Raw genomic sequence first — 57,151 nt, 5'->3', positions numbered from 1 at the left:
ATTGACGCTGCGCGCCGCCGCCTGGCGGGCGGCATCGAGCAGTTCCACGATGCCGCCGTGGATGCCGGCGTAGCCGGCAGGCACGGCAGCGCCTTTTACTGCTTTCGGCGTCCGGGCGCTCATGCCGTGGCCTCGTGGGGCGGGCGTTGCCGCGCCTTCGTGATGGTCTGGCGCCGGGTCGCCACCAGCTCGGCCGCCTGGCGCACAGGATCGTCCTCGGTGTGGACATAGCGCATGAACATCGCCACGGTCTTGTGCGCTGTCAGCGCCATGCCGACCTTGAGCGGCACGCCCGAATTGGCAATGTCCGTCGCCGAGCGGTGGCGGATGCCGTGGGTGCCCACCTTTGGCACACCGGCACGGTCAAGGATGCGCCGCCACGCCTGATAGTAGGAGTGGGGGCTTAGCGGCTTCTTGTGATCGAGGATCGCGGGGCAAACGTAGGGCGAATCGCCATAGTGGGGAGCACTCTCCAAAAGGCGGCGAGCCTCGGCGCTCAGGGGCTTGGACATATCGCCGGTCTTGCTGTCCGGCCAGACCACCCGGCCGTTGGGCAGGTCGAGCCAATCCCATTGCAACAGCAGGATTTCCGACATGCGCGCCGCGAACTCGAATTGCAGCCGGACGGCCAGCAGGTGGATGGGATGCTCCAAGCCCTCGGCCTCGGCCTTCTCCAGATAGGCGAACAGCTTGGTCATCTGGTCGTCGGTAATGAGCCGGGTCGAACCCTTTTCCGGGTACTTGGGCACATGGCGGCAGGGATTGGAGCCATCGGGCCGGTAGCCCCACAGTTCGGCCAGGTTGAACATCTTTCGGACGAGCGACAGCACGCGGTTGGCCTGGGTGGGCGACTTCTCCATGCGCTTCATCAGCGCGGTGATGTCGTTGCGCGTGACTTCATGAACCTTCTTGCTGCCAAAGGCCGGGATGACGAAGCTGTCAATCTGGTACTGGTAGCCGGCCTGCGTGCTGGGCTTGTTGTGCGGCTTGGAGTGGTCGTCCATGAACCGGCCGCACAGCTCCTTGACCGTTGGCGCCTTGCGGGCTTCGGCCTTGTCGAGTCCGGGATCGCCCCCGCGCCGGACTTCGGCCAGCCAGTCTTGCGCCAGCGATCGGGCCTGTTCGACCGTCAGCTCGCCGAACTGGCCGATTGCCGGCTTGCGCCGCACGCCGGAGTTCGTGCGGTACTGGACCATGAATACCTTGCGGCCGGTTGGTGTAACCTTGCACAAGAAGCCCGGAACGAGCGTATCCCGGAGTTCCACGTCGCAGGTTTGCGCCTGCGCCGTGTCAACGACGGACTTGGTGAGTTTGATCTTTGCCATGAGGTGCTCCTGAAAGGCCCCGATTCCAGGGGCCGGCTAGGAGCCAGGCGGAGGAGAACCGGGGCGGTTTGCATCGCGCACCGGGATATGATCGAAGGCATTGGTCTGGCGGAAAACCTGCTACAGCAAGCCACATCCAAGTCCAGCGTTAGCCCGGTGCGGATGCCATGCTCTGGCTTAAAATCCGCTTCCGTGAAGGAGTGCGGGTTCAAGTCCCGCCGTCCGCACCACTCTTCCTGACGGCATGCAAATTGCGACATCCCGCCCCGACCGGTTTCAGAATATCGGGGACGTGACATCATGGATGTGCAGGCGCGGGGTGCGGGCGGGTTGTCCGCCCAGCTTTACAGGCAGATAGGCAGCGCGGAACTGCTCGCGCGACAGACCGGGCAGGCGGCAGGATCTGCCGCACCCACGGCAGGATCTGCCGCCCCGGCGACGCCCCCGGCACAATCTGCCGGGCGGGCATCTTCTGCGGGATTGATGGCGCCGGCCGCGGGCGGGGCGAATGCCACCAGCCAGACGCTGTTCAATGCTCAGATGATCGGCCAGTCGGACGAGCCGGAACTGGCCGCGGCCGACGAGGCTGCGGAGACACCCGAGAGTGCAGGTGCGTCGTCCGGGGAGGTGACCGCCTCCGACGACGATAACGGCTGGTCGGCGGCGGAGCAGGCCTTCATGGATTTCATGTCCATGACCCCTGCCGAACGCTATCGCCAGATGTTCCTGGCCGATGAGGGCCTGACCGAGGAAGACCTGGCGGCGATGTCGCCCGAGGATCGGGCGAAGATCGAAACCAAGATCCGGGAGCGGATCGACGCGGCCGTCAAGGATCAGACGACCGAGGGCGTGGGTGACACGGCGTCCGCCGAGGCCGGCGCTGCACCGCAGGCGCCGGCAGCAGCGGGCGCGCCGACGCCGCCGCAGGTTGCCGGTGCTGATGCCGTACCGGGGACCGGTGCCCCGGGCGACGCCCTCGGTTTCGGTGACGGCAGCGACCTGGATGAGATGATCCGGCTCGCTACGCGGGCCTGATCGCGGGCCCGGCGCGGTTGTGGGCCAGACGCGGTTGAGGCCCTGGCGCGGTTGAAGCCCTGGCGCGGTTAATCGGGATGAGGCCGGGGGGCACCCTCGAACAGCTCGCCTTCTGCCCGGTCCAGATCCTCCAGCCCTTTGGCGAGGCTCGCGCCCCAGACCAGATGTGCCGCAATCATCAGCAGGTTGCGGCGCCAGGGATGGCGGGTGGCCGGTTTCAGGATCCGGGCGGCCGGGATCCAGCCCAGATAGCTGGCCGCCCACACGGCGACGCCATAGCCGGCCCCTGCCGCCAGCCCCCCCGCGGGCGCAGCAGGGCGAAGACCGCGCCCGAGGCGGCGCCGAAGGCGAAATGGGCGAGCAGGGTCTGGCGGCGCCGGGCCTGCTCGTCCTCGGTGCGGTCTGTGGTTCTGTCGACGATCTCACGCGGGGGCAGGGGGTAGCGGTCCTCTTCAGGCAACAGCGGTCGCATGCGGCGCATGGCGGCGGTCATCGCCACGGTGGCCATGACCCCGGCGATTGCACCGAGCAGGGGGGTGTCGAGACAGGGGGCTGACATCGGATCCTCCTCCCCCGTCACGCGCGGGCCGGGCGGCTGCGCCGGTGGCGCCCCGCCAGCCAGAGGCCCAGAACCAGCCCGCCCGCGGCCAGCGCCGCCATGCGCATCTGGCGTCCGGTGCCGGCGCTCTCCGCCCAGCCGCCATGAACGCCGTGGCTGTGCCGACTGGGGCCGAACACCGCCGGATCGCGGCGGTCGACGGCCCGCCGGTTGCGGGTCACCTGCGCCGCCCGGCCGAACCGCCCGGTCAGCCGGTCGGCCAGCCCCGGCATCAGCCGGTTCACAAGGCCGAGCCCGCGGGTGGCGCGGCCGACCCAGGCGGTCCGCCTGCGCCGGGTGACCGCCTCCCAGATCGCCTCTGCCACCGTCTCGGGCGGGTAGACCGGCGGTGTCGGGCGGGGGACGCCCTCGGCCAGGCGGGCCCCGGCATGGGCGAAGAAGGGGGTGTCGGTGGCGGGCGGATGCACCAGCGCCAGATGGATCCGGCTGCGGTCGTGGATCAGCTCGGTCCGCACCGCCTGGGTGAAGGCGGCGACGGCCGATTTGGCGGCGGCATAGGGCGCGAGCAGCGGCATCGGGCGCAGGGCGACCACGGAGCCGATATTGACGATCACCCCCTGGTTGCGGGGGCGCATGCGGGCGAGGGCGGTGCGGGTGCCGTTGACCACCCCCATATAGTCTACCTCGGTCACCCGCCGGAATTCCTCTTCCGCCACGTCTTCGAAGGGCGCGTAGAACCCGACCCCGGCATTGTTGATCCAGGCGTCGATCCGGCCATAGCGATCCTCAATCGCCGAGGCGGCGGCATCCAGGCCGCGGGCGTCGGAAACATCGGCCACGGCGGCCACCGCCTCGCCGCCCTCGCGCAGGATGTCGTCGCGCGCATCGGCAAGGCCGTCGGCGCTGCGGGCGATCAACCCCACCCGCCAGCCGCGGCGGGCGAACAGCAGCGCGGTGCAGCGCCCGATCCCCGATGATCCGCCGGTGATCACCACCACCGGGGCCGTCTGGTCCCGGTCGCCTGCCTGCGGATGCCGTGTCGTGGTCTCGCGCATGATCAACTCCGTCTGGTTCCGGAAGGACGGGCCAGCACAACCCGCTTCGGCCACAACCCGCCTCGGTACGGCCGGGTTCCGGTGGGACCGACGGTCGGCCGCTGCCGCTCTACCGATTCATAGTCTCCGATGCCTTCGCTTGGGGAGGCACCCCGCCGCTATGGGCTTGAGGTGCATCTGGCCCTGCTTGGGGCTGCCCCGGCTGCCTCCTGGATGATCGCCGGGCCGGGCGTGGATCTGACGGATCTGGTGCCGCATGCAGTGGCGGCCATGTACGAATCGGGCTCAAGAACGCCTCTTCGGTACCACGACGGGTAATGCCGGTCTGGTCGCACGCATGGTGCAGATGGTCGAGGCGGCGGGCGGCCGGCCCGCAGCGCCTGCAGAGATCCGGGCCGGGCTCGGTCTCGGCGACTGAGCCCGGTGGCCGTTGGGTCAGCGCAGCTCGATTTCGACGAAGGCGAAGGGTTCGTCGCCGTCATTGATCACATTGTGATCGGTGCCGGCCGTGCCGGTATAGGACGCGCCGAAAGACCGTTCCACCGTGCGGGCGGCGCCGTCCGGGCCTTCGATGCGCAGCCGGCCATTGGCCAGCGGCACGACCACATAGTCCAGATCGTGGCGATGCGATCCCGTCTCGGCGCCGGGGGCGAAGCTCCACAGCGTCACCCGCACCCGGTCGTCATCGACCTGAAGGGTGGGCACGGCCTGGGGGCGGGCGGGGGTGGTGGCGTCGGTCATGGTGGCTGGCACTCCCTGTCTGTCGCCCGTCCGGGTCTCTTCCGCCGGCCGGGCGCGTCTTCCGATCCGGCCAGCATACGACGGCGCGCCATCCCGCCGCATCTGCCGATCACGTCTCCGGATGAAGTGCCGCACTCAACACGGCGCGGATCAGCGGTTCCAGCCGCTCGCGCCGGTCATCGCCCACCAGATCGATCTTCAGCACCTGGCGGAACAGCACGATGCCGGTCATGCAGGCGGCAGCAAGGGCGGCGCGTTCTTCGATCGCTTCCGATGTCAGCGCCGGCCTGCCTGCGTCGCGCTGCACATCCGCGGTGCGCGCCGCGATCGGGCCGATCACGTCTTCCAGAATAAAGTCGCGCAGGATCGGCGCCGCCTGGGCGCTGGACAGCGACTGGACGACGATATCCATCGGGTCGACACGTCCGAACGTCCGGTCGAGCAGCGGGTCGAAAATCTCGCGGGCGAAGGCCTGCTCCGGCGGGTCGGTCTGTTCCTCGATGCTGGTGCGGGCCTGAAAGGCGGCGCGCACCACCTCGACGAACAGCTGCTCCTTGGATCCGAAGGCGCGGTGGACCATGGCGACGTCGATCTCGGCATCGGCTGCGATGTCGCGCAGCCTGGCGTCTTCATAAGGATGCCGGGCGAAGCGGATCATCGCAGCCTGCAGGATGCGTTGGCGTGTGGCAGCGGATGATCGCTGGGCGGGTTCCGGCATAAGGCGCCTCCTTCATGACGATGCCTGCGACGCGGCAGGCTTCCCCAGAAGATACGCCGGTTTTTATCGGTGACCAGAGGTGGACATGAAAAGGGGGTGACGATGCAAAATGGGTCACATTTTTCGGTATGCAGCCCGTCAGACGGGTTTCGTCATCCGCATCGCCCGCCAGACCCGCTCGGGCGTGGCGGGCATGTCTATATGGCGCACGCCCAGGTCGTGGAGGGCGTCTGCGATCGCATTGATCACCGCCGCCGGCCCGGCGATGGCCGAGGCCTCGCCGCAGCCCTTGGCACCCAAGGGATTGGTGGTGCAGAGGGTTTCCATGGCGACCAGCTCCACCGGCGGCACGTCGGTCGCCCGTGGCATGGCGTAATCCATGAACGATCCGGTCAGCAGCTGGCCGCTCTCGGGGTCGTAGCGGCAGATTTCCATGCAGGCCTGGCCGATCGCCTGTGCGGCGCCGCCATGGATCTGGCCTTCGACGATCAGCGGGTTCACGATCCGGCCGAAATCATCCACCGCCAGATAGCGGTCGACCCTGGTGGTGCCGGTCTCGGGGTCGATTTCGACCTCGACGATGTGGCAGCCATAGGGGAAGGTGAAGGCTTCCGGGTCGTAATAGGTGGTTTCGTCGATGCCGGGCTCCATCCCCGACGGATAGTCGACCGGGGCATAGGCGCGGCCGGCGACCTCGGCGAAGGTCAGGCTGCGATTGGTCGTGCGCATCCGGAAGATGCCGTCGGCCAGCGTGACCTCTTCGGGCGTGGTGCCCAGCATATGGGCGGCGATGCGGGTCATCTTGGCCACCACCTTGTCGGTGGTCACCGCCAGCGCCGAGCCGCCGACCGACAGCGAGCGCGAACCATAGGTGCCGACGCCATAGGGCACCTTCGCGGTGTCGCCATGGACGATCTCGATCAGGGCGGGGTCGATGCCGGTTTTGTCCGCCACGATCTGGGCGAAGGCGGTCTCGTGGCCCTGGCCGTGGGAATGGCTGCCGGTCAGCACCATGATGCCGCCGGTGGGCCCGACCCGGACGGTCGCCACTTCGAACTGCCCACCGCCGAGCCCGGCCTCGATCAGCAGCTTCGACGGTCCCATGCCGCAGGCCTCCATGTAGAAGGCGACACCCATGCCGCGGCGCAGGCCCTTCGCGGCCGACGCCGCCCGACGGGCGTCGTAGCCATCCGGATCGGCGGCCTGACGGGCCAGATCCATCAGCGCCGGCAGATCACCCGAATCATAGGTCCACAGAAACGGCGTGCGGTAGGGGATGGCCTCGGGCGGGATGGCGTTCATCCGCCGGATCTCGAACGGATCCATGCCCAGCTCCCGCGCGGCCGTTTCGACGATCCGCTCCATCACATAGGTCGCCTCGGGCCGGCCGGCGCCGCGATAGGCATCGACGGGCGTGGTGTTGGTGAACACGCCCTCGACATGGACATAGACGTCGCGCAGGGCATAGGGGCCGGGGAAGGGGTTGGCATAGAAGAAGGTCGGGATCGAGGGCGCGAAGGTGGAGAGATAGGCGCCCATATTGGCCAGCGTGTGCACCTTCATCGCCCGGAACCGGCCGTCCTCGTCCAGGCCGAGCGATACCGTCGTCACATGGTCGCGGGCATAGGTGTCGGCCTGGAAGGCCTCCAGCCGGCTTGCGATCCAGCGCACCGGCCGGCCGGTGCGTTTTGCCGCCACCAGCACCAGCACCTCTTCCGAATAGTGATAGATCTTCATGCCGAAGCCACCGCCGACATCGGGCGAGATCACCCTGAGCTTCTCCTCGGGCACCTTGAGCGTTGCGGCCGAGAGCGTCACCCGGATCGAATGCGGATTCTGGCTGGAGGTCCAGAGCGTATAGTCGCCATGGCCGCGGTCATAGACGCCGAGCGTGCCGCGGGTTTCCATCGGGCTGGCATTCACCCGGTTCTGGATCAGGTCCAGCGTCACCACCCGCGGGCTGGCGGCAAGGGCTGAATCGACTGCCGCCTCGTCACCCAGATCCCAGTCGAAACAGCGGTTGTGGGGCAGTTCCGCCCGGACCCTGGCGGCGCCGGGCGCGAGGGCGGTGGCGAGATCGGTCTGGCAGGGCAGGGGCTCGTACTCGACCTCGATCGCCTCCACCGCGGCATCGGCCTGGGCCTCGGTTTCGGCCACCACCGCCGCCAGCGGGTCGCCGACATGCAGCACCCGGTCCACCGCCAGCACGGGATGGGGCGGGTGGATCATCGGCGTGCCGTCACGGCTGGTGACCGGCCAGGCGCAGGGCAGGCCGCCGATACCCATCTTTTCAAGATCGGCGCCGGTGATCACGTCGAGCACGCCGGGCAGGGCGCGGGCAGTGCTGGTGTCGATCCCCCGGATCAGTGCCGCACCATGGGGCGAGCGCAGGATGCGCATATGCGCGGCCCCGAGCTCCGCCGCCGCATCGGCAACATACCGGCCGGTGCCGGTCAGAAAACGTGCATCTTCCTTCCGGCGAAGCGGTCGACCGATCTGGCCCATGAGCTTCCGGCCCTCCCTTGTGATCCCCTCCCGGCGGCCGGTCGCGGCGCAGGCTCCCCCCTGCCGGAAACCGCGCGTGAGCGGTCTTCGGATGCCGTGTTCTCAAGCCATGTCCAGGTATGCGGGCGTGTGCCTCGGTTCAGGCTCACCCAGCGGGGGCCGGGTGTAAAATAGAATTAATCGTCTGCGGGTATCGGCTTTTCTGATGACCTGAGAGGCCGTCTGGCAGCAGGCGCGAGCGACACGGTGAGAGCAAAACGCGCGCCTTCGCCGGGGCGGCTGTCGAGGCTGAGGTCGTGTTCCAGGATCTGGGCCATGCGCCGCGCGATGGAGAGGCCGAGGCCGACGCCGGCCGATCGGTCCCGGCGGGCATCATCGATCTGGGTGAATTCGGCGAAGATCCGCTCCTGATCGGCCGGGTCGATGCCGGGGCCGGTATCGGCGACGGTAAAGCGCACCGCCGGCCGGCCGTCGAGTTCTGCGGGCGTGGCGGAGAGGGTCACCGACCCGGCGGCAGTGTAGCGCACCGCGTTCGACAGAAAATTGCGCAGGATCCGGCCGGTGATCACCGGATCGGTGCGGATCCGCAGGCCTTCCGGCAGGGAAATCCCGACGCCGAAGCCCAGCCCCTTGTCTTCTGCCACCGGCTCGAATTCCCGGGCCAGATCGTCGACCAGCACCACCGGATCGACGTCCTGAAGCTGCGGCGTGACCGATCCGGTATCGAGCCGGGCGGGGTCGAGCAGATTGCCGAGCAGGCCGCGCATGCCCGAGAGCGCCTTGCGCATGTCGTCGAGCGGCGAAGCGAGGGCCGGATCGCGATTGCGGCGGGTGATCGATCCGGCGAGCAGGCGCAGCGATTCGATCGGCTGCAGCAGGTCGTGGCCGGCGGTGGCGAGGAAGCGGGCCTTGGCGACATTGGCCCGTTCGGCGTGCTCTTTGGCCTTTTGCAGCTCCACGGTGCGGGCGGCGACCTCTCCCTCCAGCCGCTCGGCCGCGGCCTTGAGCGCCAGGGAGGCGTTCTCAAGCTCGCGGATACGGCGCCGGGCCGCCGTGGCCATCGGCTGGAAGATCAGCAGGGCTTCCAGCGCCAGGGTCAGCAGGGTGGCGATCAGCAGGGCGATATGCAGGTCGTGCAGCCGGTCGACGGCGGCCTCGCCTTCGGCCTGGAAGCGGGCGACGGCATGGTCGAGCACGTCGAGCAGGGGGCCCGGCCCTTCGCGCAGCACCAGCGCCACGGCCGGCGCATCGCGCGGGATCGGCGCGCGCGGGTCGGTGAGCACCGCCTCCATCGCCGCCAGATATTCCCGCACCCGCCGGTCGATCGCCGAGGGCTCGTCGTGGAACAGCCGCGCCATCGCGGGCGAGAGGCCGATCGCCTCGCCCGTGCCCGACCCGCCCTTCAGCAGCGCCTCGTGATTGCTGCGCATCTGGGCGATCACCTCGGCCAGATGCTGGCGGGCATCCTGCTGATCCTGGGCCGGAACCGGATAGGTCAGCCGGCCGACGAACAGGGCGCCGCGCTGCGACAGGAAGCGTTGCTGGCCGCTGACATTGATGATGCCGGCGGTGGCCCGTTCACGGCTGATCACCTGGGTCAGCACCAGGAAGGAGCCGATCGCAAGCGCTGCGACCAGCCCCAGGGCCAGCCGGTAGCGCCAGGCCATCCGTGTCGGGTCGCCGCCGTCGATCCTCATCGCCGCCGGTGGCTCCAAAGGCTGCGGGCAAGGGCGTCGGCCGCCCATGGCGTCGAGGCACGGCCGGCGATGCGCAGCGCCACGGCCGCCGTGCCGATCACCGTCGCCTCGCCTTCGGCATCCTCGGCCTCGCCCCGCCAGAGGGCGGCGAGGCGGGCGGGGTCGTCGGGGCTGTCGGCCGGTGCCGCCGTCAGCAGGGCCGGCCAGTGCTCGACCTTCGAGGTGCCCTGTTCGACCAGGCGCAGATCGACCGGCTTATGCGGCCGGCGCTCCCCCTCGCCACCCGCCCCCTTGACCACACCAAGCCAGCGCCCGGCATCCAGCAGCAGCGAGGCCTCGGCATGGCTGTCGAGATAGTTGGGATGAAAGACCCCGATCAGGGTCGCGGGCGCATCCAGCGGGTTCAGATGGCGGACCAGCGTGTTCACCGGCGAGCGCAGCCCCAGCACGCTGCGGAGGTCGAGCAGCCGCTTGAGATCGGGCGAAAGCCCGGCCAGCGGCAGATAGACGAAACCCTCGCGCCCCAGCCGGTCGGCGGCCTCGGACAGATCCGCCGCCGGGGACAGCCCCAGGGCCGAAAGCCCCTGCAGCGCACCGACACCGCCGGTCTGAAGATCGTTGTCGCCATGCATCAGCACCGGCACGCCGGCCTCGCCCAGCAGCCGGGCGGCGAGCAGATACCAGGGCAGGCCACGGGTGCGGCCTGCGGCATAGCTCGGCCAGTCGAGCGCCGGCCGGAGCCTGCCACCCGGTGCCGTGCCGACGGTGGTGCGGGCAATATGTATTCTGGCGGCATCGACCAGCCCGGCCAGTTCCTCGGCCGTTTCGCCGCGATAACGCATCAGCAGCAGGAAGGCGCCTGCCTGGACATCGAGTGCCGTGCCCGCAAGCAGGGCCGCGAAGGCATCGCGTGCCTCGCTGCGGGTCAGCGGTCGCGACCGGCCGGGGCCGCGGCCGATGATGCCGAGGGCCTGGGCGAGGGTGGCGACGGCGTCGGATGTGGTGTCGGTCATCGGCATTCCGCTGCGGAAGGTCAGGCGGCGTCGCGCCCTTCCGCAGCGGCCGGGCGGGCAGCGGTTGCGGAAACGGCGATCGCCTCTCCCACCAGTATCGTCACCGGGCCGTCGGCGTCGAGCCCTACCAACGCATCGGGCAGCATGGCGAGCGGCACGCTGACGGATCGGGCCTGCGGGCGCCCGGCCCATTCGACCGCGGCGGCGGGTTCTGCCGGGTCGCGCCCGGCGGCGATCAGCGCCGCCACGATCGCCGACGCCCGGTCGCGGCCCATATAGATCGCGAGCGTGCCGTCGGCAGCGGCAAGCCGGTCGATCGCCCCGGGCAGGCCGCCCGCCAGATCATGGCCCGCCACCAGCGAGACCGAGCGTGCGGCCCCCCGCAGGGTCAGCGGCCGGCAAAGATGGGCGGCGGCCGCGGCTGCGGCGGTCACGCCCGGAATGATCCGGGCCGGGATGCCGGCCGCGTCGAGCGCCCCCAGTTCTTCGTCGAGCCGGCCGAAGATCGCCGGATCACCGCCCTTCAGCCGCACCACATGCAGCCCCTCTCCGGCCAGTCGCACCATCAGCGCCGATATCGTCGCCTGGCGCATGGCATGGGCGCCGCAGCGCTTGCCGACCGGGATCCGCCGCGCCTCGCGCCGCGCCAGTTCCAGGATCGCGGGATCGATCAGGGCATCGTAGAGCACGACGTCCGCCGCCTCGATCGCGCGGGCCGCATCGCGGGTGAGCAGACCGGGGCCGCCGGGGCCGGCGCCGACCAGATCCACCCGGCCCGCCTGGACCGGGATGGCGTCGGCCGGCAGGTCATCGATCGGGATCTCGGGATGGTCCAGCAGCCGGGCGGCCAGATCGCGCCAGAAGCGGCGCCGCGCGGCCTGGTCGGTCAGACGCCGGGCGATCTCGGCGCGCCGGTTGCCGGCCGCGGTGACGGCGGCACCAAGGCCGGCCGGCAGAAGCGCTTCCAGCCGCTGGCGCAGGACGGAGGCCAGCGCCGGAAACCTGCCGCCGGTGTGGATCGCGATCTGCAGCGGCCCGCGCCGCACCAGGGCGGGCAGGGTTACGTCGGACAGGGCCGGCCGGTCGACCGCGTGAACCAGGGCGCCGGCTGCGGCCGCGGCCTCGGCGATCAGGGCAGCGGTCGCATCGTCGATCTCAGGCGCGATCACCACCAGCCGGGTGCCGGCAAGATCGGGCAGGGGATGGAGCGGCAGGATCACGCGGCCTGCAAGTTCCGCGCAGGCGGGCGCATCGTCATGGATCGCGATCTCGGCCCCGGTATCGTCGAGCAGCGCGAGCTTGGCCGCAGCCCCCGGTCTGGCGCCGAAGGCCACCACCCGCCGGCCGGCGAGACGGAGGGCGAGGGGCAGGCCGTCAGCGGTGTCAGACTGGTTCGACATGGGGCGTGGCCTCGCTGAGGATGGACCTGATCTGATGGCGGCAGGAACCGCAGCCGCCGCCGGCGCCGGTGGCCTCTGTCACCTGGGCCAGGCGCCGGTCGAGCGGGCCGGTGCCGGCCGCGGCGAGGATGGCGCTTCGGCCCACGCCCGCGCAGGCGCAGATCGCGGGGTCACGCCGGGCATCTCCGCCATCGGGATCGTGATCGGCCAGCAGCGCCAGGCGCAGGCCGGCGGGGGCTGCGGCGCCGCGATCGGTTGCGGGGTCGAGCAGACGGGCGAGTGCGGTGGTGTGGGGCAGGGCGTGGGGTTGCCGTGCAAGCGCGATCACCGCCATGATCCGGCCGTCGGTGCCGGTCCAGGCGAGCCGCAGCCGGCCGCGGGCGGCATCGATCAGCTCGATCGCCGGCCCCGCATCGATGGCGGCGCCGAAGCCGCGGGCGAGGCGGGTGGCGAGCTGGCGCCAGCCCTCTGCCGTGGCCGGCATGTCATCCCCGGCCAGGATCACCGCCCGGCCGGCCTCGACCGCATGGCGGACCCAATAGGCGGGCAGGCGCACACCGCGGCGCAGCGGCCCGCGGGTCGCGCGATCGACCATCACCCCCGACCAGCCCGGCCGCCAGGGGGCGAGGCGGACGACCGCATGCTTCAGCTCCGGCTGGCCCGAGAGCGGGTCGGTGGCGGGGGAGGCGAGGTGGCCGATGGCGGCCTCGGCGGCGAAGGCGTCGGACCAGTGCATCGGCGCGAAAACCTCACCCCGCCGCTGGCCCGGATCGATCGTCACCCGCAGAAGTGCGGTGCCGCGCCGGCCGGTGATCCGCGCAAAGCCGCCCTCGCCGAGGCCCGCCGCCTGGGCGTCCGCCGGGTTCACCGCCAGCAGGGGTTCCGGGGCGTGGCGGGCAAGGCGAGCGGCCCGGCCGGTGCGGGTCATGGTGTGCCACTGGTCGCGCAGCCGGCCGGTGTTGAGCACAAGCTCGCCCGGCTGCATCGGACGTTCCACGGGCGGGCGATGATGCAGGGCGATCAGGCGTTGGGACGGCACCACCCGCGCGGTTCCGTCCCGGCTGCCGGCCGGCACCGGCCATTGCACCGGCTCCAGCGCGTCATATTGCTGGCGGGAGAGGCCGGCGAGGCCGGCGATGTCGAAATGCCGGCCGAAGGCGGCCGCTGCGGCGCCCGACAGCCGGGCGTGTTCATCGAAAATCTCCGCCGGGTGGCGCCAGGTGAAGGCATGGCCGAAGCCGAGCCGCCGGGCAACCTCTGCGATCAGCCACCAGTCGGGCCGGGCATCGCCCGGCGGCGGCAGCACCGCGCGTTGCCGGCTGATCCGGCGCTCGGAATTGGTGACGGTGCCGTCCTTTTCCGACCAGCCGGCCGCCGGCAACAGCACATGGGCCAGCGCCTGGGTGTCGGTGCCGGTCACGCAATCCGATACCACCACCAGCGGGCAGCGGGCCAGTGCCTGGCGGAAGCGGCCGGCATCGGGCAGGCTGACGGCGGGATTGGTGCCGATGATCCAGAGCGCACCGATCTTTCCCGCCTCCAGCGCATCGATCAGCTCCACCGCCTTCAGCCCCGGGCCGGTGGCCATGTCGGCGGCCTGCCAGAACTCGCCGACCAGCCGGCGTTCGGCGTCGGAGAAACCCAGATGCGCCGCCAGCTGATTGGCCAACCCCCCGACCTCGCGCCCGCCCATGGCATTGGGCTGGCCGGTCAGCGAGAACGGCCCGGCCCCCGGCCGGCCGACACGGCCGAGCGCGATCTCCAGGTTGAGGATCGCGTTGACCTTATCGGTGCCGGCGCTCGACTGGTTGACGCCCTGGCTGAACAGGGTCAGGCAGCGCGGCGTCGTCAGCACCATGTCCGCAAGACGGGCCAGATCGGCAGGGGCCAGATCGGTCAGCGCCGCGCAGGCGGCGATGTCCGGGCAGTCGGTGCGCGCGGCCTCGATCGCGGCGGGGAAGCCTTCGGCCGCGCGATCGGCCAGGCCGCGCCGCTCGGCCTCCACCAGCAGGAACTGCCAGAGGGCGGCATCGCCGCCGGGGCGGATGGCGAGATGCAGATCGGCGGCGCGGCTGGTATCGGTGGCGCGGGGATCGATGACCACCAGCCGCGTGCCCCGGGCCGCGCGGGCCTCCATCAGCCGGCCGAACAGCACCGGATGGCACCAGGCGGCGTTGGAGCCGACCAGCACCGCCAGATCGCAGACATCCAGATCCTCGTAACTTCCCGGCACCAGATCCTCGCCGAAGCCGCGGACCTGGCCTGCGACCGTCGACGACATGCACAGCCGCGAATTGGTGTCGACATTGGCGCTGCCCAGGAAGCCCTTGGCCAGCTTGTTGGCGGCGTAATAATCCTCGGTCAGCATCTGGCCCGACAGATAGAAGGCGATGCCGCCCGGGCCGCGTTCGGCCCGCGCCCGACGGAAGCCGTCCGCCACATGGTCGAGGGCGGTATCGAGCGGCACCGGCCGGCCGTCGATCCGCGCCCGGGTCAGCCGCCCGGCACCGCCCAGCGTGTCGGCGAGGCTGGCGCCCTTGCCGCAGAGCCGGCCGCGATTGGCGGGATGGGCCGGGTCGCCGGTCACCGGCAGCAGCCCGCCCGCCCCGTCCGGCCGCGCCAGCACGCCGCAGCCGACCCCGCAATAGGCGCAGGTGGTGCGGATGGCGGCCGGTGGCGGCAGGGCGGTCATTCCGCCGCCTCGGCGATCAGCCCGGCACCGGCAGGTGCCGCCGGGCTCAGCGGCCGCAGCCGCACCAGCACCCGGCCCTCTGCCGTGACGGTTACGGGATAGCGGGCGACGCAGTCGCGGTCGGGTGCTGCCGCCCGGCCGTCATCCAGGCTGAAGACCCGGCCATGCAGGGGGCAGCTGACCGCGCGGCCATGGACCAGCCCGTCCGCGAGCGGCCCGCCCTTATGCGGACAGGCATTGGCGATGGCGGCGGGGGGCCCCTCTGCCGGCCGGAACAGTGCGATGCTGCCGCCCTGGTGGCGGATCACCCGGGCACCGCGCAGCGGCAGGTCGTCGAGCGTGCCGCAATCGATCCAGTCGGCGCTGTCGGCGAGGACCGCGGTCATATCGGCAAGGCTGGTCATGGGCTCGCGCCTCCTCACTCGGCCGCCCGGCGGGCGGGGACGTCGATCGCGGCGAACTCGGCGCCGGGTGCCGCGGCGAGGCTTGCCCAGGGGTCGACCTGGGCATGGGTCTGGGAGGCCAGGAACCGGGCGGCGAGCGCCTGGCGGGCGGCGGCATCCGCCACCACCACGGCCTTCACCCGATCCAGGCCGATGCGCTCGATCCAGGGCGCGGTGCGCTCCAGATAGCGGGCGTCTTCGCGATAGAACTGGATGAAGGCCAGGCACATCTCGATCCCCTCGGCTTCGGTCGAGACCTTGGCGAGCGGGTCGGTGCCGCGCAGATGGATGCCGCCATTGCCGCCGACCACCAGTTCGTAGCCGCTGTCGACGCAGATCACGCCGAAATCCTTGATCGTCGCTTCGGCACAGTTCCGCGGGCAGCCCGAGACCGCCATCTTGAACTTGTGCGGCATCCAGGCGCCCCAGGTGATCCGTTCGAGCCTGACGCCGAGCCCGGTCGAATCCTGCGTGCCGAAGCGGCACCATTCCGATCCGACGCAGGTCTTCACCGTGCGCAGCCCCTTGGCATAGGCATGGCCCGAGACCATGCCCGCGGCATTGAGGTCGCGCCAGACCGCCGGCAGGTCCTGCTTGCGCACGCCCAGCAGGTCGATGCGCTGGCCGCCGGTCACCTTCACGGTCGGGATGTCGTAGCGGTCGACGATATCGGCGATGGCGCGCAGCTCCGTGGCCGAGGTCAACCCGCCCCACATCCGCGGTACGACCGAGAAGGTGCCGTCCTTCTGGATGTTGGCGTGCACGCGCTCGTTCACGAAACGCGAGGCCGGGTCGTCGACACCGGCAGCCGGATGGGTGCAGAGCAGGTAGTAGTTGAGCGCCGGCCGGCATTTCGAACAGCCTTCGGGCGTTTTCCAGCCCAGCACCGCCATGGCCTCGATCGCGGTCATGGCCGGCAGATCGCCGAGCCGTGCGCGAACCGCGTCATGGCCGAGGTCGGTGCAGCTGCAGATCGCCGGATCGGCATCCTCTGCCTCCGCCGGTGCCGACCCGCCCAGGCACAGGCCGAGCAGCGCCTTCACCTGGCCGCTGCACGACCCGCAGGAGGCGGAGGCCTTGGTATGGGCGCGGACCTCGTCGAGGCTGGTGAGGCCCTGGCCCGCGATCGCCGCGGTGATCGCGCCCTTGCACACGCCGTTGCAGCCGCAGATTTCGGCATCGTCGGCGAGGGCGGCTACGGCGGCGGTCGCGGCATCGGCACCCGTGGCCGAGGGGCCGGCGGCGAAGGCCGGGCCGAAGATCAGCCGGTCGCGCAGCGGGCCGAGGGCTTCCGCCTTGCGCATGGTCTCGAAGAACCAGGGGCCGTCGGCGACATCGCCATACATGACCACGCCGTCCAGCCGGTCGTCGCGGATCACCAGCTTGCGATAGCTGCCGCGGGCGGCATCGCGCAGTGTGATCTCTTCGGCATCCGCGCCGCCCAGACTGCCGGCCGAGAACACGTCGACGCCCGAGACCTTGAGCCGCGTGGCGGTGGGGCGGACGGCGAAGCCGTCGCCGGGCCGGCCGGCCAATGCGCGCGCCAGCACCTTCGCCTGATCGTAGAGCGGCGCCACCAGACCGAAGCACTGACCGTCGAATTCGACGCATTCGCCGAGTGCGGCGATCGCCGGATCCGAGGTGCCGAGCCGGTCGTCGACCAGGATGCCGCGGCCGACCTCCAGCCCCGCCGCGCGGGCGAGGCCGGTTTCGGGCCGGATACCCACCGCCATGACCAGCAGCTCCGCCGGCAGCACCCGGCCATCGGCGAGTTCCAGCCCCGCAACCCGGCCGGTGCCGTCGTCCAGGATCGCCCGGCTGTTCGCGGCGGTGACCGTGGTGATGCCGCGGGCGGCGAGGGCGTCCGCCAGCATGCCGCCGGCCTCGGCATCCAGCTGGCGTTCCATCACATGGCCGGCCAGGTGGACCACCGTCACCTTCATGCCGCGCCCGGCAAGCCCGGCCGCGGCTTCAAGGCCGAGCAGCCCGCCGCCGATCACAACGGCCGGTGCGCCGGGCCGGCCCAGGGCCAGCATGGTGTCGACATCGCCGAGGTCGCGGAAGGTGACGACGCCCTTGAGCGCCGCCCCGGGCAGCGGCAGGCGGATCGGCTGCGATCCGGTGGCCAGCACCAGCCGGTCATAGTCCAGCAGCCGGCCGGCGGCGGTGGTGACGCGCCGTGCCACCCGATCGATGCCGGTCACGGCGTCGCCGGCCATAAAGCTCACGCCATGGCGATCGAGGAAGTCGTCGTCCAGCAGGCGGATCGCCTCTGCCGTCTTCTCTCCCGCCAGCACGGGCGAGAGCATGATCCGGTCATAGGGCGTATGGGGTTCGGCGCCGATCAGGGCGATGTCGCAGGCACCCGGCGCCAGGGCGATCAGCTCCTGAACCAGCCGGGTGCCGGCCATGCCGGCGCCGATGACGAGGATGCGGTCTCGGGGCGTGTTCATCGGGCGGCCTCCGCTCATTCCGCCGCGACGGCGAGCATCGCCGCCGCATCGGCATCCTCCACGGCATCGCCGTGCAGGAAGGACAGCATCTGGACCCGCGCCTCGATGAAGGCGGGATCGCGGAGCACCTGGGCGCGGCGGCGCGGGCGGGCGAGGGGGATGTCGACGATCCGGCCGATCCGCGCGGCCGGGCCCTCGGTCATCATCACCACCCGGTCGGCGAGCAGGGCGGCCTCGTCGACATCGTGGGTCACCATCATGACCGTCATCGACAGATCGGCCTGGATGGCCATCAACTCGTCCTGAAGCCGGGCGCGGGTCAGCGCGTCGAGCGCGCCGAAGGGCTCGTCCATCAGCAGCACGGCCGGACGTATGGCCAGCGCCCGGGCGATGCCGACCCGCTGGCGCATGCCGCCCGACAGCTCGTGCGGCCGGCGCGCCGCGGCATGGTCCATACGCACCATCGCCAGATGTTCGTCGATCAGCTGCGCGCGGGCGGCGGCATCCATCGTCCGGCGATGCACCTGATCCACCGCCAGCGCCACATTCTCGCGCACCGTCAGCCAGGGCAGCAGGGCATGGGCCTGAAAGACCATTGCCCGGTCGGGGCCGGGGGCATCGACCACTTTGTCGTCGAGCAGGATGGCCCCCCGCTCGGGCGTGATCAGCCCGGCCACGATGTTGAGCAGGGTGGATTTGCCGCAACCGGAATGGCCGATCACCGCCACGAATTCACCACGGGCGATCTTCAGATCGATGCCGCGCAGGATGGGTCGGACACCGTCGCGGGGGCGAAAGTCGAGATCGACGCCTTCGATCGAGAGATGCGGTCGGTTGGTCATCGGGATCGTCCCTCTCAGTAGGCCGTCTCAGTGGGAAAGGCGGCGCTGAACGGCGGCCATGGCGGCGTCGAGTGCGATGCCCACCAGCCCGATCAGGACGATCGCCACCAGGATGCTGGGGACCGAGAGGTTGTTCCACTCGTCCCAGATGAAGAAGCCGATGCCGACCCCGCCGGTGAGCATTTCTGCCGCCACGATCACCATCCAGGCGGTGCCGAGCGACAGCCGCATGCCGGCCAGCACATAGGGCAGGGCGGCGGGCAGCAGGATGCGGCGGAACATGGCAAGCCGGCCCAGGCGCAGCACGCGGCCGACCTGGACGTAGTCGGCCGGCACGGCACGCACGCCGGCGGCGGTGTTCAGGATCACCGGCCAGATGCTGGTGATCAGGATCACGAAGATCGCGGAGGGGTCGACCGCCCGGAACAGCAGCAGGCCGATCGGCAGCCAGGCGAGCGGGCTGACCGGGCGCATCACCTCGATGAACGGGGTGAAGGCACGGGAGGCCGCCTGGCTGGTGCCGATCAACAGGCCCAGCGGCAGGCCGATCAGGCAGGCGAGGCCGAAGCCCGCCAGCACCCGGCCCAGCGAATAGAGCAGCTGCCAGAAGATGCCCTGGTCGTTGGGCCCCGCGATGTAGAACGGGTCGGAAAACAGCTCGATACCGCGGGCGAGGGTTTCACCAACGCCCGGCAGGTCGGTCGCCACCGTCTGCTGGATCAGCGTCCAGCCGCCGAGGGCGACGGCGAGGGTCAGAAGCGGCCAGACGATGCGCTCGGCCACAAGGCCGAGGCGCCGTCCGATGCCGGTGCCCTTTGCGGCACCGTCGAGGGAGATGTCGGCCATGGGAACGGGCTCCTGGCTCAGGCGGCGCTGGCGCGCGGGGTGGTCTGGGCGGCGGCAAGCGCGGTCAGGTCCACGGCCGGGGCCTTGATCGCGAACTGGCGGATATAGCCGACCGGGTCGGCCGGATCGAAGCGGGTGCCGTCGAAGAACACATCCGGGCCCATGGCGATCGGCCGGGTCGCCCGGGTCAGGGTCCAGGCGGAGGTGTTGATACCTTCGGGCTTGCGATCGATGGTCGGTGCGGCAATGTCCATCTGGGCCGCGACCTTGCGGTAGAGGTCGGGTCTGTAGACCGCGGCCGCGGTGGCGGCGATGTCGATCGGCCGGTCGATCTGGCCCCAGCGGATCATCTGGGTCAGCGTCCATTCGGCATGGCTGATCCAGGGGAAGTTGGCGGCATAGCGGCTGAAGACGTTGAAATCGGGCAGCGGGCGCGGTGCCTCGTCGGCGGCATAGCGGAAGGTGCCGGTCATCGACATCCGCACCACCTCGGCCGGTGCATTCACATAGGCGCGGCCGGCGATGATGTCGGCGGCCTCCGCGCGGTTCGCCGGATCGTCCAGCCACTGGCCGGCGGCGATCACTGCGCGCAGCATCGCCTCGTGGGTCGCGGGGTTCTTCTCCGCCCAGTCGGCGGCGACGCCCAGCACCTTTTCGGGCTGATTGGCCCAAAGCTCGACGCTGGTGATCGCGACCTTGCCGATGCCGGCCTCGACCGCGCGTTCGTTCCAGGGCTCGCCCACGCAATAGCCGTCGCAATTGCCGGCACGCAGATTGGCGACCATCTGCGGCGGCGGGATCACGATGATGCGCAGGTCGGCATCCGGATCGATCCCGGCCGAGGCCAGCCAGTAGCGCAGCTCGTACATATGCGACGAGACGGGGAAGACCGCGGCGAAGGTGAGCGGCGCCTTGCCGGCGGCCTTGTCGGCATCGATCACCGCCTTCAGCGCCCGGGCGGTCATCGGCCGTTCGGCCATCGCCGCCGGGTCGGCCGCAACCATCCGGTCATGGAGCGCGTTGGACAGCGTGATCGCATTGCCGTTCAGGTCCAGCGACAGGGCGGTCACCTGCGCCTGGGGAATGGCGCCGAGGCCCAGGGTCGCGGCGATCGGCATGCCGGCCAGCATATGGGCGGCATCCAGTGCGCCGATGGTCATCTTGTCGCGGATATTGGCCCAGGACGCCTCTTTCGACAGGATGACCTTCAGGCCTTCGCGCTTGAAGAATCCCTTCTCATGGGCGATGACCAGGGGGGCGCAATCGGTCAGCGGAATGAAGCCGATGGCAAGGTCGGTCTTCTCGGGTGCCAGACTGGTCGCGGCGGCAAAGGCGCCGCCCGGCAGCAGCAGCCTTGCGGCGGCCAGCGTCGCGGCGGCCCCCAGCAGCCCCCGCCGGCTGATCCGGAAGCGGCGCGCATCCGCGGCGGCGGAGGCGTCGGGAGAGGCGGGCGGAATGATCTTGTCGGTCATGGGCTCAGGCTCTCGCAGATGGCGGCAGCAGGCGGGGGGTCTCTTAGTATCGACACCAAGGTATCTACAAGTTCCGTGCCAAGCCCTGCATTCCGGCTGTATCCCGCGCTGCACAACGCTTTTGGTGCGGCGCGTGCGGGGCGAGATTGAGCGGCGTGATGCGAAGATATGCCTAATCTATGAGCTATGCGCCTTATATGACTATTAAATGATCATACCCGGGTCTCGTATAGGGGCTTTCGGGTCTATATCGGGTCTATGGATCGACCCCGACTTGCCAACCGGCGGCGTGACGGGTATGCGGAACGGATCAGCCGGATCGGGGAGGGGACATGCGGATCATCGGCCTGGTGGGGCCCGGCAACAGCGGCAAGACCACGCTGATCGAGGGGCTGATCCCGCTGCTTGCGGCCGGGGGGCGGCAGGTGGTCACCGTGAAGCGCAGCCATCACCGCCCGGATCTGGATCGGCCGGGCAAGGACAGCGACCGTCATCGCCGGGCCGGGGCGGCCGCTGTGGTGGTGGGCGGCGGCGGCCTGGTCGGTGTGCTGCGGGAAGAGCCGGCGACCGCGCCGGACGGCGTTTCGGAACCCGATCCGGCGGACCAGCTGCGCCGCTGGCTCACCCTTGCCGGGCCGGCGGATATCGCCATCGTCGAAGGCTTCGCCGGCGCCGGCCATCCGCGGCTGGAGGTGCTGGCCCCCGGCCGGCGCGATGCGCGCTGGCCGCTCTATCCGCGCGACGACCGGATCCTGGGTGTCGTCGTGCCCGACCCGGCAGCCCTGACCTGCGCGGCCCTCGACCGCGACATGCTGGGTGGGCGGCCGATCTTCGGCCGCGACGATCTGCATGCCGTGGCAGGTTTCGTGCTGTCTGAGGCGTGGCCCTCCTGGTCCTGATAAACCATCGGTTTAGTCGATGGAAACGTCATAACATTCGCGTGGAACGCTTGCGCCGGCGGCCCGTATGGCGGAAAGTGCGGTCCTCTCCCCAGCCGTCTCCGGGACCCCATCCCTTGCCGCTCGCTTCGCTCTCCGTTGCCCTCATCGCCGCCCTGGTCGGCTTCGGCGGCACCGTCGCCCTGATCGTCCAGGCCGGCCAGGCCCTGGGCGGCACACCCGATCAGATCACCTCGGCGGTCACCGCCCTCTGTCTCGGCATTGCGCTGCCCGGTGCGCTGCTCAGCTTCCGGCTGCGCATGCCGGTGGTGCTGGCCTGGTCGACACCGGGGGCGGCCCTGCTCGCCGCCTCGACCCTTCATGCTGGCTGGGCCGAAGCGACCGGCGCCTTCATGGCGGCTGCGCTGATGATGATCATCCTGGGGCTGGTGCCGGCGCTGGGCCGGCTGGCCGCCAGGATCCCGGCGGCCGTCGCCGCCGCCATGCTCGCGGGCGTGCTGCTGCCCTTCTGCATGTCGCTGTTCCGCGCCTTCCAGAGCGATGCCCTGCTCGCGGGGCTGGTGCTGATCGTCTTCGTGGTCGCCCGGCAGCGCGCGCCGACTTTCGCCCTGCTGATCGTGCTGGTGGTGGCGGTCGCGGCGGTGGTGCTGGGCGGCAATTTCACCGCACCGCATGACGGCGACCTCTTCGGCAGCCTGGTGCCGGTGATGCCGGTTTTCGATCCGGCGGTGATCATCAGCCTGGGCCTGCCGCTGTTTCTGGTGACGCTGGTCTCGCAGAACCTGCCGGGTTTCGTGGTGCTGGCCCAGGCCGGCTATACCGCGCCCACCCGGCCGGTGCTGACGCTCACCGGCCTCGCCTCGCTGCTGCTGGCTCCGATGGGCGCCCATGCGGTCAATCTGGCGGCGATCACCGCCGCGATCTGCACCGGCCCCGATGCCCATCCCGACCCGCGCCGACGCTGGGTCACCGGCATCGCCTATGCGGGTTTCTATGTGCTGCTGGCCCTGTTTTCGGCACCGCTGGTCGATCTGTTCATGGGGCTGCCGCGCGACACCATCCAGATCATCACCGGCGTGGCCCTGCTCGGCCCGCTCACCGGGTCGATCGCGGGCATGCTGTCGAACCCCGACGACCGAGAGGTGGCGGTGATGACCTTCGCCGCCACGGCCTCGGGTGTCACCCTGTTCGGCATCGGCTCGGCCTTCTGGGGGCTGGTGACCGGCTTCCTGGTGCTGGCGGCCCGGCGCCTGCTGGCCCGGCGGCGCGACGTGGTGCGCGGTTCCGCATGACCGGGGCTGTCAGGGTTGCAGCATGGGCGCGTGTGCGCACCGTCTTCGCGCGCTAAGGTTTGCGGCGTCATCCGTCAGCGGAGAGCCGGAACGCCGTGTCAGCAGAACTGTCCAGCCCCCCTGAGCCCGGTTCCGGCGCGCCCCCGCCCCGAACCCTTCGCATGATCGCCGTGATGTGCCTGTGCGAGGTGCTGTCCATGGCGGCCTATGGGTGCTATCCGGCCCTGTTGCCGCTGCTGCGCGACGACTGGCGCCTCAGCAACGGCACGGCCGGCTGGATTTCTTCGGCCTTCTTCGTGGGCTATGTCGCGGCGGTGCCGGTGCTGACCGGTGCCACCGACCGGGTCGATGCCCGGCGGGTCTATATCGGCTCGCTGACGCTGATCGCGCTGGCGACGCTCGGCTTCGGCAGTTTTGCCACCGGGCCACTGTCGGCCGGCCTGTTCCAGGCGCTGGCCGGTGCCGGTTTCGCCGGGTCTTACATGCCCGGCCTCAAGATCCTGAGCGACCATGTCCGCGGCCCCAAGGCCAGCCGGGCGGTCGCCAGCTATACCGCCTGCTTCTCGCTGGGGGCCGGGCTGTCGGTCTGGCTGGCGGGGCTGGTGGCCGCCGCCGGCGGCTGGCAGGCCGGGTTCTGGTCGGCGGGGGCACTGGCGGCCACGGCGCTGGTGCTGGCGCTGATCGCGGTGCCGGCAACACCGCCGCCCGCGCCGGCCGCCGGCATCCGCCATCGCTCCTGGTGGATGCCGCCGGATTTCCGGCCGGTGCTGCGCAACCGCCGGGCCATCGCCTATACGCTCGCCTATGCCGGCCATTGCTGGGAGATGTTCGGCCTGCGCAGCTGGCTGGTGGCCTTTCTGGTCCATGCCGGCGCCGCGGCCGCCTGGGCCAGCAGCCTGGGCGGCGCGATCATCGCCTCGGGGATTCTGACCAGTTTCTTCGGCAACGAGATGGCGATGCGGCTTGGTCGTCGGCGCTGGATCACGGTCGCGATGTCGGTGACGGCGGTGCTGGCCGGCGTGACCGCGGCGGTCGCCGGCGCACCGCTCGCCCTCGTGCTGGTGGTGGTGGCGGTCTACAATCTGATGGTCATGGCCGACAGCGCCTCGCTGACCGCGGGCGCGGTCGCCGAAAGCGATCCGTCGGTGCGCGGGGCCGCGATGGCCATGCATGCGCTGCTGGGCTTCGGCGGCGCGATCCTGTCGCCGATCACCTTCGGTCTGGCGCTCGACGGGGCAGGGGGCGACGGCGACCCGCTGGGCTGGGCGGCGGGTTTCGCGGTGCTGGCGGCGGGCGGGCTGATCGGCCTTGCCGCCTTCCGCAGGATCGGCAGGGACGGCCCACCTCCGCCTGTGATGATTTCGGGGGAGGACCGTGGCAACGGTTGATCCGTCATGCACGTGCCCCATATTCTGGCCATGATCCGGGCAGCAGCAGGACCGATGATCGGAGGACACCATACCTGATCTCGCATCCATAGATCCGGTCTGGCTGGGCCTGGGCGGCAGCCTGCTTGCAGGCCTTGCGACCGGTCTCGGCGCGCTACCCGTGCTGGTGATCCGACGGCCGGGCATCCGGCGGGAAAACCTGCTGCTGGGCGGTGCCGCGGGCGTGATGCTGGCCGCCGCTCTGTTGTCGCTGCTGGTGCCGGCGCTTGGAAGCTCGGTCGCCCGCTATGGCGCGCTCTGGGGCGCCCTCGGCATCGGGGTCGCCATCGGGCTGGGGGCCGCGGCGATCGCGGCCCTGCACGCCGTGGTGCCGCATCTGCATGTCCAGCAGGATGACGAGGCGGTCGACCACACCCTGCGCAGCCCCCATGGACCCGGCAGCCCGGCCATGGTCGCGGCGGGCGGCGATGCGCTTCTGGTGGTCGATGGCGGCGGAATGGCGGCGATCGATGCCCGGCGGATGGCGCCGGCCCTGCTGATGGTGCTGGCGATCGCGCTCCACAATCTGCCCGAAGGTCTGGCGGTCGGCGTCGGGCTCGGCGGCTCGGGGGCCGAGGGCGGCGGCGATCTGGGCCAGGGCATTGCGCTGGCGATCGGCATCATGATCCAGAACCTGCCGGAAGGCTTCGTCGCGGCGGTGGGCATGATGATGACCGGGGCCAGCCGTATGACGGCACTTCTGGTCGCCTTCGGCACCGGCGCGCTGGAAATCATCGGCGGCGGCCTGGGCGTCGCCCTTGCCGGGCTGGGTGCCGGGGTGCTGCCCTGGACCATGGCGTTCGCGGCTGGCGCGATGATCTTCGTCGTCAGCCATGAGATGATCCCCGAAACCCATCGTCATGGCCAGGAGATGGGGGCGAGCTGGGCACTGATCGCCGGCTTTGCCGTTATGACCGCAATCGCCGCCGGCTTCGGTTGAGGCCGGCTTGGGTTTGACGCCGGCTTGGGTTTGACGGCTGTGGCGGCGGGAAAACCGGGACCACGGAAACACGAAGCGGCGGCCCTGCAGACCGCTGCCCTGGACGAGATGGCGCCGGCCGACCGGCGCGACGAAACGAAGAAGGAGACGAGCAGATGGCCGGAGAGGTCCTGCATGCCCCGCGCGAGAAGCTGAGCCGCCATACCCTGGCGCTCCATCATGCAATCTCGTCGCTGATGGAAGAGCTGGAGGCGGTGGACTGGTACCGCCAGCGGGCCGATGACTGCGAGGACGACGAGCTGCGCGAGATCCTGCTGCACAATATGCGCGAGGAAATCGAGCACGCCATGATGACGCTGGAATGGCTGCGCCGGAACGACGGCGACTTTGCCGAGCAGATCAAGACCTATCTGTTCACCGAAGGCCCGATCACCGAGGTGGAGGAAAGCGCCACCGGCGGCGGTGACGAGACGGGCGGTGGCGGAGAGGGCGGCGGCGGTGACGGCCTGACCATCGGCCGCATGAAGAAGCGCCGCTGATCCGGCCCCGTCTGTCCCTTGCCGTCTATTGCCAGGAGTTTCACGAGATGGATTACCTGAACCGTTCCCAGGCCCCCTTCGGCACCGATCTCTGGCGCCGGATCGACGAGGCGGCGATCGATGCCGCCCGCGACGCGCTGACCGGCCGCCGCTTTCTGGAGGTCGACGGCCCCTATGGTGTGGGCCTGACCTCGATCGAGATCGGCAATGACGACTATTGCCGCGACCCCGGCCCCGACGAGGCCGGCGCGGTGATGAGCCGCGCGATTTCGGTGCCGATGCTGCGCAAGGGCTTCCGGCTGAGCGTGCGGCGCATCGCCTCTTCCACCGATCAGGGCCAGCCGCTGAACCTCGACCCGGTCGAGGATGCAGCCGAGGCCGTGGCCGCGCGCGAAGAGGAGATGATCTATTACGGCAACCCCGATTTCGGCCTCGAAGGCCTGTTGAGCGCCCGCGGCCGCCACGAGATCGAGGGCGGAGACTGGGCGAATATCGATCAGGCGCTGCAGGACGTGCTCGCCGCGGTGAACAGGCTGGATGAAAGCGGCCTGCGCGGCCCCTATGCGCTGGCCCTGTCGCCCCGGCTCTACAACTCGCTGTTCCGCCGCTATGACGGCAGCGACGTGCTGCAGCTGGAGCATATCTCCCGCGTTTGCACCGTCGGCATCTTCAAGGCGCCGATCGAAGGCGGCGTGCTGGTCGATCCGCGGGTCGGCGTGCTGGTGATCGGCCAGGATCTGCGTGCCGGCTATGGCTCGCATGACGGCATTCACCATCACCTCTACCTGTCGGAAAGCCTGGTGCTGCGCATCGACGATCCCAAGGCGATCTGCACCATCGGCGCCGATGTCGGCAAGGTGCCCGCCGGTAAGTGATGCCCCGGCAAGTGATGCCGCTGCGGCCGTCCGAGGCCGGAGCTGAACGACGAAACGCCGCCATCCGGACCCGGATGGCGGCGTTTCGTATGATAACCTCAGGTCTTAAGGTCTGGCCGCTTACTTCTTGACCAGCGGGCACTCACCCTTGTCCATGGGGCGGAAGGCCTGATCGCCCGGGATGGTGGCCAGCACCTTGTAATAGTCCCAGGGGCCCTTCGACTCCTCGGGCTTCTTCACCTCGACAAGATACATGTCGTGCACCATGCGGCCGTCGGGGCGGATATGGCCGTTCTTGGCGAAGAAGTCGTTGATCGGGGTCGCCTTCATCTGGTCGGCCACGGTCTTGCCGTCATCCGAACCGGTGGCCTCGATCGCCTTCAGATACTGGGTGACGCCCGAATAGATGCCCGCCTGGAGCATGTTGGGCATCTTGCCGGCCTTCTCCTGGAACCGCTTGGCGAAGGCGCGGGTCTCGTCGTTCATGTCCCAGTAATAGCCGGTGGTGACCACCAGACCCTGCGCGACCTGGAGGCCGAGCGCATGGATGTCGTTGATGAACACCAGCAGGCCGGCCAGCTTCTGCCCGCCCTGGGTGATGCCGAACTCCGACGCCTGCTTGATGGAGTTGACGGTATCGCCACCGGCATTGGCCAGGCCGATCACGTCCGCGCCCGAGCCTTGCGCCTGGAGCAGGAAGGACGAAAAGTCTGTGGTCGGGAAGGGTGCGCGCACACCGCCCACCACCTCGCCGCCCGCGGCATTCACCGCGTTGGTGGTGTCACGCTCCAGCGCATGGCCGAAGGCATAGTCGGCGGTGATGAAATACCACTTCTTGGCGCCCTGACCGACCAGCGCCGAACCGGTGCCGGTCGCCAGCGCATAGGTGTCGTAGACGTAGTGGATGCCGGTGGGCGAGCAGGCCTTGCTGGTCAGGTCCGAGGTGCCGGCACCGGCGTTCAGGTGCAGCTTGCCCTTTTCCTTGGCGATGTTCTGAACCGCCAGACCCACCGACGAGGTCGGCACGTCGACGATCACGTCGACGCCGTCGCGGTCGTACCACTGGTTGGCGATGTTGGACCCGATATCCGGCTTGTTCTGGTGGTCGGCGAAGATCACCTCGACCGGCACGCCCTTGACCTTGCCGCCGTAATCCTCCACCGCCATGCGGGCGGCGATGACCGAGGCCTGGCCGGTGACGTCGGCATAGATGCCCGACTGGTCGTTGAGCACGCCGATGCGCACGACATTGTCCGAGATCTCGGCCTGAGCCGCCCCCGCGGCGAGGCCGGTCATGGTCGCAAGAACCGCGGCAGCGATCGCGTTCCTGGTGTTCATCTGTATCCTCCCTGGGCGGATCGGGGCCGACGGCCATGGTCCCCGCGTGGTCCCGGCGGGTCTGCGACGGCCTGCTCTCCCTGCAGGAACGCCGCTGCCCGACATGCCCGCCGCAACCCGCTCCCCAGCGCGTCGGTCAGGCATGTCACGATCCGGAATGATCCGCATCCTTTGATCTGATCGGGAGATGTTTCATAGAACATGAAACCTCACTCCCGGGCCGTCTTGGGAAAGATGATGCTGTATTCGAGGGGCTGCATGAAAGGAAAAAACGCCGTCACCGCCCAAAAGCGGTAACGGCGTTCGTGGCTTCAACCAGGGGCGGGTTTCACGCGGCGCGAATATCGCCGAGGAAGCGATCGACCACCTGCTTCAGATCATCGGCCTGACGATTGAGCCGCCCGGCGGCATCCCGCACCGTGCCGGCCGTGGCACCCGTCTGGTTCGCGGCGGTGCCGACCGCGGCGATGCTGCCGGTCACCGCTTCCGTCGCCTGGGCGGCGGCCTGGGTGCTGCGGGCGATGGACAGGGTTCCGGCGCCCTGTTCCTGCACCGCGGCGGCGATGTCGCCGGCAATCTCGCTGATCGAGCTGATGATCTTCGCAATGCCGTCGATGGCGGTGACTGCCCGGCGGGTTTCTTCCTGTACGGCGCCGATCTGGCGCGAGATGTCTTCGGTGGCGCGGCCGGTCTGGCTTGCCAGATTCTTCACTTCCGAGGCGACGACCGCGAAGCCCTTGCCGGCATCGCCCGCCCGCGCCGCCTCGATGGTGGCATTCAGCGCCAGAAGATTGGTCTGGTCGGCAATGGCATCGATCAGCACCACCACCTCGCCGATCCGGTCGCCGGTATCCGACAGGCCGCGCACGATTTCGGTGGTGCGCCGCGCCTCTTCGGTGGCCCGTGCGGCGATGTCGGCGGCCTGGGTCACCCGGCGGGCGATGTCTTCGGTAGAGGTCGACAGCTCTTCCGCCGCCGCGGCGATGGTCTGGACATTGGCATCGGCCTGGTTGGCGGCGCCGACCATGGTATCGGCCTGGCGGCCGGCCTGGTCTGCGGCCTCGGTCAGCTCGGCGGCCGCCCGTTCCATGGCGCGGGCAGCATCCAGCACCACCGACAGGGACTGGCGGGCATCGTCGTCGAAGCGGCCGGTCAATTCGTCGACCCGGTGGCTCCGCTCCAGCCGGGCCGCCTGTTCGGCCTCGCGCTGGCGGGTCAGTTCGTCGGCGGCGGCCAGCCCCTCCCGGACCACGCCGAAGGCGCGGACGATCGCGCCGATCTCGTCGCGTCGCCCGGCCCCCTTCAGATCGATGCTCCGTTCGCCCTGGGCCAGACGCTCCAACCCGCGGGTAACGGCCTTCAGCGGCGGCACGGTGGAGCGGATCACCAGCACGGCCAGCAGCCCCAGCACCAGCGCCGCCGCCGCGGCGATGCCACCCAGGCGCAGGGCCTGGGCCTGGAAGGCAGCCTCGATATCACCGGTATAGACACCGGTGATCACGCCGATATCGGTCCCGGGCACGCGCTGGATGAAGGAGAGCTTGGGCTCCGGTTCGCCGCCCTGCTGGCGGGGCCAGAGATAGGCGAAGGCGCCCTGTCCGGTGGTGGTGGCGACCTTGATGGCATCCTGCACATAGGCGACGCCATTGCTGTCCTTTGCGCCGATCATGTTGCGGCCGACGACGGACGGGAATTTGCCGTTCATGAGCATGACGCCGGTCATGTCGATTGCCGACAGATATTCCTCGGCATCGTCATAGCGTACGGGCTCCAGGAGCGCGAGCCCTGTCCGGATCGCTGCCGCCCGATCGCCGCCGGTGGCCTCAGCGCGCGTGATCTCGGCCGAGACGATGGATACGCCCATTTCGACCAGAGCCTGCAGCTTATCCTGGCGGTCGGCGTAGAGGGTCTCGCGCAGGGTGGTGAGGGAGAGATAGATGGTTGCCGTCACGCCGAGCAGCGCGGCGATCAGCAGGATGCCAAGTTTGGCACCGGTCGAGAGGTTCTGCATCGTCCGGAACTCCGGAAAACCTCGGGGCCCGGGAAGGGCGCCGGATCGGGGGAGTCTAAACCCCTCCCATTAATCAATGGTTGAAATTTATTGCCAAAATGTGAGTCCGGCGCGCTGTATGGTTAACATCACGCGAAAAAGCCGCCATGCCCCTGAGGGTATGGCGGCTTTCGCAATGGCCATCGATGATGGCTGTGTCGATCAGGATTTGCGGCTGCGACGCCGTTCCATGAAGGCCAGGTATTCGCCGACGATGCCGCGGCGGAACAGCAGCACGCAGGCCACGAAGATCCCGCCCTGGATGATGGTCACCCAGGCACCGACCTGCGCGAAATAGTTCTGGATGCCGGTGACCAGGAAGGCGCCGACGGTGGGGCCGAAGACGGTGCCGACACCGCCGAGCAGGGTCATCAGCACCACCTCGCCCGAGGCGTGCCAGTGCACGTCGGTGAGCGTGGCGATCTGGAAGACCAGCGCCTTGGTCGAGCCGGCCAGGCCGGCAATGGCCGAGGACAGCACGAAGGCCAGCAGCTTGTAGCGGTTGACGTCGTAGCCGAGCGAGATCGCGCGCTGCTCGTTTTCGCGGATCGCCTTCAGGGTCTGGCCGAAGGGCGAATGGATCACGCGATGGATGAACAGCAGGCCGAGCACGAAGATCGCAAAGACGACGTAGTACATGGTCATGTCGTCATGCAGGCTGATCAGGCCGAACAGCATGCCGCGCGGGATGCCCTGGATGCCGTCCTCACCGCCGGTGAACGGTGCCTGCAGCGCCAGGAAGAAGACCATCTGGGCAAAGGCCAGCGTCACCATGGCGAAGTAGATGCCCTGGCGCCGGATGGCGAGCCCGCCGATGACCAGGCCGAGCCCGGCGCCGGTGAGCGTGCCGAGCAGGATGCCGATTTCCGGCGACAGCCCCCAGACCTTGACCACATGGCCGCAGATATAGGCGGCGAAGCCGAAATAGGCGGCATGGCCGAAGCTGAGCAGGCCGACATAGCCCAGCAGCAGGTTGAAGCCCGAGGCGAAGAGCGCGAAGCACAGCGCCTTCATCAGGAAGACGGGGTAGATGACATGCGGGGCCGCGAGGCCGACCAGGATCGCGATTGCGACGCCGATCATGGTGAGGCCGGCGGCCTTCTGGCCGCGGGTGCTGCGGGCAGCGGGAACGGTATTGACGCTCATGGGATCACGCCGCCTTTCCGAACAGGCCCGCAGGCTTGATGAGGAGCACGATGGCCATGACCACGAAGATCACGGTGCTGGAGGCTTCGGGGTAGAAGACCTTGGTCAGGCCTTCGAGCAGGCCCAGGCCGAAGCCGGTCACCACCGCACCCATGATCGAGCCCATGCCGCCGATGACCACCACCGCGAACACGATGATGATGAGGTTGGAGCCCATCAGCGGGCTGACCTGGTAGGCAGGGGCGGCCATGACGCCGGCGAAGGCGGCCAGCGCCACGCCGAAGCCGTAGGTGAGAGTGATGAGCAGCGGCACGTTGATGCCGAAGGCCTGCACCATGGTCGGGTTCTCGGTCGCGGCGCGCAGATAGGCGCCGAGCCGGGTCTTTTCGATGATCGCCCAGGTCGCGATGCAGACGGCAAGCGAGGCGATCAGGATCCAGGCCCGATAGGTGGGCAGGAACATGAAGCCCAGATTGGTGCCGCCCTGCAGCGCCGCCGGGATGGCATAGGGCTGACCCGAGATGCCGTAGAGCTGGCGGAAGAAGCCCTCGATCACCAGTGCGAGGCCGAAGGTAAGCAGCAGCCCGTAAAGATGATCGAGGTTATAGAGCCGGCGGATCAACAACCGTTCAAGCACCACGCCGAACAAACCGACGATGATGGGGGAGATGATCAGGGCGGCCCAGTACCCGATCCCGGCGTACTGCAGCACCAGCCACGCCACGAATGCGCCCATCATGTACTGGGCGCCGTGGGAGAAGTTGATGATGTTGAGCAGGCCGAAGATAAGGGCCAGGCCCAGGCTGAGCATGGCGTAGAAGGCGCCGTTGATCAGCCCGAGAAGCAGCTGGCCGAAGAGGACCTGCGGCGGAATGCCGATCAATTCCATCATGAAGGATGTGCCCCTCGTGTCGGCGTCGGATGTGATGGGTGACGGTTGTTCAAAGGCTGATCACTTCGCGACCAGCGGGCATTCGCCCTTGTCCATCGGACGGAAGGCCTGGTCGCCCGGGATGGTGGCGAGCAGCTTGTAATAGTCGTAGGGGCCCTTCGACTCCGCCGGCGACTTGATCTGCATCAGATACATGTCGTGGACCATGCGGCCGTCCTCGCGGATGGTGCCGCCCTTGGCGAAGAAGTCGTTGACCGGGGTCTTCTTCATCTGATCGACCACGGTCTTGCCGTCATCCGACTTGGTCGCTTCGACCGCCTTCAGATAGTGCATGACCGAGGAATAGATGCCGGCCTGGACCATGGTCGGCATCTTGCCGCCATTGCGCTCGCCGAACCGCTTGGCGAAGGCGCGGGTCTCGTCGTTCAGATCCCAGTAGAAGCCGGTGGTGAGCACCAGGCCCTGCGAGACTTCAAGGCCGAGCGAGTGCACGTCGGACAGGAAGACCAGCAGCGAGGCCAGCTTCTGGCCGCCCTGGGTGATGCCGAATTCGGCCGCCTGCTTGATCGAGTTGACGGTGTCGCCGCCGGCATTGGCCAGGCCGATCACGTCCGCGCCCGAGCCCTGAGCCTGGAGCAGGAAGGACGAGAAGTCGGTCGACGGGAAGGGCGAGCGCACGGTGCCCACGACTTCGCCGCCCGCGGCGGTGACGGCGTTGGAGGTGTCACGCTCCAGCGCGTGGCCGAAGGCATAGTCGGCGGTGATGAAGTACCACTTCTTGGCGCCCTGTTCGACCAGCGCGCGGCCGGTGCCGTTGGCGAGCGCATAGGTGTCGTAAGTCCAGTGGATGCCGGTCGGCGAGCAGGCCTTGCCGGTGAGGTCCGAGGTGGCCGCACCGTGGTCGATCATCACCTTGCCCTTTTCCTTGGCGATGTTCTGCACCGCCAGGGCCACGGACGAGGTGGGCACGTCGAAGATCGCATCGACGCCATCGCGGTCATACCACTGGTTCGCGATGTTGGAGCCGATATCGGGCTTGTTCTGGTGATCGGCCGAGACCAGCTCGATCTTGGCGCCGGCGACGGTGTCGCCGAAATCCTCGATCGCCATCCGGGCCGCATCCACGCCGCCGGGGCCCGACAGGTCGGTATAGATGCCCGACTGGTCGTTCAGCACGCCGATGCGCACCACATTGTCGGTGATCTCGGCCTGCGCTGCGCCGGCCGAGAAGGCGGCGACGACGGCGGCCGTGACGGCTGCGAGGGTCAACTTGAACGTCATGGCTTGAAAACTCCTCCCCTGAGGTCTTCTGCCTGAGGCGGTGATTACGTTCGCGGGACAGTTGAGGTCGGGTCACGTGCAACCGGTCCGGCCCGGCCGGCATCGGTCCTGGAACCGGCCGGGCGCGGGCGCGAACGCCGCGTGCGGACTCTTGGCGGGAGACAGGGCCCCGATCGGACCGGCGGACCTTCTGAATGGGTCCGTCACGTTCCGGAGGCGCGCCGCCGCGACCTTCTCTGGCCCGACGCCACAAGCGTGACGCCGAGAGTCGTGCCGGGACAGGCCCGGCCCCGGCGCCGGTCAGACGCCGAGATACTGCTTGAGCTTGTCCTGGCTGGTCGCGATGTCGTCAGCGGTCAGCATGTCGACCACATGACCTTCCTCGACCACATAATGCCGATCCGCAACCGTCGAGGCGAAATGAAAGTTCTGCTCCACCAGAACGATGGTGAAGCCTTTCGCCTTCAGGGCGCGGATGATCTCGCCGATCTGCTGCACGATGACCGGCGCCAGACCTTCGGTCGGCTCGTCGAGCAGCAGCAGATTGGCGCCGGTGCGCAGGATGCGAGCGATGGCGAGCATCTGCTGCTCACCACCCGAAAGCTTGGTGCCCTGGCTGCTGCCGCGCTCTTTCAGGCGCGGGAACAGGCCGAAGACCTCCTCCACCGACATGCCGCCCTGTTTGATCACCGGCGGCAGCATCAGGTTCTCGATCACGTCGAGGCTGGAGAAGATCGCGCGCTCTTCCGGGCAGAAAGCGATGCCGGCGCGGGCGATCTGGTTCGAGGACATGCCGATGGTCGCGCGGCCCTCGAAGGTGATGCTGCCCTTGCGGCTGCGCACGATGCCCATGATGCATTTGAGCGTCGTGGTCTTGCCGGCGCCGTTGCGGCCGAGCAGGGTGACCACCTCGCCCGGATTGACGTCGACATTGATGCCGTGCAGCACGTGGCTCTCGCCGTACCAGGCGTTGAGATCGCGGACGGTGAGAAGGGGGGCGGCCGACGTGGCGGCCATCTTGCGGGCGGGCTCAGCCATGACCGGTTCCCATATAGGCCTGAACGACTTCGGGGTTCTCGGACACCTCGGCATAGGTGCCCTGGGCCAGGATCGCACCGCGCTGAAGCACGGTGATCGTGTCCGACAGGTTCGCCACGACCTTGAGATTGTGCTCCACCATCAGCACCGTCCGGCCCTTAGCCACGCGCTTGATCAGCTCGGCGATGCGGCCCACGTCTTCGTGCGCCATGCCCGCCATCGGCTCGTCCAGCAGCAGAACCTTGGGCTCCAGCGCCAGCGTGGTCGCGATTTCGAGCGCACGCTTGCGGCCATAGGGCAGCTCGGCGGTGATGGCCTCGCCATAGCCTTCCAGGCCGACATCCGACAGCAGCTCGTCCGCACGATCGTGCAGGCCGTTCAGCACCCGGTCGGAGCGCCAGAAATGGAAGGAGTTGCCGAGTTTGTGCTGCAGGGCGATCCGCACGTTCTCGCGCACCGTCAGATGCGGGAAGACGGCGGAAATCTGGAACGACCGCACCATGCCCCGGCGCGCGATCGCGGCCGGCTGCTCGCTGGTGATATCCTGGCCGTCATAGAGAATCTGACCCGAGGTGGGGATCAGGAACTTGGTGATCAGGTTGAAGCAGGTGGTCTTACCTGCCCCGTTCGGACCGATCAGGGCGTGGATGGTTCCGCGCCGCACCTGAAGGTCGACATTGCTGACCGCCGTGAAGCCCTTGAACTCCTTGGTCAGTCCCTTCGTCTCGATGATGATGTCCTGAGCCATGCATCTGTAAGCGTCCACGCCCACATGCGGCACGGCAACGCCATCGCGCAGACCTTCGGCCTGCGTGTGCGTGCACGACCCCGTGTGTTCACGGACGGCTCACTCCTCCCCTAGATGAGCGCGCGTTGACCGGGTGTTTCGGGAGACAGCGTCCGGTCGCAGCGAGGATCGGGTCCCTGTGTTCTTTTTGTAATTATATTTTATGTCGCAAGTCTTATCGGAATTCCGCAAGGCGGTCAAGGCGTCCGCGTTCCACGATTTGCGCCCCCGGGGGAGGTTGGCGCCTCCTGCGTGAACGCGGACGCCACGCATCAAACCCGAGGTGGTGTGATGCGGTTCCGGAGCCGCCCGATGCCGTCGATTTCCAGTTCGACGACGTCACCCGGATCAAGGAGTTGGCCGGTTTCGATGCCGCAGCCATTGCCGACCGTGCCCGAGCCGATGAATTCACCGGCATGCAGGGTCTCATCCCGCGAAATATGGGCGAGAATCCGGTCGAACCGGTGCTGCATGGAGGCGCTGGAGCCCTCGCCCCGCAGCTCGCCATTGACGCGCACCCGCATGCCGAGGGCGTAGGGATCGGTCATCTCGTCGGCGGTGACGATCCAGGGACCGATGATGTTGCCGGTGTCGAAATCCTTGCCCTTCGCCGGCCCCAGACTGCCCTGCATTTCGGTGAACTGGGTGTCGCGGGCGGTCATGTCGTTGAAGATCGTATAGCCGAAGATGTGGTCATGCGCGGTCGCGGCCGGGATGTCGCGGCCGCCTTTGGCGAGCACGATCCCCAGTTCGAGTTCGTAATCCATCAGCTTCGAATGGCTTGGCCAGCGCACCGGCTGTTCATGGCCGATGACGCTGAACCGGTTCGCCTTGTAATAGATCGGCTGCTCGTACCAGACCTGCGGCACGGTGACGGGCGGCAGGCCCAGCGCCTCGGGCGTGGTGCCCTTCAGCCCGGCCAGCAGGCGACGGCCGCCTTCCATGGCCTGGATCAGATGGGTTTCGAAGACCAGGCAGTCGCGCATCTGGCGCGGCCGGGGCAGGGGGCTGCGGAACGAGATCGCATCGAGCGCGACCACTGCGCCCGCCGCCGCGCCGCCGCGCTCGGCTTCGGCGAGCAGCTCGGCCGCGCGGCCGAGCCCGTCGGCGCCGGCATCGATCAGGGCGAGCATCGAGGCGGCAAACCCGGCATCGGCGCCCATGCGGGCGGTGGCTGCGGTGGTGAGGTCGAGCACGCGACCGCCATCGGCCATCAGCGCGCCGATGCGGCGGGCCTCGCCCGGCGCGGTTTCAAAGGCGCCGGCGCCCGGCACGAAGGTGAGCAGTTTCATCGGCAGGATCCGTGAAGAATGGGGAGGAGGGGATGGAGCGGGGCGGCGGGATCAGTCGTCGAAGATCGCCACCGCCCGGGTCCAGCCCGCCGAGGCGCCGCGGATCTTCACGGGGAAACAGGCGACGGTGAAGCCGGTGGCCGGCACGGATTCCAGGTTGTGCAGCTTCTCCAGATGGCAGTAGCCGATGTCGCGGCCGGCGCGATGGCCTTCCCAGATCAGCCCGGCATCACCGGTTTCCAGATATTTCTCGCGGGTATGGGTGAAGGGGGCGTCCCAGCTCCAGGCATCGGTGCCGGTGACCCGCACGCCGCGCTCCAGCAGATAGAGCGTCGCCTCGCGGCCCATGCCGCAACCGGCATCGACATAGTCGTCCTGGCCGTAGCGGCTGCCGGCGCGGGGGTTGACCATCACGATGTCGAAGGGCTGAAGCGTGTGGCCGATGCGGGCCAGTTCGGCCTCGACCTCGGCGGCGGTGACGACATGGCCGTCGGGCAGATGGCGGAAATCCAGCTTCACGCCCGGGCGGAAGCACCAGTCCAGCGGCACCTCGTCGATGGTGATCGCCCGCTCGCCCTTGTTCATGGTCGAGGCGAAGTGATAGGGCGCATCCAGATGCGTGCCGTTATGGGTGATCAGGTTCACCTGCTCCACCGCCCAGCCCTCGCCGTCGGGCAGATCCTCGGGCTTCAGCCCGGGAAAGAAGGCGGTGATCTGCGCGGGCGTCTGCTCGTGGTTCATATAAGTGATCTTGGGCTCGAAGCCGGGCGGATCCGAGCGGACCCCGTTCTCCAGCATGATCGACAGATCGACGAAGCGGCGGGCCATGGATGTCATCCTCCTCAGGGATCATGGGGTCCGCTTATGCGGCGAACCTCTGGTTGCCGGCATCATAGCGCGGCGCTTCATCGATCCTGCATAAAAAAATCGAAATTTCGAGTCAGAACGATGTATGATGGTCTGAGATCGATTTTGCGGCGCAATATCGTGTCGCAGCAAAACATCCGCTCAGAACACGCCCCTGAAGAGCTGCCCCGAACACCCCTCGCCACTCAGCCGGAGGCCGCCCATGGCCGATACCCTGCCCGACCTGCCGGAGGATGCCCTGCTGCCCGACGGCGCGCGTGCCGCGACCCTGTCGCTGGAGGCGCTGGAGCGCATCCGTCAGGACATCGTGGCAGGCGCCCTCAAGCCCGACACCAAGCTGCATCTGGGCAGCATGCGTGCCCGCTATGGCGTGGGGTTGAGCCCGCTGCGCGAGGCGCTGTCGCGGCTGGCGGCCGACGGGCTGGTCTCGTTCTCGGGTCAGCGCGGCTTTCGGGTGGCGCCGGTCAGCCGGGCGGATCTCGTCGACATCACCCGGTCGCGGCAGATCATCGAGGGGGCGGCACTGCGGCTCGCCATCGCCTGCGGCGGCGACGACTGGGAGGCGGAGATCGTCACCAGCCACCATTTGCTGCGCCGGGCGACCGAGCGCCATCTGGGGGCGGGCGACGATGCCGGCTGGGCCGCCTGGGAAGAGCGGCATCGCGCCTTCCATGCGGCCCTGGTCTCCGCCTGTCCGCTCAATGCGCTCAAGGGCTTCCGGGCGTTGCTTTACGACAAGGCCGAACGCTATCGGCGGCTGATGCTTGCCGGCCCCTTCCGGGCGGAAGAGGTGTCGGCCGAACACGACCTGTTGAGGGATGCGGTGCTCGCCCGCGATCCCGACCGGGCGGTGGGGGTGCTGGAAGAACACATCGCCATCACCGCCGACCTGCTCGATGCCGAACTTGTGCGCATGGAGGCATCGGGCAGCTGATCCTGTTCCACCACCCGCCGGCGCCGGCACCGATCGCGGCCTTCAGGATGCCGTGGCGACCGAGCCCACCGGAGACGGCGGCCTCTGCAATGACGGGCTCCTCCTGGGAGGAAACGACAGATGACCATTACCGCTCCGGCCCGCGGCCTTCGCCGCGGCCTGACGGCAGCGCTGGCTGTCATGGGGCTCGGTGCCCTGGTGCTGCCGGTGGCACCGGCCACCGCCGCCGAAACCATCCCGATCACGGTGACGGCCGGCCATCCGCCGGCCTTCCTCTGGGTCAAGACCCTGAGCGAGACCTTCATCCCCGGCGTCAACAAGCGCCTGAAGGATGGCGGCGATCAGTATCGCATCGAGTGGACCGAGGCCTATGGCGGCACTGTCGCCAAGATCGGCAGCGAGCTTGAGGCGATCGAAGAGGGCATCTCGGATATGGGCTTCGTCGGCACGCTGTTCGAAGCTGCCAAGATGCCCCTGCACAACGTCACCTATATGGTGCCGTTCACCACCGACAACCTGTTCCTGGTGACCCAGACCGTCACGGCCGTGTCGAAGCGCGTGCCCGAGATGGACCAGGAATGGAGCCGCTACGGCCAGATTCCGCTCGCCGGTGCCTCGCTCGACAGCTATCACCTGTTCACCAACTTCCCGGTCAAGTCGATCGACGATCTGAAGGGCCGCAAGATCGCCGCCCCCGGCCCGGCGGCGAACTGGCTGAAGGGCACCGGCGCGGTCGCCGTCGCCGGCAATCTGCAGACCTATTACAACGACATCAAGACCGGGGTGTACGAGGGCACGCTGACCTTCGCGACCGCCGCCGCGGCGGCCAAGCTGCACGAGGTGGCGCCCTATATCACCAAGGTCAATATCGGCGCCCAGTTCGCCGGTGCGATCAGCATCAATGCCGATGTCTGGGCCGATCTGCCCCAGCCGGTGAAGGATGCCATGACCGCCGAGGCGGCGATCTATGCCGACACCTTCGCCAAGGCCCAGGTCGCGCGGGTGAACGCCTCGTTCAAGACCATGCAGGATGGTGGTGCCACCATCACCGAACTCTCGCCGGCCGAGCGCAAGCGCTGGGCGGATGCCCTGCCCAATGTTTCGAAGGAATGGGCGGCGGAACTTGAAGCCAAGGGCGTTCCGGCAAAGGCGGTGGTCCAGGGCTATCTGGATGGCCTGCGTGCGGCCGGCGTTCAGCTGCCGCGCAACTGGGACCGCGAGTGATGGCAGGACCCGGCATGAGCGGGCCGGGGCGGGTGGAGACGCCCGCCGCGGCGCCGCGCACCGGGCCGCTCGGCCGGGTCGCGGCCCTTGCCAGCGCCGTCGGCACCGCCTGGATCCTGGTGATGATGGTGCTGGTCAATGCCGACGTCCTGGGCCGTGCGGCCTTTGCCGCACCGCTCAGGGGCGTGCCCGAATTCGTCGGGCTCTCCATCGTCGGCATCGTCTTCCTCCAGGCGGGCCACGCGCTCGCCTCGGGGCGCTTCACCCGGTCCGATGCGCTGCTCGACCGGCTGGCGGCAGCCCGGCCGCGAGCGGCGGCGGCGCTGGATGTCGTTCATCATCTGGCGGGCGCCGCCTTCTTCGCCATCCTCGCCTGGGCGCTCTGGCCCCGGCTGCTGCGGGCGATCGAAGCCGGCGACTATGTCGGCGCTGCGGGAGACTTCACCCTGCCGGTCTGGCCGATCCGGGCGCTGATGATCGCGGGCTCCGTGCTGGTCATCGGCCTTTATCTGATCCTCGCGGCCGCGGCCGCACGCCGTGTCGCAGGGGGGCGGTCATGACCGGTCTCGAAATCGGCCTGCTGTCGATCCTGGCGCTGCTGCTGTTGATCTGGGCGGGCATGCATGTCTCGGTCGCCCTCGGTCTGGTGTCGCTGCTGGCGATCTGGGAAGTCCGCGGCCGCTGGTCGGTCGCCGCCGCCGCCATCGCCCAGGCGGCGCTGGATTCGATCGACAGCTATGTCTTCGGCGTGGTGCCGCTTTTCGTGCTGATGGGCTATCTGGTCGGCGTCTCGGATCTGGGGCGCGATGCCTTCCGTCTGGCCGATCGGGTGGTCGGCCGGCTGCGCGGTGGCATGGGGGTGGCGACCGTCGGCGCCAATGCCGCCTTCGCCGCGGTCACCGGCATCTCGATCGCCTCGGCCGCGGTCTTCACCAAGGTGGCGGTGCCCGAGATGATGCGCCTCGGCTATCTGCCGCGCTTTGCGGTGGGCGTCGTGGCGGGCTCGTCGGTGCTCGGCATGCTTATCCCGCCCAGCCTGCTGCTGATCCTCTATGCCGTCGTCGCCGAACAGTCGGTGGGCGACATGTTCCTGGCCGGCATCGGCCCGGGGCTGCTGATGGCGCTGGTCTTCGGTATCTATATCGTGCTGCTCGCCCGCTTCCGCCCCGACCGGGTGCAGCCGCTGGCGGCGGCCCAGGCCGCAGCCGCCGCCCGCCGCGACCGTCCCGGCAATGTCTTCGCCGAAGGCGCGCCCCTGGTCGGGTTGATCGCCCTGGTGCTGGGCGGCATCTATGGCGGGCTCTTCACTCCCACCGAGGCCGGTGCGGTGGGCGCTGCCGGCGCGTTGCTGGTCGCGGTCGCCCGCAAGCGGCTGGATGCCCGGGGGTTCTGGAAGGTGCTGGTGGAGACCGGCCATGTCACGGCCTCGATCTCGCTGCTGATCATCGCGGCCTCGCTCTACAGCCGCATGCTGGCGCTGACCGGCGTGCCCGAGGCGATGGGCGCGCTCTTCGCCGATGCCGGGCTCGGCCCGGTGGGCTTCCTGGTGGTCTATGTCGCCATCGCGGTTCTGCTCGGCACCATCCTCGATTCCAGTTCCATCCTGCTGATCCTGGTGCCGCTGGCCCTGCCGGTGGTCGACGGCTTCGGCATGAACCTGGTCTGGTTCGGCGTGGTGACGGTGATCGCCGTCGAGGTGGGGCTGCTGACCCCGCCTCTCGGCCTCTCGGTCTTCGTCATCCGCTCCACGCTCGATGACCCGCGCATCACGCTGGGCGACGTCTTCGCCGGCGCCTTGCCCTTCGCCATGCTGATGCTGCTGGTAATCCTGCTGATCAGCCTGATGCCGGCAATCGCGATCGCGCCGGTCGGGTGGTGATGCCACCCGCGCGGCAGTGCGGACCTCACCCCTCTGGGGTGAGGTCCAGCCGCCGCGGGAAGCGTTCGGCCACGGCGGGCGGGGTGAGCGGCAGTTTCAGATAGTCGCCCCCGCGCCAGAGCGGCACCTGATCGGCGAAGGTGCTGGAGCCGAGCCAGCCGTCCTGGCCGCCCAGCAGCACGAACCAGTTGGCGTCCGGATCGCCCATGTCCGAGACATGGCGGGACTGGGCGCCATAGCGGGCGGCGTGCAGCTCTTCCACCAGATCATGGGCGGTCTTCATCGGCGTCTCACGCGATCCGCCGACCGGCCAGTCGCCATAGGTGAAGAAGCTGCCGATCACCGGTGCCTGGCCCAGCAGATGCGACAGGCGTAGCCGGTGCATGTCGCCCCAGGCGGGATAGTCGTCCAGCGCCGCATCTGCGGCGGCGAGGCCGTCCTCCAGAATCCGGCGGCGTTCGGCTTCGGGCAGGGCCGCCAGATCGGCCGCCAGATAGCGGTTGAGCTGGGTCCAGCTGGAGGCGAAGGCAAAGCGGCCGTCGCTCGCCTCGGCCCCGCCATAGACCCCCGCCGCCACGCGTGAGAGCAGCACTTCGAAGGCGACCGGTGCCGCGGCATCGGCGGCATAGGCGCCGTCCCAGCCGGTGATCAGCTCCAGGCTGCGGTGATTTCCGGCGACGCCGGCATCCCGCGCGGCTGCGGCCAGCATCGCCGCCAGCGCCTCGGCGAAATCCGAGGTCACGTCCTGCTGCAGCCGCTTCAGATCGTCGACCGACACCGGCGCGGTGTCGCGCACCACGCTCTGCAGGCGCCGCACCCGTTCATCGGCCGAGAAGAACAGCCCGATCGGCACCAGCCGGTCGCTATCGGTCGGCCGGTTGTTGGCGCTGGCCAGGAACCCTGCCGCGGGGTCGCGGGCCGCCGGCAGTTCGCCGGCATCGACGAAGCGCGCCCAGTCGCGATCCGGGTCGCCGGCGCGCGCCACCAGATCCTGGGGGATGCCGTCGGGCCGGACCGGCAGCCGGGCCGCCAGCACCTGGCCGACATGGCCGTCGGTGTCCACCCACAGCATGTTCTGCGCCGAAACCGCATAGCGGCCGGCAAAGGCCGCCCGGAATTCCTCGCCGGTGCGGGCGCGCATGGCGCCGAGCAGGGCGCCGATCTCGTCGGAGACGTCATGGCCCAGCCAGCGCAGCGCGATCGCCTCGCCCGGGCGCGACGGGATCATCTCGCTGTCTGACACGACCGGGCCATAGGGCGAGACGCGGACGGTCACGGTCTTATCGAACCAGAAGCGGGTGCGGATGGTGTGGGTCTCGGTCCGGAAGGCATCGGCGGGCAGGGCCGACACATCGTACAGCTCGCTCGACAGCGCCCGCATATTGGTGCCGCCCCAGGCGAGCCAGGGGCTGCGGCCGACGGCGACGAAGGGCAGCCCCGGCGGCATCATGCCCACCGCCTGATAGGAGGGGGAGCGCATGCCCGCCAGCAGCCAGAAATTCGGCAGGCTCATGCCCAGATGCGGGTCGTTGGCGATGATCGCCGATCCGCTTTCGGTCATCTGCCCCGAGACCGCCACCGAATTCGATCCGGTGCGCGACAGCCCGGCGAGTTCGGTCAGCAGCCGTTCCAGCCGCGCATGGGTCTCGTTGGCGGGAAAGCTGACCACGCTGCCATGGCCGGCATCTGTGGCGCGGGCCCAGGTTTCGCGCCAGCGCGGATCCTGCGGGCCGTTGCGGGCGCGCTCGCGCAGCAGCCCGGCCCAGGCCAGCCAGTTGATGTCGGTGCCGGCCAGCCGGCCGATGGTCAGGACGTCTTCCACCGTCCAGGGTTCGGCCCGGATGCCCAGCAGGCCGAATTCCGGCGGCCAGGGGCCACCGGCCCGGGCCAGGCGGTCCTGATAGTCGTTCAGCCCCTTCACGAAGGCCTCGACCCAGATGCGGGTCTCGGGCGAAAGCGCGCGGGCGGTCGCGGCCGAGCCGCGGCCGAAGCCCAGGATGCGCAGGGCATGGTCGATGTCGTTGGCGACCGGCCCGCCCATTTCCGACAGCCGGCCCTGCGATACCCGCTTCATCAGGCTGATCTGCGCCAGGCGCAGATGGGCATGGACCAGACCCAGCGTGTAGGCGAGGTCACGATCGGTTTCCGCCTCGATGAACGGCACCTGTTCGTCCGACCAGCGCAGCGTGACCGGCCGTTCCAGGTCGAGCCCGGTGGTCGGGAAGGCGGCGATGCGCTGATCGACCGTGACCGGCTTGGGGTCGAGCGCCGCGCAGCCCGGCAGGATCAGGGCCGCCAGGGCCGCAAAAGTGCGGGCGCGCCTGCCGGCGGGCCGGCGGAACGGCCGGCGGCGGCGGGCAGGGGCGGTCGATCGATCGGTCATGCGCGGGCTCCGGCCTGGTCGGACAGCGACGGGATGATGGACGAGAGAGGGGGGGTGGGGCGGTCCATCCTGCACCAGGAGATGAGGCAGGATGGTGACGATCGGCACACCCCGAACCGTCTCACTCAACTTACGCCGTCATCGGGGGCCCGGATCAGCGCGCCGGCCATATATCAACGCTTCTGATACTGGGCGGCACCGAACAGGGTCTGGAAGGCCTTGGGGTCGGTGGCGCTGCCGCTGCGCAGCTCCTTGCCGACGTCCAGCCCTTTGGAGACCGCGGGCCGTGCCTTCATGGTCTCGTACCAGCGTTTCAGATGCGGGCGCTCGTCGAAAGACTGGCCCTGGCGCTCATGCGGCACGATCCAGGGGAAGATCGCGATGTCGGCGATGGAATACTCGTCGCCCGCTACCCATTCGGTTTCCGAGAGCCGCTTGTCCAGCACGTTGTAAAGCCGGCCTGCCTCGTTGGTGTAGCGGTCGATGGCGTACTGGATCTTCTCGGGCGCGTACTGGCGGAAATGATGCGCCTGGCCCAGCATTGGCCCGACGCCGCCCATCTGGAACATCAGCCACTCCAGCACGGCATAGCGGCCGCGGGGGTCGGCCGGCATCAACCGGCCGGTCTTCTCGGCCAGATAGATCAGGATCGCCCCGGATTCGAAGATGGAGATCGGCCGGCCTTCCGGACCCTCGGGATCGATGATCGCCGGCATCTTGTTGTTCGGGCTGAATTTCAGGAAGTCGGGCTGGAACTGGTCGCCGACACCGATGTTGACCGGCCTGACCGTATAGGGCAGGCCCAGTTCCTCAAGCGCGATGGAGATCTTCCATCCATTGGGGGTCGGCCAGTAGAACAGGTCGATCGGGCTGGTCATGCGATCCTCGCGAGAATTCGATGGAACTGCAGGGGGAGATGAGGTGCGCCAAGCCTGCGACAAGCAGCCGTCCGGCACAACAGCGTTGACCGAAGACGGCGCATCGGCAACCCTCGAACCCAAGCATGGCCGCCCGGAAAGACACCTGAATGACCCTGGACCAGATCCTGATCAGTGCGCTGCTCGTCATCGCGCTGGTCCTGTTCGTGCTCGGGCGGCCGCGCTACGACCTCGTAGCCCTGGGCACGCTGCTGACAGGCGTGGTGCTGGGGCTGGTCCCGGCCAAAGAGGCCTTCTCGGGCTTCGGCCATGACGCGGTGATCACCGTCGCCGCCGTGCTGGCGATCAGCAGGGCGCTGGCCCTGACCGGGGCGCTGGAACCGCTCACCGGGCTGGTGCGCAAGGCCTCGGCCAACACGGTCACCCATATCCTGGTTCTCTGCGGCATCGGCGCGGTGATCTCGGCCTTCATGAACAATGTGGGCGCGCTTGCCCTGCTGATGCCGATCGCCATCCAGAGCACCACCAAGGCCGGGCGGTCGCCGGCCGGCGTGCTGATGCCGCTCGCCTTCTCCACGGTGCTGGGCGGCATGGTCACGCTGATCGGCACGCCCCCCAACGTCATCGTCTCGGGCTTTCGCGCCCAGGCGATGGGGGAACCCTATCATCTGCTCGATTTCGCCTGGGTCGGTCTGCCGGCGGCGCTGGCGGGGCTGGTCTATATGGCGGTGCTCGGCTGGCGGCTGATCCCGGGCGACCGGCTGGGCAAGGGGGCGGTCGCCGATCTGATGGATGTCGGTGCCTATATGACCGAACTGACGGTCAAGCCCGGCTCCAGCCTGATCGACCGGACGGTGGGCGAGGCCGAGGCATCCTGGACGGACAGCGATCTGACGGTGGTGGGGCTGATCCGCGACGACCGGCGGATTTTCGGCGCCATGGCCCGGCAGAAGATTTCAACCGGCGATGTGCTGCTGGTCCGCGGCGAAAGCGAGGCGATCACCCGTCGCGCCCGGGCGGCGGGGCTGGATTTCGCCGCCTCGGAACGCCCCTCGGCCGAACATCTTCAGTCCCAGGATGTCGTGATGGCCGAAGTGGTGGTGGGTGTCGGCTCGCCGCTGATCGGCCGCCATGCGGGCGAGCTGGGCCTGCGCGAGACCTATGGCATCAACCTGCTGGCGCTGTCGCGTGAAGGCGCCGCCATCCGCTCCCGTCTCGGACGGGTGCGGATGCAGATCGGCGACGTGCTGCTGCTGCAGGGCGATTCCCGCCGGCTTCAGGCGGTGATGGCCGATCTGCGCTGCCTGCCGCTGGTGGAACGCGACATCATCAAGCACGACCAGCGCCGGGGCCGGATCGCGCTCGGCCTGTTCGGCGCCGGCATTGCGCTCGCCGCCTCGGGCCTGCTGCCCGCGGCGGTCGCCTTCGCCATGGTCGTGCTGGGGCTGGTGGTGACCAATGCCCTGCCGGTGCGCGAACTCTATACCGGTATCGAATGGCCGGTGATCGTGCTGCTGGGCGCGATGATCCCACTGGGGGCGGCGCTGGAAAGCACGGGCGTGACCGGGCTGATCGCCGACGGCATCGTCGGTCTCGGCGGCGACGTGCCGGTCTGGGTTCTGCTCGCCGCCCTGCTGGTCGTGACCATGACGCTGTCCGACATTCTGAACAATGCCGCGACCGCGGTGATCATGGCGCCGATTTCGATCGCGGTCGCCCAGGGCATCGACGTCTCGCCCGATCCCTTCCTGATGGCGGTGGCGATCGGCGCGTCTTCGTCTTTCCTCACCCCCATCGGGCACCAGAACAACGCCCTGGTCATGGGCCCGGGCGGTTATCATTTCGGCGATTACTGGCGGGTCGGCCTGCCGCTGGAGATCGTTGTCGCGGCGGTCTCGGTGCCGCTGCTGCTTCTGTTCTGGCCGCTCTGAGGACCGCTTTCCCGTCATGACCCGCAAGCCTGCCGACGCCGCCCGTGCCAATCCTGCACGCGCGATCGCCTTTCATCCGGGCGACACGCCCGATGGCGGGGCGGTCTCGCTCGCGCTTGCCGAACTGCGCCGGCCGGTGGTCGATCTGGCGCCGGCCGATCCGGTGATCGACCCGGCGGTCGCGGCCTTCATGGGCGACTGCCCCATGGCCTTCCGGCCGCCGGTGGTGGCGATCGCAGGCGGCGCGCCGATCGTCGGTGCGGCGGCGATCCTGGCGGCCCTGGCCGCGGCGGAGCCGTCGAAGCTGCTGCCGCGGCGCCCGGCCGAGCGGGCGGTGGCCGAACACTGGTCGGCCTGGATCGAGACCGATCTGGTGCCGCCGATGATGGCGTCGATCGCACTCCGCCGCCTGGCGCCCCGCCATCTGCCCGAGGCGATCGAGCAGGCCCGCCAGGTGCTGAAGGACCGGGTGGCCCGGGTCGAGGCGGCGCTCGAAGACGGGCCGACCCTGGCAGGGCGCTGGTCGGTCGCCGACATGCGGCTGATGGCCTGGCTGCACCGTGCCGACTGGGTTGGGCTGGGCCTGGGCTCGCGCCCGGCGCTCGGCGCCTTTGCCGACCGTGCCTATGCAAAGCCGCGGATCGTTCTGGCGCTGGCTGCAACGAAACGGCCCCCCGTGATCGTGGATCACGAGGGGCGCGAGGGGCGGGGGGCGTGACCGTCGGCGGTCAGCCCTTAAGGTTGCGCCGCGGGTCGGGCTGGGGATGGGCCTCGGCCCAGTCCTTGACTGCGGCCTGAAGCGCCGGGTCGGGCTGGTCGGGCAGCACGATCTTCAGATGCACGTACAGATCGCCCGCGCCGCTGCGTGCCGGCACGCCCTTGCTCTTCAGCCGTAGCTTGCGGCCGCTGCTGCTGCCGGCCGGCACGGTGATCCGGGCCTGGCCGTCCAGGGTCGGCACGTCGACCTTGGCCCCCAGCACCGCTTCGGCGAGCGTGACCGGCAGGTCCAGATGGATGTCGTTGCCCTCGCGCCGGAAGGTCGGATGGGGGGCCACCTCCAGACGCACGATCAGGTCGCCGCCGCCCTGGCCCTTGCCGCGCAGGCGCAGCTTCGTGCCGTCGGTGGCGCCGGCGGGGATCTTCAGATCCAGCTCACCGGCCCCGCTCAGCGAAATCCGCCGGGTGGCGCCCAGCGCCGCCTCGGTGAAGCTGACCGTGATCCGCGCTTCCGTGTCGGGCACGCTGCCGCCCATACCGGGACCACCCCTTCCGGTGCCACCCATGCCGGCACCTCCCATGTCCGAAAAACCACCGGCGCGCGGCCCGCGCCCGCCCAGGATTTCCTCGAACAGGTCGGCGAAGCCGCCGCCGAAGCCGCCATTGCGGCCGTCGAAATGGGTCTCGAAGCCGCTGAACCCGGCATTACGCCCACCGCCGAAGCCGCCGGCTCCGAACCCGCCGCCACCGAAACCGGCGGCAACGCGCTCGCGGCCTTCCTCGTCGATCTCGCCCGCGTCATAGCGCTTGCGCTGCGCCGGGTCGCCCAGGATGTGCCAGGCGGCGCTGATCTGTTTGAATTTCTCTTCGGCCGCCTTGTCACCCGGGCGGCTGTCCGGGTGATATTTCTTGGCCAGTTTGCGATAGGCGGATTTGATCTCGGCATCACTCGCGGTCGACGCGACGCCCAGACGGTCGTACAGGATCCGGCTCACCGCTCGATGCTCCTCATGCTCTCTCGTGTCAAAGCCATGCGTGCGTGCCGGCGGGCTGCATCCCCTGCCGGGTGCCCCTGGCGGGGCCTCCCGGTGAACGGGCGGTGCCGCGCGGCCAGCCGCCGGACGGATCTGTCCGCACGGTATGGCGCGCGTCGCCTGCCGGCGCGAGCTGTCGCCTGATATTTAGGCATTCGGGGCCGGCTGCGCAATCTGGTGCCGCGGGAATGTTTGCGACCTCGTCAGGCCACGGGGGCGGGCAGCACCCGCCAGACCGTGGTCCGGCGCTGGGGTTTGTCCTCGATCTCGATCACCGTCGGCACGTCGATCACCGCCAGCGCCTCCACCCCGTCGCGCGGGGCGTAGGCACGGGCGGGGTCGCCCAGCAGCACCAGAACGCCATCACCGGCCAGCGCCCGCAGCCAGGCGAAAACCCGTTCCGCCATCGGCTTTTCGTAGCAGACATCGCCCGCCATCACGACCTCGGGCCTGCCCGGCGGCGGCAGCTGCCCGACCAGATCTTCGGTCAGCGTGGCGATCTCGGCGCCGTTGATGCGGGCATTCAGCCGCGCCGCCGCCGTGGCGAAGGGGTCGATGTCGACCGCATCGACCCGTGCCGCGCCGGCAAGGGCGGCCGCGATCGCAGCAACCCCGCCGCCGGTCGCGAAATCCATCACCCGCCGGCCGCGCACCAGCTCGGGCCGGTCCAGCACCAGCCGGGCCACGGCCTGGCCGCCGGCCCAGGCGAAGGCCCAGAAGGGCGGCGGCAGGCCGGCCTCGGCCAGCCGGGTCTCGGTCGCCTCCCAAAGCGGCGTCACCTCGCTTGCCAGATGCAGGCGGATTTCGGGCAGCAGCGGCGGTGCTGCGGCAAGCGTGGCACCGGCCACGAAGGCTTCGGCATCGGCGGCAGAGAGGCTCGATCGGTGGCGGTCGTCGGTCATGCGCGGCTGTCCTCTATCTGATCGATGCGGATACGCAGGTCGCGGATCAGATCGACCGCCTGCGGCAGATGGGGGGCTTCCATCTCCAGGATTGCACGAAACAGTCGGCATTTCGCCTGCACCGGATCGGGGGGCGTTGCGACACCGGCCCTGGTCGCGGCATCGACCAGCAGGTCGACCATGCGCTCCGCCCCATGCAGCCGGCCCCACAGATAGTCGTTCTCGCGCCAGGCCCGGCTGAAAAAGGCGCCGAAATGCTGCATGCCGATACCTTTGAGGGTGGCGGCGGCTCCGCCCGGCTCCAGCAGCCGGGCGTCATCGGGGCTGATGCGTATCACGCCCACGGTCTGCGACGGGTCCTGCTCGGCGCCGTCCAGAAGTGGCAGTAGCAGCACGTCCAGCCAGGCGAAGCCGACATGGGCGGCGATCAGACGGCGGCGGTGGATGAGGCCGAACCCCTTGCCGGCATCCAGCGCCGCCAGCCGCGCGTCCAGCGCCCGGGTCGCGTCGATCAGCGCCAGCGTCTCCGCCACCTCGCCCGCCGCCTCTTCCGGCGTCAGGCCCGCAACCCCGGCCGCCGCCTCGCCGCCGCCGCCGGCGCTACGCTCGATCCGGGCGAGCAGGGCATAAAGATCGGCTTTCAGGCTGGCGAGGGCGTCGGGCGGCGGCGGGTTGTCGCCATCGGCGATCATGTTCACCACCCGCAGCAGGAAGCGCAGCCGCCGCCCCGCAAAGGCCGCGTCGAAGCGGCGAAGGAAGGCGACCGGCCCGTCGCGCTCGGCCAGGGCGCGCACGGCGGGGACCAGCTCGGCCCGTGCCGTGCCGGCAAGCGGTGCGGCATCATCGCCCGCCAGCCCCGAAATGCGGGCGATCAGCAGGGCCAGCGCCTCGATCTCGCGGCCGGTCTTGAGCCGCAGATAGGCGTCATAGGTGAAACCGGCATCGGCACGCGCGGCCTCGTGGCCGGCCTCGCGGGCGATCGCCACCGCCTCGGCGTCCGATCCGGCGTCCAGCGCCGGCCCTGCGACGTCATGGACCCGGGCCTCGATCCGCCGCCAGGTCCGGCTCAGCGCATCCTGAATCTCGATGGCGCGGCGGTTGCCTTCGGCGATGTGCTCCAGCTCGTCGCGGATCGGCTCGTGGCGGGGGATGTCGGTCATCGCCGCCTTCATCGCCCCCAGGAAGCCCGGTGCCCGCAGATGGCCGTTCTCCAGCGCCAGATGGTCGCGGGGATGCGGGTCGACATAGACCAGCCGCCGATCCACCGGCCGGGTTGCGGGATGGATCGGGATCCGCTCGATCGCCGCACCGAAGGGCTTGTTGTCGAGCACGGCCCCGTCGATCAGCCAGATCTTTTCAGGGTCCACCCCGCCGCGCGCCTGGGCCGCGAAGCAGCCGGCGACGAAGCGCTGCCGGTCGGGCCAGCCGAGGCCGCGGGCGGCGAGCGCCTCGTCGATTTCGGCCAGATGGGCGGGCGGAAAGGCGCCGGGGAAGGACGATGTCGCGCGCATGGCGAAGGCGAGCGCCGGCAGGCTGCCCGGGCCGAAATCATCGCGCCGCACGCCGCTGCCGTCCTGCAGATAGGCGAAACCCAGCCGGTGGCGGTGGTCGCGCTCGGTCACCCAGGGCGGGTCGCCCACCGCCACCCGGCGGGGATGGCCGTGGAAATCGGTGGCGGTGACGACCAGATCGAGCGGCACGCCCCGCGGCATCAGCGATGGCGCCGCACCGGCGGCGACCAGATGCGAATCGGCCGGGGTCTGGGCGGTCAGGGCATCGAAGAACCGGCCGGCGAGGCCCGGTCCGTCGAAAGGCGGTTCGAACCAGCGGGCCCGCAGGAAGCGCGAGAGCTTTTCGGCGAAATCGGCTTCCGCCGCGGCCGAGGGGCCGAGCGCCAGCCGGCGGGCGATCGGCAGCAGTGGTCGCAGCACCAGCTTGGAAAACGGGCCGGCGCGGTTGCGCTCGGCCGTCAGCGCATCGACATCGGCCCCGTCCAGCCAGAGCGCGCGCAGGGGCTCCAGCGTCAGGTCATGGGCAAGCGCGCGGGCGAGGGTGACGGCATTGACGCCGCCGGCGGAGGCGCCGGACAGGATGTCGATCACCACCCGGATCGGCCGGTCGCGGCCGATATCCGCCAGCAGCCCGGCATAGACCTGTTCGACCGGGTCGAGACGCCCCTCAGGCCGGCCGTGGCGGGCGGCGCCGACACGTTCCGACGCCCTGACCAGCCCGGCCAGTTCGCGGGTGACGCCATGAATATAGACGGCGAGCGAGATGCCGCCGAAGCAGACGACCGCCAGCCTGAGTTCGATCTCGCGCATTTCCCCCGGGTCCTTCCGGCGCCGTTCTGCCGCGGCGCTTGGCTCTGGCCTGCATCGTCGCGCAGTGCGAAAGGGGCGGCAAGCCCGGCGGTGACCGGCCCGGGACGGGATCGCCGGAATTTTTCAGGAATGTCCCGGGTTCTTGATACAGGTCAAAGCCGGCACCCACGCAAGGCGGCATCTTGTCTCTCGTGACCCACGTCTCCGGTCGCCGCCGGTCTACCGGACCACCGGCGCGGCCGACACTTCGGGGACCGCACCTTCTGGCTCGGTGCGGTCCCTTTTTTTATTTCACCATGACTCCAGCACCGAACTTCGCTGGACTACGCCACAGCCCGTTGTGGCAGGTTTATCAAGAACTTACGTGAGTTCATCCTATGCCGGTGCTTTCCGAAACTTGACCCGGCTTCCGTCCGCTTGGCTCCCAACAGGCTCCTGGAAACCGTGTCCTTCCGAGGAGTCATCATGGCCAAGATCAAACTCACCAAGTCCGCAGTCGATGCGGCACAACCCCAGGGGCAGCCCATCGAGCTGCGCGACACGCTTGTTCCCGGCTTCCTGTGCAAGATCACGCCGGCCGGTCGCAAGGTCTTCATGCTCCAGTACCGCACGAACGCCGGCGAGCGCCGCAAGCCCGCGCTGGGCCAGTACGGCGAACTGACCGTCGAACAGGCCCGCTCGCTGGCGCAAGAGTGGCTGGCCCAGGTGCGCCGGGGTGGCGATCCGGCAGCGGACAAGGCCGAGGCACGCACGGCGCCAACGGTCAAAGAGCTGTGCGCGAAGTTCATGGAGGACTACTCCAAGCAGCGCAACAAGCCCAGCACGCAGAAAGGCTACCAGAGCGTCATCGACCGCAACATCATCCCGATGATCGGCCGGCTGAAGGTTCGGGACGTGAAGCGCCCGGACATCGCCGGGATGATGAAGAAGATGGCCCACAAGCCCGCCGACGCGAACCGCACGTTCGGCGTCATGCGCCGGATGTTCAACCTGGCCGAAGTGTGGGGCTACCGTCCCGACGGCACGAACCCATGCCGCCATGTCCCGATGTACCCCAACGGCAAAGCCACTCACCTCATCAGCGACGAGGACATGGGGCGGATCTTCCGCCAGCTCGACAAGCTGGAGGCGGAGGGGCTGGAGAACTATGTCATTCCCCTGGCGATCCGCTTGCAGTTCGAGTTCGCCGGCCGCCGCTCCGAAATCGTCGGCCTGCAATGGGATTGGGTCGATCTGGAGAACCGGCGGGTGGTCTGGCCCGACAGCAAGACCGGCGGCATGTCGAAGCCCTTGAGCGAGGAAGCCCACCGGCTGCTCTCGACGGCACCACGGCGGGAAGACTGCCCCCACGTCCTGCCGTCGCCGAGCCATCCAGGGCAGCACCTGACCACGGGAGAGTATTACAACGGCTGGAGCCGCGTGCTCAAGGCGGCGGGTGCGACGCATGTGGGGACGCACGGCATCCGCCACCGCTCGGCCACCGACATTGCCAACTCCGGTATCCCGGTCAAGGTCGGCATGGCGCTGACCGCGCACAAGACCGTGGCGATGTTCATGCGTTACGTCCACACCGAGGATGACCCGGTGCGCCAGGCGGCGGAACTGGTGGCGAACCGGCGCAAGACGATTACGGGTGCGCGCCGCGCCGAGGAAGCGGTGGCATGAGCAAGAAGGTGCTTTCGGCGGCGGGGGTTCTCCCCGCCATGCCAATTCGCCAGACAGTGTCTGGCGAATCTTCCTCGGCACCGATGCCAAAGGGTGGCATCGGCGGTCATTCTGGTATAAAATTTTATACAGGCGGTGCATGATGGAGAAAGAGATTCGCTGGGTCGGGTCGGCCTACGACGACCTCTTGGCCTTTCCCGTCGAACCCCGCCGGCAGGCAGGGTTCCAGTTGGGCAAGGTCCAGGCAGGACTGGAGCCGGAGGACTGGAAGCCCTTCGATGAAGTGGGGGCCGGCACCCGTGAAATCCGCATCCGGGAAGCTAACGGTGCGTTCCGGGTGATGTATGTGGCCAAGTTCGAGGAAGCCGTGTACGTCCTGCACTGCTTCCAGAAGAAGACGCAGGCGACCAGCCAGCAGGACAAGCGCATCGCCGAGGCGCGCTATCGGGCCATCGTCAACGCGAGGAAAAGCAAGCCATGAAGATCGACACTGAAATCCGCCATGTGACCAAGCCGGGAGCGAATCTGTTCCTGGAACTAGGGTTCCCACCGGAGGAAGCCAAGCGGCTGCATCTGGCGTCGCAAAAGCAGATCAATGACACGAAGCAGCTCAAGGAACAGCTCATGGCCGAGTTGGCGGCGTGGATCGAGCAGCATCACTTGAAGCAGGCCGAAGCGGCGGAAATCCTGATGGTGTCTCGCCCGCGCGTGTCGGATGTGGTGAACAGGAAGACGACCAAGTTCACTATTGATACGCTGGTCGAGATGTTGAGCCGCATTGGCAAGCCCGTCCGGTTGGCTGTTGGCCAGTAGGTACATCGTCGCTACCCAGCAGAGGCTTTACGCATAGAAAAAACAATATTAGCGCCGCCTTGTCGTCGGTAGCGAAGGGATAAACAGAATGCATATTCAGCACGTCGAGATTGGTAACTTCCGAAAGCTCAAAGCAGTACGCATAGATTTCTCGGAACAGAAGACTGTCTTTGTGGGGGCGAACAACAGCGGTAAAACATCTGCGATGGTTGCGCTTCGGCGATTCTTGGTCGAGCCGTCTGAGTTCACTGTCAATGACCTGACTCTTTCTCATTGGACAAAGATCAATGCCTCCGCCGCGGCGTGGGAGGCGGCTGTCAATAACGGTGAAGCACTGCCCGAACTTGATTGGAGCGAGGTTCTCCCATTCTTGGACGTATGGCTCAATGTTCCCAACAACGAACTGCACTATGTCCAGAAATTGCTTCCTACTCTGGACTGGGCGGGAGGCCATCTCGGCGTTCGACTTCGCCTAGAACCTAAGGACAACGAAGGAATACAGCGAGAGTATTTGAAGGCAAGAACGGCAATCGCTGAGCTACTTGCGCAGCCGCTTGTCACGGCAGCCGCCTCCGCAGTTGTGGAGTCCGAAGGCGGTGCTGACGTAGTTGTGGAAACAGCATCGGCGTCGTCAGCCGCGCCTGCATTTACCTTCTCACTTTGGCCCCAGTCCATGATGGACTTCCTTGGTCGCCGCTTACGTAGCTTGTTCACGGTTCGTGCTTACCTTCTTGATCCGGCGGCACTCAAGAGCCCCCAAGGAGGCTTGGCAGTACCCCAGGTGTTGTCACCTGACAGTGATCCAGTCGATGGAGACCCATTCAAGGGCCTGATCTGTGTCGATGAGATAAGTGCGCAACGCGGCTTTGGGCATGCTGGTATCTCGCGTACATCCAGCGAGGACGGCCCCACCTACGATCCACAGGAAACACGCGGCGGGAAAAAGCTATCAGCGCAACTGCGCTCGTACTATCAACAGCATCTGGACCCGTATGACAAGCCGGAGCCTAGTGACTTGCAGGCATTGCAGGCGCTCCATGAGGCGGAAGCGGCTTTTGAAGCTCGGCTGACCGAGGGATTCGCCGCTGCACTGAAGGAGCTGGAGCATATCGGCTATCCGGGTGTCACAGATCCGAAGCTAACGATCACGACACGGATCAAGCCGACGGATGGCCTGAATCACGGATCAGCAGTCCAGTACGAAGTACCGACGCATCTGGCTGAACCGGCAAAGGGACACCGCTTGCCGGAAGACTCTAATGGCCTTGGATACCAGAATCTGGTTTCGATGGTGTTCGCGCTTATGAGCTTTCGCGACAGGTGGATGCGCGTCGGTAAGGCCGGCGGCACCACCACAGTGGAGGATGGTTTCGTTGCCCCCCTTCATCTCGTGCTTGTTGAAGAGCCTGAGGCACACCTGCACGCTCAGGTACAGCAGGTATTCATCAAGCAGGCTTATGCCGTACTTCGGAAGCATCCCCAATTGGGGGATGCTTCCGCCTTGAGAACCCAATTGGTTGTCAGCACACATTCCAGCCATCTCGCGCACGAGTGTGAGTTTGCATCCCTTCGGTATTTTCGCAGGCTACCGGCTCCTGCCGAAGCTGGTGCCGTGCCGGTAGCCTCCGTAGTTAACCTTTCAGAGGTTTTCGGTGGCCTCGACCCAACCGAGAAGTTCGTTACGCGCTATCTCAAAGCCACGCACTGCGACTTGTTCTTCGCAGATGGCGCTGTGCTTGTCGAAGGCCCCGCAGAACGAATCCTCGTACCGCATCTTGTTCGTGAGCGTTCAGATTACGAGTATCTGCGACGATGCTACATAACTTGGCTGGAGATCGGTGGAAGCCATGCGCACCGCCTTAAGCCGTTGTTGGAGCATCTCGGGCTTACCACCTTGATCGTGACTGACATTGATGCCAAGGACGGCACGTCGAGCGCAGCTTTACCCCCGAAGCGCAATAGCGGCCAGAAGGCGCGGAACGAAACATTGAAGTCGTGGATTCCTGCCGAAGACTCTCTGGACACATTGTTGGACAAGACTGCCGCCGACCTTACCAAGGCGGACCCCAGCGGATACGCGATACGGGTGGCTTATCAGCAACCTATCGCCCTGGGGTTCAAGTCGAATGATCCAGCCGAGGCATTGGCAAACACATTCGAGGACGCACTTCTCTATGAAAATACGGCACTGTTTGCCGATCTTGAGGGCCATGGACTCATTGCGAAATTTCGGGATGCTCTAGCGGACAGTGCAGATTTGGATGCTCTTGCCGCAGCAGTGCATAAAGCACTGAAGGCAGGGAACAAAGCAGAGTTTGCACTCGATCTTCTGTATAGCGAGAAGATAGAAGCGTTGAAGGTGCCTGCATACATCCATGATGGCCTTATCTGGCTTGCGGTGCAGTTGAAGCGTAAAGAACAGGATGTTATTGGCAAGACAAAGGTGGTCGCATGACTGCCGCCAGTATGATTAACAATGATATGGATAGCTCGGCTGATGAAGAGATCGCGGGCTGTCTTGACCTTAGTTCCCCTAAGAGCTTCTTCTTGTTCGCCGGCGCGGGTTCTGGCAAGACGCGCTCACTGGTCAAAGCGCTTGACCATGTCCGGCGGACGTTCGGCGAAACGCTTCGGTTTCGTGGTCAACGGGTTGGTGTCATCACATACACCAATGCCGCATGCGACGAGATCAACCGCCGTTTGGAGTTCGATAGCACAGTTGAAGTCTCGACGATTCACAGTTTTGCTTGGTCTCTCATCAGCGGACTGAACCATGACATTCGCGAGTGGCTGCGAACTAATCTTGCAGCAGAAATTGAGGAACTCAAAGCGCTTGAGGCCAAAGGTCGGAGCGGAACTAAGGCATCAGCAGAGCGAATCAGCAAGATCGCGTCAAAGGGAAAGCGGCTGGCTGAGAACGGCGGTGAGAAAGTCGACCACGGTAGCGGCGGGATAGTCCCGCTGCGGGCGGCGTAAAAGTCGTCCACTTTTCCCTTTTCTGCGTGGCGCAG

General features: G+C 68.3%; 49 protein-coding genes and 1 tRNA gene (1 of these 50 cut by a window edge). 20 read left to right on the top strand and 30 right to left on the bottom strand.

Features of this window, described 5'->3' with window-relative positions:
• Both CMO28_RS01290 and CMO28_RS01285 read right to left on the bottom strand, forming a co-directional pair.
• Positions 1-123 carry the 5' end (the start) of a PDDEXK nuclease domain-containing protein gene (locus CMO28_RS01290; protein ID WP_296708430.1) on the bottom strand. It extends 1,041 nt beyond the left edge of the window, so only the first 123 of its 1,164 coding nucleotides appear in the window; its start codon is at positions 121-123; its stop codon lies beyond the left edge, outside the window.
• Positions 120-1,325 carry a tyrosine-type recombinase/integrase gene (locus tag CMO28_RS01285; protein WP_296708427.1) on the bottom strand — a complete coding sequence of 402 codons (1,206 nt, stop codon included), beginning with the start codon at positions 1,323-1,325 and terminating at the stop codon, positions 120-122. The genes CMO28_RS01290 and CMO28_RS01285 overlap by 4 nt, the downstream gene beginning before the upstream one ends.
• Before the next feature lie 158 nt (positions 1,326-1,483).
• On the opposite strand from CMO28_RS01285, the gene CMO28_RS01280 reads away from it, so the two are divergent.
• Positions 1,484-1,555: transfer RNA gene (locus CMO28_RS01280), tRNA-Thr, on the top strand.
• Positions 1,556-1,808: 253 nt separating this feature from the next.
• Positions 1,809-2,360, top strand: a complete 552-nt coding sequence (locus CMO28_RS01275) for a hypothetical protein (protein WP_296708425.1) — start codon at positions 1,809-1,811, stop codon at positions 2,358-2,360.
• Positions 2,361-2,428: 68 nt separating this feature from the next.
• Here the strand turns inward: CMO28_RS01275 and CMO28_RS01270 are convergent, their stop codons facing one another.
• The 14 genes from CMO28_RS01270 to CMO28_RS01205 form a co-directional block, all read right to left on the bottom strand.
• Positions 2,429-2,626, bottom strand: coding sequence for a hypothetical protein (locus CMO28_RS01270; protein ID WP_296708422.1), 198 nt, complete (start codon positions 2,624-2,626; stop codon positions 2,429-2,431).
• 310 nt (positions 2,627-2,936) lie between these two features.
• Positions 2,937-3,974, bottom strand: a complete 1,038-nt coding sequence (locus CMO28_RS01265; protein ID WP_296708419.1) for an SDR family oxidoreductase — start codon at positions 3,972-3,974, stop codon at positions 2,937-2,939.
• A gap of 435 nt (positions 3,975-4,409) precedes the next feature.
• Positions 4,410-4,715: a cupin domain-containing protein gene (locus CMO28_RS01260; protein WP_296708417.1), complete on the bottom strand. Its 306-nt coding sequence runs from the start codon at positions 4,713-4,715 to the stop codon at positions 4,410-4,412.
• A gap of 109 nt (positions 4,716-4,824) precedes the next feature.
• Positions 4,825-5,433, bottom strand: a complete 609-nt coding sequence (locus tag CMO28_RS01255) for a TetR/AcrR family transcriptional regulator (RefSeq protein ID WP_296708414.1) — start codon at positions 5,431-5,433, stop codon at positions 4,825-4,827.
• 138 nt (positions 5,434-5,571) lie between these two features.
• Complete coding sequence (locus CMO28_RS01250; RefSeq protein WP_296708411.1) at positions 5,572-7,938, bottom strand: xanthine dehydrogenase family protein molybdopterin-binding subunit; 2,367 nt, start codon at positions 7,936-7,938, stop codon at positions 5,572-5,574.
• A 176-nt stretch (positions 7,939-8,114) separates the two neighbouring features.
• Positions 8,115-9,635: an ATP-binding protein gene (locus tag CMO28_RS01245; RefSeq protein ID WP_296708409.1), complete on the bottom strand. Its 1,521-nt coding sequence runs from the start codon at positions 9,633-9,635 to the stop codon at positions 8,115-8,117.
• Positions 9,632-10,648 (bottom strand): glycosyl transferase family protein, encoded by a 1,017-nt coding sequence (locus CMO28_RS01240; RefSeq protein WP_296708406.1) that lies wholly within the window; start codon positions 10,646-10,648, stop codon positions 9,632-9,634. The genes CMO28_RS01245 and CMO28_RS01240 overlap by 4 nt, the downstream gene beginning before the upstream one ends.
• Before the next feature lie 20 nt (positions 10,649-10,668).
• Positions 10,669-12,048 (bottom strand): uroporphyrinogen-III C-methyltransferase, encoded by a 1,380-nt coding sequence (cobA, locus tag CMO28_RS01235; RefSeq protein ID WP_296708403.1) that lies wholly within the window; start codon positions 12,046-12,048, stop codon positions 10,669-10,671.
• Positions 12,032-14,740, bottom strand: coding sequence for a molybdopterin-dependent oxidoreductase (locus CMO28_RS01230; RefSeq protein WP_296708400.1), 2,709 nt, complete (start codon positions 14,738-14,740; stop codon positions 12,032-12,034). The genes cobA and CMO28_RS01230 overlap by 17 nt, the downstream gene beginning before the upstream one ends.
• The gene (nirD, locus tag CMO28_RS01225; protein ID WP_296708399.1) at positions 14,737-15,144 is read right to left on the bottom strand and encodes a nitrite reductase small subunit NirD; all 408 of its coding nucleotides are present in this window, start codon (positions 15,142-15,144) and stop codon (positions 14,737-14,739) included. The genes CMO28_RS01230 and nirD overlap by 4 nt, the downstream gene beginning before the upstream one ends.
• A gap of 14 nt (positions 15,145-15,158) precedes the next feature.
• Positions 15,159-17,636, bottom strand: coding sequence for a nitrite reductase large subunit NirB (nirB, locus tag CMO28_RS01220; RefSeq protein ID WP_296708396.1), 2,478 nt, complete (start codon positions 17,634-17,636; stop codon positions 15,159-15,161).
• A 14-nt stretch (positions 17,637-17,650) separates the two neighbouring features.
• The gene (locus CMO28_RS01215) at positions 17,651-18,478 is read right to left on the bottom strand and encodes an ABC transporter ATP-binding protein (RefSeq protein ID WP_296708394.1); all 828 of its coding nucleotides are present in this window, start codon (positions 18,476-18,478) and stop codon (positions 17,651-17,653) included.
• A gap of 27 nt (positions 18,479-18,505) precedes the next feature.
• Positions 18,506-19,324 (bottom strand): nitrate ABC transporter permease, encoded by an 819-nt coding sequence (gene ntrB / locus CMO28_RS01210; RefSeq protein WP_062768457.1) that lies wholly within the window; start codon positions 19,322-19,324, stop codon positions 18,506-18,508.
• Between the two features lie 17 nt (positions 19,325-19,341).
• Entirely contained in the window at positions 19,342-20,796 is a 1,455-nt protein-coding gene (locus tag CMO28_RS01205) for a CmpA/NrtA family ABC transporter substrate-binding protein (RefSeq protein WP_296708387.1), read from the bottom strand.
• Positions 20,797-21,128: 332 nt separating this feature from the next.
• Between CMO28_RS01205 and mobB the strand changes: the two genes are divergently transcribed.
• The 6 genes from mobB to CMO28_RS01175 all read left to right on the top strand — a co-directional run bounded on the left by mobB (position 21,129) and on the right by CMO28_RS01175 (position 26,768).
• The gene (gene mobB, locus CMO28_RS01200) at positions 21,129-21,695 is read left to right on the top strand and encodes a molybdopterin-guanine dinucleotide biosynthesis protein B (protein ID WP_296708384.1); all 567 of its coding nucleotides are present in this window, start codon (positions 21,129-21,131) and stop codon (positions 21,693-21,695) included.
• 116 nt (positions 21,696-21,811) lie between these two features.
• The gene (locus tag CMO28_RS01195) at positions 21,812-22,987 is read left to right on the top strand and encodes a benzoate/H(+) symporter BenE family transporter (RefSeq protein ID WP_296708382.1); all 1,176 of its coding nucleotides are present in this window, start codon (positions 21,812-21,814) and stop codon (positions 22,985-22,987) included.
• A gap of 161 nt (positions 22,988-23,148) precedes the next feature.
• Positions 23,149-24,375 carry an MFS transporter gene (locus CMO28_RS01190; protein WP_296708379.1) on the top strand — a complete coding sequence of 409 codons (1,227 nt, stop codon included), beginning with the start codon at positions 23,149-23,151 and terminating at the stop codon, positions 24,373-24,375.
• A 70-nt stretch (positions 24,376-24,445) separates the two neighbouring features.
• Entirely contained in the window at positions 24,446-25,354 is a 909-nt protein-coding gene (locus tag CMO28_RS01185) for a ZIP family metal transporter (protein WP_323755050.1), read from the top strand.
• Positions 25,355-25,509: 155 nt separating this feature from the next.
• The gene (locus CMO28_RS01180; RefSeq protein ID WP_296708375.1) at positions 25,510-25,893 is read left to right on the top strand and encodes an encapsulin-associated ferritin-like protein; all 384 of its coding nucleotides are present in this window, start codon (positions 25,510-25,512) and stop codon (positions 25,891-25,893) included.
• Between the two features lie 47 nt (positions 25,894-25,940).
• Entirely contained in the window at positions 25,941-26,768 is an 828-nt protein-coding gene (locus tag CMO28_RS01175; RefSeq protein WP_062768473.1) for a family 1 encapsulin nanocompartment shell protein, read from the top strand.
• Positions 26,769-26,888: 120 nt separating this feature from the next.
• Here CMO28_RS01175 and CMO28_RS01170 read toward each other — a convergent pair whose 3' ends face one another.
• The 9 genes from CMO28_RS01170 to CMO28_RS01130 all read right to left on the bottom strand — a co-directional run bounded on the left by CMO28_RS01170 (position 26,889) and on the right by CMO28_RS01130 (position 37,420).
• On the bottom strand, positions 26,889-28,106 hold the full coding sequence (locus CMO28_RS01170) for an ABC transporter substrate-binding protein (protein ID WP_062768476.1): 1,218 nt from the start codon (positions 28,104-28,106) through the stop codon (positions 26,889-26,891).
• A gap of 328 nt (positions 28,107-28,434) precedes the next feature.
• The gene (locus CMO28_RS01165) at positions 28,435-30,117 is read right to left on the bottom strand and encodes a methyl-accepting chemotaxis protein (RefSeq protein WP_296708370.1); all 1,683 of its coding nucleotides are present in this window, start codon (positions 30,115-30,117) and stop codon (positions 28,435-28,437) included.
• Positions 30,118-30,318: 201 nt separating this feature from the next.
• On the bottom strand, positions 30,319-31,302 hold the full coding sequence (locus CMO28_RS01160; protein WP_323755048.1) for a branched-chain amino acid ABC transporter permease: 984 nt from the start codon (positions 31,300-31,302) through the stop codon (positions 30,319-30,321).
• Between the two features lie 4 nt (positions 31,303-31,306).
• Entirely contained in the window at positions 31,307-32,194 is an 888-nt protein-coding gene (locus CMO28_RS01155; RefSeq protein WP_296708367.1) for a branched-chain amino acid ABC transporter permease, read from the bottom strand.
• Between the two features lie 60 nt (positions 32,195-32,254).
• Positions 32,255-33,475: an ABC transporter substrate-binding protein gene (locus CMO28_RS01150; protein ID WP_296708366.1), complete on the bottom strand. Its 1,221-nt coding sequence runs from the start codon at positions 33,473-33,475 to the stop codon at positions 32,255-32,257.
• Between the two features lie 300 nt (positions 33,476-33,775).
• Positions 33,776-34,513: an ABC transporter ATP-binding protein gene (locus tag CMO28_RS01145; RefSeq protein ID WP_296708363.1), complete on the bottom strand. Its 738-nt coding sequence runs from the start codon at positions 34,511-34,513 to the stop codon at positions 33,776-33,778.
• Positions 34,506-35,261: an ABC transporter ATP-binding protein gene (locus tag CMO28_RS01140; protein ID WP_062768487.1), complete on the bottom strand. Its 756-nt coding sequence runs from the start codon at positions 35,259-35,261 to the stop codon at positions 34,506-34,508. Before CMO28_RS01140 ends, CMO28_RS01145 begins: the two co-directional genes overlap by 8 nt.
• A 311-nt stretch (positions 35,262-35,572) precedes the next feature.
• On the bottom strand, positions 35,573-36,592 hold the full coding sequence (locus CMO28_RS01135; protein ID WP_296708355.1) for a fumarylacetoacetate hydrolase family protein: 1,020 nt from the start codon (positions 36,590-36,592) through the stop codon (positions 35,573-35,575).
• A 51-nt stretch (positions 36,593-36,643) separates the two neighbouring features.
• Entirely contained in the window at positions 36,644-37,420 is a 777-nt protein-coding gene (locus tag CMO28_RS01130) for a cyclase family protein (RefSeq protein ID WP_296708352.1), read from the bottom strand.
• 241 nt (positions 37,421-37,661) lie between these two features.
• On the opposite strand from CMO28_RS01130, the gene CMO28_RS01125 reads away from it, so the two are divergent.
• The 4 genes from CMO28_RS01125 (at position 37,662) to CMO28_RS01110 (ending at position 41,496) form a co-directional block, all read left to right on the top strand.
• Positions 37,662-38,393 carry an FCD domain-containing protein gene (locus tag CMO28_RS01125; protein WP_062768495.1) on the top strand — a complete coding sequence of 244 codons (732 nt, stop codon included), beginning with the start codon at positions 37,662-37,664 and terminating at the stop codon, positions 38,391-38,393.
• Between the two features lie 120 nt (positions 38,394-38,513).
• Positions 38,514-39,617: a C4-dicarboxylate TRAP transporter substrate-binding protein gene (locus CMO28_RS01120; RefSeq protein ID WP_296708346.1), complete on the top strand. Its 1,104-nt coding sequence runs from the start codon at positions 38,514-38,516 to the stop codon at positions 39,615-39,617.
• On the top strand, positions 39,617-40,177 hold the full coding sequence (locus CMO28_RS01115; RefSeq protein WP_296708344.1) for a TRAP transporter small permease subunit: 561 nt from the start codon (positions 39,617-39,619) through the stop codon (positions 40,175-40,177). The genes CMO28_RS01120 and CMO28_RS01115 overlap by 1 nt, the downstream gene beginning before the upstream one ends.
• A complete protein-coding gene (locus CMO28_RS01110; protein WP_296708341.1) occupies positions 40,174-41,496 on the top strand; it encodes a TRAP transporter large permease in 1,323 nt (440 codons plus the stop codon). The genes CMO28_RS01115 and CMO28_RS01110 overlap by 4 nt, the downstream gene beginning before the upstream one ends.
• A 25-nt stretch (positions 41,497-41,521) precedes the next feature.
• On the opposite strand, the gene CMO28_RS01105 is transcribed toward CMO28_RS01110, so the two are convergent.
• Positions 41,522-43,879 (bottom strand): penicillin acylase family protein, encoded by a 2,358-nt coding sequence (locus CMO28_RS01105; protein WP_296708338.1) that lies wholly within the window; start codon positions 43,877-43,879, stop codon positions 41,522-41,524.
• 173 nt (positions 43,880-44,052) lie between these two features.
• Positions 44,053-44,757 (bottom strand): glutathione S-transferase family protein, encoded by a 705-nt coding sequence (locus CMO28_RS01100; protein ID WP_296708335.1) that lies wholly within the window; start codon positions 44,755-44,757, stop codon positions 44,053-44,055.
• 149 nt (positions 44,758-44,906) lie between these two features.
• On the opposite strand from CMO28_RS01100, the gene CMO28_RS01095 reads away from it, so the two are divergent.
• Positions 44,907-46,688 carry an SLC13 family permease gene (locus tag CMO28_RS01095; RefSeq protein WP_296708333.1) on the top strand — a complete coding sequence of 594 codons (1,782 nt, stop codon included), beginning with the start codon at positions 44,907-44,909 and terminating at the stop codon, positions 46,686-46,688.
• A gap of 16 nt (positions 46,689-46,704) precedes the next feature.
• Positions 46,705-47,406, top strand: a complete 702-nt coding sequence (locus tag CMO28_RS01090; protein ID WP_296708331.1) for a glutathione S-transferase family protein — start codon at positions 46,705-46,707, stop codon at positions 47,404-47,406.
• A gap of 10 nt (positions 47,407-47,416) precedes the next feature.
• Here the strand turns inward: CMO28_RS01090 and CMO28_RS01085 are convergent, their stop codons facing one another.
• The 3 genes from CMO28_RS01085 to CMO28_RS01075 all read right to left on the bottom strand — a co-directional run bounded on the left by CMO28_RS01085 (position 47,417) and on the right by CMO28_RS01075 (position 51,662).
• Positions 47,417-48,400 (bottom strand): J domain-containing protein, encoded by a 984-nt coding sequence (locus tag CMO28_RS01085; protein WP_296708328.1) that lies wholly within the window; start codon positions 48,398-48,400, stop codon positions 47,417-47,419.
• 242 nt (positions 48,401-48,642) lie between these two features.
• Positions 48,643-49,341 (bottom strand): class I SAM-dependent methyltransferase, encoded by a 699-nt coding sequence (locus CMO28_RS01080; protein WP_296708324.1) that lies wholly within the window; start codon positions 49,339-49,341, stop codon positions 48,643-48,645.
• Positions 49,338-51,662: a patatin-like protein gene (locus CMO28_RS01075; protein WP_296708321.1), complete on the bottom strand. Its 2,325-nt coding sequence runs from the start codon at positions 51,660-51,662 to the stop codon at positions 49,338-49,340. Before CMO28_RS01075 ends, CMO28_RS01080 begins: the two co-directional genes overlap by 4 nt.
• A gap of 465 nt (positions 51,663-52,127) precedes the next feature.
• Here CMO28_RS01075 and CMO28_RS01070 point away from each other — a divergent pair, with 465 nt between their 5' ends.
• The 6 genes from CMO28_RS01070 (at position 52,128) to CMO28_RS01045 (ending at position 57,116) form a co-directional block, all read left to right on the top strand.
• Entirely contained in the window at positions 52,128-53,327 is a 1,200-nt protein-coding gene (locus CMO28_RS01070) for a tyrosine-type recombinase/integrase (RefSeq protein WP_132985806.1), read from the top strand.
• Positions 53,324-53,470 (top strand): hypothetical protein, encoded by a 147-nt coding sequence (locus CMO28_RS01065; protein WP_165942347.1) that lies wholly within the window; start codon positions 53,324-53,326, stop codon positions 53,468-53,470. Before CMO28_RS01070 ends, CMO28_RS01065 begins: the two co-directional genes overlap by 4 nt.
• Entirely contained in the window at positions 53,470-53,808 is a 339-nt protein-coding gene (locus tag CMO28_RS01060; RefSeq protein WP_057684961.1) for a type II toxin-antitoxin system RelE/ParE family toxin, read from the top strand. The genes CMO28_RS01065 and CMO28_RS01060 overlap by 1 nt, the downstream gene beginning before the upstream one ends.
• Positions 53,805-54,140, top strand: coding sequence for a helix-turn-helix domain-containing protein (locus tag CMO28_RS01055; RefSeq protein WP_132985807.1), 336 nt, complete (start codon positions 53,805-53,807; stop codon positions 54,138-54,140). Before CMO28_RS01060 ends, CMO28_RS01055 begins: the two co-directional genes overlap by 4 nt.
• A gap of 88 nt (positions 54,141-54,228) precedes the next feature.
• Complete coding sequence (locus CMO28_RS01050; RefSeq protein ID WP_132985808.1) at positions 54,229-56,595, top strand: AAA family ATPase; 2,367 nt, start codon at positions 54,229-54,231, stop codon at positions 56,593-56,595.
• Positions 56,592-57,116: a UvrD-helicase domain-containing protein gene (locus tag CMO28_RS01045; RefSeq protein ID WP_296708305.1), complete on the top strand. Its 525-nt coding sequence runs from the start codon at positions 56,592-56,594 to the stop codon at positions 57,114-57,116. The genes CMO28_RS01050 and CMO28_RS01045 overlap by 4 nt, the downstream gene beginning before the upstream one ends.
• The last annotated feature ends 35 nt before the right edge of the window (positions 57,117-57,151 follow it).

This window comes from Tistrella sp. (assembly GCF_002684955.1).
Lineage (GTDB): Bacteria > Pseudomonadota > Alphaproteobacteria > Tistrellales > Tistrellaceae > Tistrella > Tistrella mobilis.
This window is presented reverse-complemented; position numbering and strand designations above follow the sequence as displayed.

Coding starts and splice junctions, on each gene's coding strand:
- CMO28_RS01285 (WP_296708427.1), bottom strand. CDS start 1,325: ATGGCAAAGATCAAACTCACCAAGTCCGTCGTTGACACGGCGCAGGCG.
- CMO28_RS01275 (WP_296708425.1), top strand. CDS start 1,809: ATGGCGCCGGCCGCGGGCGGGGCGAATGCCACCAGCCAGACGCTGTTC.
- CMO28_RS01265 (WP_296708419.1), bottom strand. CDS start 3,974: ATGCGCGAGACCACGACACGGCATCCGCAGGCAGGCGACCGGGACCAG.
- CMO28_RS01260 (WP_296708417.1), bottom strand. CDS start 4,715: ATGACCGACGCCACCACCCCCGCCCGCCCCCAGGCCGTGCCCACCCTT.
- CMO28_RS01255 (WP_296708414.1), bottom strand. CDS start 5,433: ATGCCGGAACCCGCCCAGCGATCATCCGCTGCCACACGCCAACGCATC.
- CMO28_RS01250 (WP_296708411.1), bottom strand. CDS start 7,938: ATGGGCCAGATCGGTCGACCGCTTCGCCGGAAGGAAGATGCACGTTTT.
- CMO28_RS01245 (WP_296708409.1), bottom strand. CDS start 9,635: ATGAGGATCGACGGCGGCGACCCGACACGGATGGCCTGGCGCTACCGG.
- CMO28_RS01240 (WP_296708406.1), bottom strand. CDS start 10,648: ATGACCGACACCACATCCGACGCCGTCGCCACCCTCGCCCAGGCCCTC.
- cobA (WP_296708403.1), bottom strand. CDS start 12,048: ATGTCGAACCAGTCTGACACCGCTGACGGCCTGCCCCTCGCCCTCCGT.
- CMO28_RS01230 (WP_296708400.1), bottom strand. CDS start 14,740: ATGACCGCCCTGCCGCCACCGGCCGCCATCCGCACCACCTGCGCCTAT.
- nirD (WP_296708399.1), bottom strand. CDS start 15,144: ATGACCAGCCTTGCCGATATGACCGCGGTCCTCGCCGACAGCGCCGAC.
- nirB (WP_296708396.1), bottom strand. CDS start 17,636: ATGAACACGCCCCGAGACCGCATCCTCGTCATCGGCGCCGGCATGGCC.
- CMO28_RS01215 (WP_296708394.1), bottom strand. CDS start 18,478: ATGACCAACCGACCGCATCTCTCGATCGAAGGCGTCGATCTCGACTTT.
- ntrB (WP_062768457.1), bottom strand. CDS start 19,324: ATGGCCGACATCTCCCTCGACGGTGCCGCAAAGGGCACCGGCATCGGA.
- CMO28_RS01205 (WP_296708387.1), bottom strand. CDS start 20,796: ATGACCGACAAGATCATTCCGCCCGCCTCTCCCGACGCCTCCGCCGCC.
- mobB (WP_296708384.1), top strand. CDS start 21,129: ATGCGGATCATCGGCCTGGTGGGGCCCGGCAACAGCGGCAAGACCACG.
- CMO28_RS01190 (WP_296708379.1), top strand. CDS start 23,149: ATGATCGCCGTGATGTGCCTGTGCGAGGTGCTGTCCATGGCGGCCTAT.
- CMO28_RS01180 (WP_296708375.1), top strand. CDS start 25,510: ATGGCCGGAGAGGTCCTGCATGCCCCGCGCGAGAAGCTGAGCCGCCAT.
- CMO28_RS01175 (WP_062768473.1), top strand. CDS start 25,941: ATGGATTACCTGAACCGTTCCCAGGCCCCCTTCGGCACCGATCTCTGG.
- CMO28_RS01170 (WP_062768476.1), bottom strand. CDS start 28,106: ATGAACACCAGGAACGCGATCGCTGCCGCGGTTCTTGCGACCATGACC.
- CMO28_RS01165 (WP_296708370.1), bottom strand. CDS start 30,117: ATGCAGAACCTCTCGACCGGTGCCAAACTTGGCATCCTGCTGATCGCC.
- CMO28_RS01160 (WP_323755048.1), bottom strand. CDS start 31,302: ATGAGCGTCAATACCGTTCCCGCTGCCCGCAGCACCCGCGGCCAGAAG.
- CMO28_RS01155 (WP_296708367.1), bottom strand. CDS start 32,194: ATGATGGAATTGATCGGCATTCCGCCGCAGGTCCTCTTCGGCCAGCTG.
- CMO28_RS01150 (WP_296708366.1), bottom strand. CDS start 33,475: ATGACGTTCAAGTTGACCCTCGCAGCCGTCACGGCCGCCGTCGTCGCC.
- CMO28_RS01145 (WP_296708363.1), bottom strand. CDS start 34,513: ATGGCTGAGCCCGCCCGCAAGATGGCCGCCACGTCGGCCGCCCCCCTT.
- CMO28_RS01140 (WP_062768487.1), bottom strand. CDS start 35,261: ATGGCTCAGGACATCATCATCGAGACGAAGGGACTGACCAAGGAGTTC.
- CMO28_RS01135 (WP_296708355.1), bottom strand. CDS start 36,592: ATGAAACTGCTCACCTTCGTGCCGGGCGCCGGCGCCTTTGAAACCGCG.
- CMO28_RS01130 (WP_296708352.1), bottom strand. CDS start 37,420: ATGGCCCGCCGCTTCGTCGATCTGTCGATCATGCTGGAGAACGGGGTC.
- CMO28_RS01125 (WP_062768495.1), top strand. CDS start 37,662: ATGGCCGATACCCTGCCCGACCTGCCGGAGGATGCCCTGCTGCCCGAC.
- CMO28_RS01120 (WP_296708346.1), top strand. CDS start 38,514: ATGACCATTACCGCTCCGGCCCGCGGCCTTCGCCGCGGCCTGACGGCA.
- CMO28_RS01115 (WP_296708344.1), top strand. CDS start 39,617: ATGGCAGGACCCGGCATGAGCGGGCCGGGGCGGGTGGAGACGCCCGCC.
- CMO28_RS01110 (WP_296708341.1), top strand. CDS start 40,174: ATGACCGGTCTCGAAATCGGCCTGCTGTCGATCCTGGCGCTGCTGCTG.
- CMO28_RS01105 (WP_296708338.1), bottom strand. CDS start 43,879: ATGACCGATCGATCGACCGCCCCTGCCCGCCGCCGCCGGCCGTTCCGC.
- CMO28_RS01100 (WP_296708335.1), bottom strand. CDS start 44,757: ATGACCAGCCCGATCGACCTGTTCTACTGGCCGACCCCCAATGGATGG.
- CMO28_RS01095 (WP_296708333.1), top strand. CDS start 44,907: ATGACCCTGGACCAGATCCTGATCAGTGCGCTGCTCGTCATCGCGCTG.
- CMO28_RS01090 (WP_296708331.1), top strand. CDS start 46,705: ATGACCCGCAAGCCTGCCGACGCCGCCCGTGCCAATCCTGCACGCGCG.
- CMO28_RS01080 (WP_296708324.1), bottom strand. CDS start 49,341: ATGACCGACGACCGCCACCGATCGAGCCTCTCTGCCGCCGATGCCGAA.
- CMO28_RS01075 (WP_296708321.1), bottom strand. CDS start 51,662: ATGCGCGAGATCGAACTCAGGCTGGCGGTCGTCTGCTTCGGCGGCATC.
- CMO28_RS01070 (WP_132985806.1), top strand. CDS start 52,128: ATGGCCAAGATCAAACTCACCAAGTCCGCAGTCGATGCGGCACAACCC.
- CMO28_RS01065 (WP_165942347.1), top strand. CDS start 53,324: ATGAGCAAGAAGGTGCTTTCGGCGGCGGGGGTTCTCCCCGCCATGCCA.
- CMO28_RS01060 (WP_057684961.1), top strand. CDS start 53,470: ATGGAGAAAGAGATTCGCTGGGTCGGGTCGGCCTACGACGACCTCTTG.
- CMO28_RS01055 (WP_132985807.1), top strand. CDS start 53,805: ATGAAGATCGACACTGAAATCCGCCATGTGACCAAGCCGGGAGCGAAT.
- CMO28_RS01050 (WP_132985808.1), top strand. CDS start 54,229: ATGCATATTCAGCACGTCGAGATTGGTAACTTCCGAAAGCTCAAAGCA.
- CMO28_RS01045 (WP_296708305.1), top strand. CDS start 56,592: ATGACTGCCGCCAGTATGATTAACAATGATATGGATAGCTCGGCTGAT.